Origin of the sequence: Pseudoduganella dura (assembly GCF_009727155.1) — a bacterium.
In the GTDB taxonomy this organism is placed as follows: Bacteria; Pseudomonadota; Gammaproteobacteria; order Burkholderiales; family Burkholderiaceae_D; genus Rugamonas; species Rugamonas dura.
Window position 1 is genome coordinate 747,812 of the sequence record NZ_WNWM01000002.1, and the last position, 56,991, is coordinate 804,802.

Sequence of the window (56,991 nt, forward strand, 5' to 3'; positions counted from 1 at the left end):
AGGATGGTTACAAAATGAAAATAATCGACCAGCGTTATCTCGACGGTGCCAACCGTTACTGCACCGAGCCCTGCCTGCTGAGCATCCTCGATCTCGGCCACCCTACTCCCTTCTCCGCCAGCGACATGCAGAACCTGCGCACGCGCCTGAAGCAGGCGCTGCCGGGCCTGCGCCAGGGGCGCAGCCTGATCGGCGTGGTGGGCGACGATGTCGATGCCCCCGGCCGCGGCCTGCAGCTGGCACGCCTGATCCAGAGCGTGGCGATCGAGCTGCATCGCCTCACGGGTGATGAAGTCATGATGGGCTTTGTCGGCGGCGTGCCGAAAATGCCGGGCCGTTACCGGCTGATCCTGCCGTTCCGCTGCGGCACCGTGGCCAATGCCGCGCTGGCGCTGGCCATCCGGCTGGTGGACGGCCTGCTGGCCAGCGAGACATTCCCGCTGGCCGATGGCCTGGCAGAATTGCGCGGTATCGCCGCGGCCGGTGCGCCGCCTATTCGAATTGCCGCTTGAACTGCTCGAACTGCTCCGCCAGCGCCGCATAGTCGGCGCGCAACTGCTGCACTTCCAGCTCCAGCTGGGCCACGCGATCGCCGCGCGACGCGCCGCCCGGCGCCAGTGACGCGGTACCGTAGCCCGCTTCTTCCCGCGCCAGCTGGATCTCGCCACCGAGCAGCTGGCCATAGCGCGGCTCCTTCGTGCCGGGTGCCAGCGCCAGCTTGGCGACGACCGGCGGATACTTGTCGATCAAGAATTGCAACGCGTTCTCCACATCCGCCACGGACTTGAATTCGTGCAGGCGGCCGGTGCGCGTGCGGATCTCGCCGGCGGTCTGGTGGCCGCGCAGCATCAGGATCGTGAGCACGGCCAGCTTTTCCTGTTCCAGCGACCATTTGATGCGCATCCGGTGCTCGTACTTCGTGACGCGCGCGCCGGCGGCGGTCACGGCGTTGACGAGGCGGCGCTCGGTCAGGCGGGCCAGCACGTCGGCCACCGTGTCTTCCGAGATCTGCATCACCGGGTCGCGGCTCGACAGCTGGTTGCAGCCGTTGGTGAGCGCGTTCAGCGACATCGGATAGTTATCGGGCGTCAGCGCTTCCTTCTCGGCCAGCACGGCCAGCACCCGGATTTCGAACGGGTCCAGCGTATCGGTCTGCGCGTCCGGCGCGGGGGCATTTCCTGCCGGATTGTTTGCTACGTCTGTCATGATTTTCCTTAATCGACCAGCTTGTTCAATTGCGCGGGGTCGGCCTTGCCGACCGCATCGATTTCTCCGCTATGCATGCCATGCGCCTTCAGCAGCGCGACGATGCGTTCGATCTGCTGTTCCTGGGCCGCCGCATGGTTGATCAGGCCGTGCAGCGCCTTCGACATGGGGTCGTCGCCGTTCGGCGTCACGCCATAGGCCGCGAACAGGCGCTCCGCATGGCCGTCGTGCTTGCGCACGATGTGGGCCGGATTGCCGACGGCCGTGGCGCCCGGCGGCACGGGTTTCAGCAGCACGGCATTCGACCCCACCTTGGCGTACTCGCCCACCGTGAAGCCGCCCAGCACCTTGGCGCCCGCGCCGACGATCACGCCGCGCTCGAGCGTGGGATGGCGCTTGGTCCCCGGCGACAGCGACGTGCCGCCCAGCGTGACGCCCTGGTAGATCGTGCAGTCGTCGCCGATCTCGGCGGTTTCACCGATCACCACGCCGAAGCCGTGATCGATGAAGACGCGCCGGCCGATCGTGGCGCCGGGATGGATTTCAATACCGGTAACGATGCGCGCCAGGTAGCCGATGAAGCGCCCCGGCCATTTCAGGCCATGGCGCCAGCACCAGTTCGCCGCGCGATGGGCGATGATCGCCTGCAGGCCCGGATAACACGTCAGCACCTCCCAGGCGCTGCGGGCGGCGGGATCGCGTTCGATGATGCTGCGGATGTCTTGGCGCAGGTGGCGGAACATGGTTGCACGGAGTCGGGGGCGGTAGCTCGATGGTAGCGCATCGGCAGGCAGTGTGCAGGCTGGGCTTGCTGCAGCGATGGATGGCGACGAATGCCTGCCCGGGCCGCCCGCATGCGCGATGGCCCGGGCCGGCAGCCGGGTGACGGCCTGGCAGCCGGAAACCTTGTCAGCCTTCCCTGGCGATCCGCTGGCGGCGCGCTTCGTACAGGCAGACGCCGGAAGCGACCGAGACGTTCAGGCTCTCGACCGAGCCGAACATCGGGATGCTGACCAGCATGTCGCAGGTTTCGCGCGTGAGGCGGCGCATGCCTTCGCCTTCGGAGCCCATCACCAGCGCCGTCGGGCCGGTGAAGTCGGCATCGTACAGGCCCTTCTCGCCGTCGTCGGAGGTGCCGATCAGCCAGATGTCGCGCTCCTTCAGCTCGCGCAGCGTGCGCGCCAGGTTCGTGACGGTGATGTATGGAACGGTCTCGGCGGCGCCGCTGGCCACCTTGGCCGCGGTGGCGTTCAGGCCGACCGCGCGGTCCTTCGGCACGATCACGGCATGCGCGCCGACACCGTCGGCCACGCGCAGGCAGGCGCCCAGGTTGTGCGGATCGGTGATGCCATCGAGCACCAGCAGCAGCGGCGGGCCTTCGATCGCATCGAGCAGCTCGTCGAGGTTGCGGGCCAGCGCCAGCTGCGAAGCGAAGGCGATCACGCCCTGGTGGCGGCGGGTGCCGACGATCTTGTCGAGGCGGGCCGAGTCGACCGGCATCACGCGCACGCCGGCCGCCTTGGCGTTGGCGACCAGGTCTTTCATGCGGCGGTCGTCGCGCGTGGCGTCGACGAAGATCTCTTCGACCGACGATGCTTCATGGCGCAGGCGCGAGGTGACGGCATGGAAGCCGAAAATCATTTTGTTCTTGGACATGGTACGTGGTTCTTATGTGGCGAACGGGGTTCGCCGGAGGATGCGCCGCGGCGGCTGCCGCGGCGCGAAAAATCAGCGTTTCTTGCGGGTCTTGCTGCCGGCACCGGCGGCTGCCGGCTTTGCGGCCGAGCCCGCAGCCGTCTGGGTCTTGCCGCCCTTGGCCGGCGCGGTGGATTTGGCGCGGCCCTTCGGCTTCGCTTCGAAGTCGAACTGCGGCAGCAGCGAAATGGAAGGGGCCGGAGCGGCGGCTACCGGCTCGGCCACATCGTCGTTGCCGCCCCGTTTCGCCTTGCCCTTGTATGGCGAAACGGCTTCGTCGGCAACCTTGCGCGGCGCGCTGTCCTGCGCGAAGGCGCGGCCGGCCCCCTTGCCGCCGCCACCGCCGCCACCGCCGCCACCCTTGCCGCCCGCGCCATTGCGCGATGGACCGCCGCGCGTGTTGCCGCGGCGCGGTTTGCCGCCTTCGTCGCCGAAGCCGTCGTCCTCGAACGCCTGCCCCTTGCGCCCGCCGCGCGGCGCCGCCGGCGCCGCCATGCCTTCGGTTTCGCTCGGCGCGAGGCGCAGGTCGATCTTGCGCATTTCGAGATCCACGCGCACCACCTGCACGGTGACCCGGTCGGTCAGCTGGTAGCGCTTGCCGGTGCGCTCGCCGCGCAGTTCGTGGCGGGCGTCGTCGTACTGGAAGTAGTCGGCGCCCAGGTCCGTGATGTGCACCAGGCCCTCGACGAACAGCTGGTCAAGCTGCACGAAGATGCCGAACGTGGTCACGCCGGTGATCAGGCCGGAAAATTCCTCGCCCAGCTTGTCCTGCATGAAGTAGCACTTCAGCCAGGCTTCCACGTCGCGCGACGCTTCGTCGGCGCGGCGTTCGTTGGCCGAGCAGTGCACGCCCAGCGCATCCCACACGGTCAGGTCGCGGGCGGCCTTCGGCTCCTTGCCGGCAGCCTTGTCCTTTACCTGCTGGCGGCGCGTGGCGTTCGAGATCGTGGTGTTCAGCAGGCTCTTGTCTTCCACCTTCGGCTCGTACTTCTTGCCCTGCAGGATCGCCTTGATCGCGCGGTGCGTCAGCAGGTCCGGGTAGCGGCGGATCGGGCTGGTGAAGTGCGCATAGGCTTCGTACGCCAGGCCGAAGTGCCCGATGTTTTCCGGGCTGTAGACGGCCTGCTGCATCGAACGCAGCAGCATCGTCTGCAGCAGGCTGGCGTCCGGGCGCTCCTTGATCTTGCGCATCAGCTCGGCATAATCGCCGGCCACCGGGGTGTCGCCGCCGGCCAGCGTCAGGCCCACCTGCTTCAGGAACTCGCGCACCTGGGTCAGTTTTTCCTTGGTCGGCGCGGCGTGGATGCGGTAGGTGCCGGGGTGCTTGTGGCGCAGCAGCAGGTCGGCCGCGCACACGTTCGCGGCCAGCATGCATTCCTCGATCAGCTTGTGCGCATCGTTGCGGGTGCGCGGGATGATCTTCTCGATCTTGCCGGCCGGGTTGCAGACGATATAGGTTTCGGTGGTCTCGAAATCGATCGCGCCGCGCTCCAGGCGCGCCTTGAGCAGCGCGTGGTAGACGGCATACAGGTCCTGCAGGTGCGGCACCAGGTGCGCGCGCTTGGCCGCTTCCGGGCCCTTCGTGTTCGACAGGATCGCCGCCACTTCGGTGTACGTGAAGCGCGCGGCCGAGTGGATCACGGCCGGATAGAACTGGTAAGCCTTGATCTCCCCTTGGGCGGTGATGACGGCGTCGCACACCAGCGTGAGGCGGTCGACGGCCGGATTCAGCGAGCACAGCCCGTTCGACAGCTTTTCCGGCAGCATCGGGATCACCCGGCGCGGGAAGTACACGGACGTGCTGCGCTCGAGCGCATCGGTATCGAGCGCATCGTTCGGCTTCACATAGTGCGACACGTCGGCGATCGCCACGATCAGGCGGAACGCATTGGTGCGGCCCACCTTCACCTGCTCGCAATACACGGCGTCATCGAAGTCGCGCGCATCCTCGCCGTCGATCGTCACCAGCGGCACGTCGCGCAGGTCCACGCGCTCGCCCCAGTCCTTTTCATGCACCACGTCCGGCAGCCTGCCGGCCTGCTTCAGCGCCCCGTCGGAAAACACGTGCGGCACGCCGAACTTGCGCACGGCGATCTCGATTTCCATGCCGGGATCGTCCATGTCGCCGAGCACCTCGACGATCCGGCCGACCGGCTGCTTGAAGCGGCCCGGCTGCTCGGTCAGCTCGACGCTGACGATCTGGCCGCTCTTGGCCTTGCCGGGCGAGCCGGACAGGATGATGTCCTGGCCGATGCGCTTGTCTTCGGGGGCCACGATCCACACGCCGTTATCCTTCAGCAACCGGCCGATGATGTGCGTGTTACCGCGCTGCACCACCTCGACGATCGTGCCTTCGGGACGGCCGCGGCGGTCGAAGCCCGTGACCTTTGCCATCACCTTGTCGCCATGCAGCACTTTCTGCATTTCGCGCTCGGACAGGAACAGGTCGTCGCCCGGTTCGTCGGGAATCACGAAACCGAAACCGTCGCGGTGCGCGCTGACGCGCCCCGAAACGAAACCGGAATGGTCGGCCAGTACATAGAAGCCGCTGCCGTCGGAACGGATCTGGCCGTCGCGCTCCATTGCGTTCAGGCGGCGCGTCAGCACCTCCTGGGATTCGGATTTCACGTCGAGCGACATGGAAAGCGTGCGCAGGTCGAGCGGCGCATTGGCGCTGCGGAAGATGCCGAGGATTTCCTCGCGGCTTGGGATGGTATGGATCGTCTGGTTCAAAACTGTTCTTTGATCTTATTAGTGGGATGATCGTGATGGAAAGGTGGCAGCGTAGTGTACCGGAGGTGCGGCGGTTTGCCTAACATAGCCCAATCGAGTGTGCGCACGGAGCACCTCACATTGCCCTTTGACATTCGCCAGCCTTGCTCTATAATCCGGTCTCTCGCAGCGATGCGGGGAGCTGTAAAAGAGTCGATGTGCAGCGTGGAATGAAAGTTCATCTGGCGCAAAACTCTCCAAGGCACTATCATAACAGCAGTTGCAAGCGTTGTTTATGATGCAGTAAGTTGTGATGCAAGAGTTGTGATGCATGCCCACGTGGCGGAATTGGTAGACGCGCATGGTTCAGGTCCATGTGCCGCAAGGTGTGGGGGTTCGAGTCCCTCCGTGGGCACCACTCTACCGGATACCGGGCCTTTCCAGGTCCAGACAGAAAGCCGTGAATCGATCGATTCACGGCTTTTTTTCATTGGCGCTGTTCGCGTACGCTCCATCTACGGGCGCATGCCAGGGCCGGGTGACAATATTTCCCAAAAAGCATAAATACCACTTGCCCGATGGCGTCCCGGCCGTTATGATGCGTGCCTCGTTGCAGTACAGCGCAGCGAAAAACGAGTCAGCAGTGCCCACGTGGCGGAATTGGTAGACGCGCATGGTTCAGGTCCATGTGCCGCAAGGTGTGGGGGTTCGAGTCCCTCCGTGGGCACCACTCTACCGGATACAGTGAAAAAGCCGCGGATCGCGAGATCCGCGGCTTTTTTGCTTTGGCGCTGTTCGCATTAACTGTGCATTGCTTCAAGGCACGGAACTTCTTCAGCAAACTGGTCTTTAGCGTTTGATCCTTGCGACGCTCACGCGAAGCCACTGCAGCGGCAGTGCCAGTTCGGCAGCGTCGAGCACGTGTTGCCATCCGGTGTAATTGGCCAGGTAGCGACTGGCCACGCCGTTGAAGCGGCGCAGCCAGGTCTTGAAGCGGCTGTGCCAGCCGTTGACGTTATTGAGATGAATCGCGTCCCAGGCACGGATGCCGGCCCGGACATTGACGGCTTCGTGAGTAATGCAGGCAGCACGCGCGAAAGTCACGTATGCCTTGGCGCCGTCACTGATCAGCAGCACGTCGCGATGCAATATTGGGAGCAGATGCAGCACCAGCTGCCGCGCATTGACCGGCCCGCGCCCTGTAACAAACTCGTGCGTAACTCGGGCTCGGTCGCGGGCAACCAGAATGCAGTCCAGTTCGCGGCTGATGCCGCGGCGCGCCGCCGTGCCGCCACGCCGCCGTGCCGGGCGGCTCAACTTTCGTGCACCTTTTTGCGATTCCAATAAATATGTTTCGTCCACCTCGACCATGCCTGCCAGTTGCGCGGGCCGTTCGCGGCGCACCCCGGCGATAAACCGGTGGCGCCATCTGAAGCTCGTCGACCGCGCCACGTCGACGCGCCGGGCGGCCTCCCGCACGGTACGCGAATCGAGCAGGCACTGCCGATACGAGCCATTTGCCGCGATGCCGCAATCGCGCCAGCGGCGTGCCGGTCAGTGCGTTGTAACTGCGACTGCACGCCATGCAGCGATAACGTTGCAGGCCATTGGCCTGGCCGCAGCGGTGACGCCGCCTGCTGCCGCAATGCGGACAAGGGCACTCGCCGGCGGCCTGCTCGATGAGGCCAAGGCAACTGTCACGCGACGACAGTGCCTCAAGCCATGCCTGCAGACTGACGACCTGTTGGTCGATCAACCGGTCCTGGGTCAGGGAGTGAAACAGTCCAGCAAAACCGGCAGGGTCCATGACCGCTCCTCGTCTGGATGAGTTACCTCAACAGGGAGTGAGACAGTGCCAGATCTGGTTGGTTCCCCGATTTACCGCTAACAGCGCCTTTGCTTTCCGTCTCCGATGCCCGTCCTTCACAAATGCCCGCACCGCATTCCTGCTCCCGCCGCGTCGGCTTCCTTTACGCCCGGCACCGGCCCGACAGGCATTCGCATGCCTTTGCGCGCCCTCTCCCTCTGGCACGGCCACCGCGCATGGTAATTGCGTGATCGCAGTATCCAATCAAACGGGAGTACGCCATGAGGATCTTGTTGACGGCCATCGCCCTGGCCGCTGCGTTCGTTGCCGCCGGCCCCGCCGCCGCACCGCTATTCAATTTTATGTTTACCGAGGGCACGTCGCCGCAAGCCCGGCAAGGCTTCAGGGCGGCAGCCGCGCTGTGGTCGAACCTGCTGCACGACAACGTGACGGTCGATTTGACGGCCGGCTTCCATCCGCTGGCGCCGGGGCTTCTCGGCACGCCCCGGTCAGCCCGGCAGCCTTACCCCTACGCCACGTTCCGCCGGGCCCTGGCGGACGACCTCACCTCGTTCGACGACGCCCTGGCAATCGGCAGCCTCCCCCGGGGCGACTCCTTCGACATGCTGCTCGGCTTCACGTCCAACAGCCCGCACGGCGCGGGCAGCGGCATCCCGTATCTGGACGACGGCGACGCGAACAATACCGGGGCGCGTGTCACCACCGCCCAGGCCAGGGCGGTCGGCCTGAAGCCGGCCGACCAGGCGCTTGCCGGATGCTCGGGCGCGTGCGACGCCTTCATCGGGTTCGACAGCCAATTCGCGTTCGACTTCGACGCGCATGACGGCATCGGCGAGAACAGTCCCGGTTTCGCCGGCATGGCCGCCCACGAGTACTGGCGGGAGGACTCGCATTTCGGCCTGATCGACCCCACGGCCGACCCGGGCGAAGCGCTGGCGATCTCGCAGCACGACCCGCTTGCGCTGGACGCCATCGGGTGGGACATCTGGCCAATGCCGGAACCATCGACGCGGGTAATGCCCGCGGCCGGCATGCTGCAGCCTGGCAGCCCTGCCTCCCGCTCGGTCGCACGGAACGGGAAAACATTTCGCAAAAACAAAAATGATGGTTGACGGATCCGCTGGCGGCCTTTAAGATGCGTGCCTTCTGTTGCTGAACACCGCAACGAAGTAAAGAAAACAGGGCCCACGTGGCGGAATTGGTAGACGCGCATGGTTCAGGTCCATGTGCCGCAAGGTGTGGGGGTTCGAGTCCCTCCGTGGGCACCAAGTCCTGTTTTCGATACACTGAAGTGACATGCAATGCAGCAGTGCCCACGTGGCGGAATTGGTAGACGCGCATGGTTCAGGTCCATGTGCCGCAAGGTGTGGGGGTTCGAGTCCCTCCGTGGGCACCACTCTACCGGATACCGGGTTTGCAAAAAACCCTGAAACGCCGCCGATTCGCAGGAATCGGCGGCGTTTTACCATTGGTCACGCCGCCTTCACATGGTCTACACTTTGCCCATGTCCACCGCACCCGATACCCCGAATACCATTCTCATCGCCAGCGCCACCGGCTTTCCCGCGCTCGAAGGCCTGCTGGCGCGCGCCGGCTTCCAGGTGGGCGTGGTCAACCGCGGCGACACCGCGCTGGCGGCGATGCGCGCGCCGTCGCCGCAACACGGCGTGGCGCTCGTCCTGCTCGACGCGGCACTGGCCGGCAGCGCCCGGATGGAACTGTGCGCGCGCCTGGCCGGCGCGGCACCCGTACTCGTGATGTCGGCCGCGCCGTCCGACGAGGAACAGCGGCAGGCGCTGCGCGCCGGCGCCGCCGGCTACCTGCGCCTGCCCTGCGCGCCCGAAGACGTGGTGGAGAAGGTGACGGTCGAACTGACGGCGCGCAACGCCTGGTTGCCGGTCGGCGGCCCGCTCGATACCGGCACGCTGGAAGTCAATTACCACGCGCTGCTGGCCGGCTCGCCGGACGCGATCATCCTGTTCGACGCGGCGCGCGGCCTGCCGGTGGACGTGAACCGCAACGCCGAGCGGATGTTCGGCCGCGGCGGCGAGGAACTGATGCGGATGCGGCTGGCCGACCTGTGTCCACCCCGCCAGCCCGACGGCACGCCGTCGGCCGAGGTCGTGGATGCGCTCGTCGCACGCGGCCTGTCCGGCGATATCCGCATCTTTCCGTTGACGTTCCAGCACAACAGCGGGCGCCACATCGACGGCGAACTGCGCCTGGTGGTGCTGGAAAAGAACGGCCTGCGGCTGCTGCACATGCGCGTGGCGGACGTGACGGGCCAGCGCATCGCGGAAGCGCTGCGCAGCGGCCAGAACGAACTGCTGGAAATGATCGCGCGCGGCGCGCCGCTGCCGGCCATCCTGGACAAGCTGCTGCGCCTGATCGAGGGCCAGGCGCCCGGCCTCGTGTGCACGGTGATGTTGCTGGACGATGACGGGACCACCATGCGTGGCGGCGTGGCTCCCAGCCTGCCGCCCGGGTTCATGGATGTGTTCGACGGCGTGGCGATCGGTCCGGAAGTCGGCTCATGCGGCCGCGCGATGTTCTGCCGCGAACCGGTCGTTGCGGCGGACATCGGCCGCGACCCGCGCTGGGACGGCTGGCGCGAGGTTGCGATGCGGCAGGGCCTGCACGCGTGCTGGGCCATGCCGATCATGACCGATACGCATACGGTGCTGGGGTCGTTCGCCATTTATTACCGCGACGTGCGCCTGCCCCGCGGGGACGACGAACGGCTGATCGCCGTGGCCGTGCACCTGGCCGGCATCGCCATCGGGCGCACCCGGCGCGAGGCGGAACTGGCGCGCCACCGCGATCACCTGGAAGACCTGGTGGCGGAGCGCACCGCCGAACTGCGCAATGCCAAGGAACGCGCCGAACTGGCCAGCACCGAACTGGCCGCCGCGCTGGACCACCTGCGCAAGACGCAGGACGAACTGGTGCGCCGCGACAAGCTCGCCGCGCTGGGCGGACTCGTGGCGGGCGTGGCCCACGAACTGAATACGCCGATCGGCAATACGCTCACCGTTGCCAGCGCGATGAGCGAGCGCCTGGGCGCGCTGCGCGCGGGCCTGGCCGCCGGGCTGCGGCGCTCCGACCTGGAACAGTACGTGGCCCAGGCCGGCGAGGCCGATGAAATCGTGGTGCGCAACCTGCGGCGAGCCGCCGCCCTGATCACCAGTTTCCGGCAAGTGGCGGTCGACACCGCCAGCTCGCAGCGGCGCCGCTTCCGGCTCGACGAATTCATCGGCGAACTGGTGCTGCCGCTGACCGCCGGCACGGCGCCGCCACGGCCGCGCGTGGTGCAGGATGTCGCGCCCGGCCTGGCGATGGACAGCTACCCGGGCCCGCTCGGGCAAGCGATCACCGCCCTGTTCGAGAATGCCGTCATGCACGGGCTGGACGGACGCAGCGACGGCGTCGTCACGCTTGCCGCCGGCGCGCTGGACGACGACACGATCGCGTTGTCCGTGTCCGACAACGGCGCCGGCATCGCTCCCGCCGATCTCGACCGGGTGTATGATCCGTTCTTCACCACCCGGCCCGGTGCCGGCGGCTCGGGCCTCGGCCTGCACGTGACCCACAATATCGTCACCGGCGTGCTCGGCGGCCGGATCGCCGTGCGCAGCATGCCGGGCACCGGCACCACCTTCACGATGACGCTGCCTGCCGTCGCTCCGCAATGAAACCTGCCCCGCCCTGTCCTTTGCCATATTCCCTGCTCCTTTCCCTTGTTTTAGCGCTGTGCCTGCTGGCCGGCGCCGCCAGCGCCGCCCCCGCCCACTGGTGGCTGTGGGAAAGCGTGACGGACAGCGCCAAGGTGTGTTCGCAGACCCCGCTCGGCCCCGGCTGGCGCAAGCTGTTGGGTCCCTACAAGGATTCCCGTTGCGAGAAGTTGATTCGTGTTCAATAATGGGCCGACAATGCTTTTTCACACAGAGGAGGAGACATGTTTCAGAATCCCGAGCAGTTCGCCCAAGCGACGAAAGCCCTGTTCGAGTTCCAGCTCGAAACCTTCAATACGCTGACCAGCAAGGCCGTGCAAGGCCTCGAGCAGGTTGTGCAGCTCAATATCGATACGGCCAGGAGCGGCGTCGAGAAAAGCCTGGCCACCGGCAGGGAAATGAGCCAGACCTCCGATCCGAAAGCGGCCATGGCGGCCGCCAGCGCCCGGATGCAGAACCTGACCAATGTCGCCGAATACAACCACCAGCTCGGCCAGATCCTCACTGAAATTCATTCCGAGTTCACCAATGCCGCCGAAGCCCACCTGGCCGAAGCGCGCACCAACCTCTCCGCGCTGATCTACGACGTGACGAAGAACGTGCGGCCCGGCTCGGAAAACGCGGTGGAAATCGTCAAGACAGCCATCGACAATGCGTTCAAGGGCTACGAGGAAGTCACCAAGGCCACGCGCCAGGCGGTGGGCGCGTTCGAGCAGCAACTGGCCAAGGCGGCAACGCTCGCCGAACAACAGGGCAAGCAGACCCAGCATTGATGTAACGGCGACGGCCTGTTGCCGTCGCGTAAAAATAAGTGGGCAAGCGGCGGCAGAAGCGATAGACTGTATATAAATACAGCCTTTCGCTCTTCCGCCGCTTTTTTCCGCGTCCGATTCCTGTTGCGATCCTTGCTCCGATCCTCATTCCGATCCTTGGTCCGATTTTTACTCCCGTATCGCCTTTTGCCCCGCAGTGCCGATGAAACCCGTGCTGGAAAACCTCTTTTACTACCTGGATAATTTCCACCGGGTGCTCGAATGGATCGGCGAACGCTACGCCGACCTGCTCGACGACGAGGAGCGCGACTTCATCGCCCGCTTCCCGGCGCTGCCCAAGGCGTCGCGCGCACTGTTCGTGCGGATGGTGATGCGCAAGGGGCAACTGTTCCGTGCCTCCAAGCTCGTCTACGACGAGATCGGCTGTGCGCGCAGCGCCGCCGCGCCCCTGGCGGAGGCCGGCTGGATCGTCATCGACCCGCCCGTGACGCTCGACGAGCTGTTCGACCTGCTGCAAAAGCCCGAGCTGTGCCTGGCGTTCGCGTTGACCGGCACGCTGCGCTCGGCCCGCAAGGAAGCACAGCGCGAAGCATTGCGCGCGCAGCACGACGGCGAACGGCCGTTCTCGGCCTGGCATGGGGACGGGGGCGATGCGCCGTGCGACGAGGCCTACCGCATCGTCGCCAAACCGCTGTGCGACCGGCTGCGGCTGATCTTCTTCGGCAATTACCACCAGGACTGGACGGAATTCGTGCTGTCCGACCTCGGCGTGTTCCGCTTCGAGACCGTGGAGATTTCCCAGGCCGCGCGCGGTTTCCGCACACGCCGCGACATCGAGGATTACCTGCGGCTGCATGCCTGCCGCGAACGCTTCGGCAACGGCGAACATCCGCTCGACGTCTTGCCCGACGTGCCACCGCCGGGCACCGACAACGAATGGCTCGCCAGCCGGCGCGACAAGCTGCTGTTTCAACTGGGCCAGCAGCTGGAAAAATTGCGCGAATGGGCCGGTGCCTGCGAGCTCTACAGCGGGTGCGCCTATCCCGGCGCGCGGGCCCGGGCCATCCGCGTGCTGGAAAAGGACGAACAGTTCGGCCCCGCCTGGGAGCGCCTGCAGCGGGCGATGGCGGCGCCGGAAAGCGAGGCTGAGCGGCAGCACCTGCTGCGCATGGCGCCGCGGCTGGCGCGCCGCCTGGGCCACCCGCGCGGCGCGGCGGCCAAGGCGGTGCCGCCCGAGCGGCTCGACCTTGCCCTGCCTCGCCCGGACGGCCAGTGGTGGGTCGAAGGCGTGGTGCGCGAGCACCTGCATTGCGACGCCGCGCCCGTGTTCTATGTCGAGAACGCGTTGATCAATTCACTGTTCGGCCTGCTGTGCTGGGACGCCGTGTTCGCCGCCATTCCCGGCGCGTTCTTCCACCCGTTCCACCATGGCCCGACCGACCTGCACAGCGCCGATTTCCACCGCCGCCGCACCACCCAGTTCGATGCCTGCCTGGCGCAACTCGACGACGGCACGTATCCGGCCACGATCCGGCGCAACCTCGAAGCCAAGCGCGGCATCTCGTCGCCGTTCGTGTTCTGGGGCGCGCTCGATGGCAACCTGCTCGACCTGGCACTGCACTGCATCCCGGCCGCGCACCTGAAGCAGTCGTTCCTGCGCATCCTGCAGGACGTGAAGGCCAACCGCACCGGCTTTCCGGACCTGATCCAGTTCTGGCCGGCCGAGCGGCGCTACAACATGATCGAAGTGAAGGGCCCCGGCGACCGCCTGCAGGACAACCAGCTGCGCTGGATCGACTACTGCGCGCAGCACCGGATGCCCGTGACGGTGTGCTACCTGCAATGGGCAACCCAGTGACGGCACCGGAGACGCCCCGGTACACCGTGGCCGTGCGCGCGCTGTGCGAGTTCACCGCCAAGGCGGGCGACCTCGACCTGCGCTTCACGCCCTCGCCCACCGCGCAGGAAGGCGTTGCCGGCCATAGCGTGGTCACGTCGCGGCGCGACGACGACTACGAGCGCGAGATCACGTTGTCCGGCATGTTCGGCCCGCTGCACGTGCGCGGCCGCGCCGACGGCTACGACCCGAAACGCAACCAGCTGGAGGAGATCAAGACGTTCCGCGGCGACCTGGACCGCATGCCCAGCAACCACCGCGCGCTGCACTGGGCGCAGCTGAAGGTGTACGGCCACCTGCTGTGCGCGGCGCGCGGGCTGGCCGGCCTGCGGCTGGCGCTGGTCTATTACGATATCGGCACGCAGAAGGAAACCCATCTCGTCGAGGAGCACGATGCGGCGGCGCTGCGGGCCGGGTTCGAAGCGCAATGCGCATCGTTCGTCACCTGGGCGGAAGGCGAACTGGCGCACCGCGCCGCGCGCGACGAGGCGTTGCAGGCGCTGCGCTTTCCCCACGCCGAGTTCCGCCCCGGCCAGCGCGAACTTGCCGAAGCCATGTTCAAGGCCAGCGCCCGCTCGTGCGCGCTGCTGGCGCAGGCGCCGACCGGCATCGGCAAGAGCGTGGGCAGCCTGTTCCCGCTGCTGAAGGCGGCGCCCGCGCACGGCCTCGACAAGATTTTCTTCCTGGCCGCGAAAACCTCCGGGCGGCGCATGGCGCTCGATGCGGTGGAAAACATCAAGGCCGGCGCGCCGCTGCTGCCGCTGCGCACATTGGAACTGGCGGCCCGCAACACCGCGTGCGAGCACCCGGACAAATCGTGCCATGGCGAGTCCTGCCCGCTGGCGCGCGGCTTCTACGACCGGCTGCCGGCGGCCCGTGCCGCCGCCGTGCGGCAGCCGATGCTCGATCGCGCCGGCGTGCGGGAAGTCGCGCTGGCGCACGGCGTGTGCCCGTACTACCTGCAAAGCGAGCTGGTTCGGTGGGCCGACGTGATCGTGGGCGACTACAACTATTATTTCGACGTGTCGGCGATGCTGTATTCGCTGACCGTGATGAACGAGTGGAAAGTGGGCGTGCTGGCGGACGAGGCGCACAACATGGTGTCGCGCGCCCGCAAGATGTATTCGGCGGAGCTGGAACACACCGGCCTGCGGCTGCTGCGCAAGACGGCGCCGGCGGCGCTGAAGAAGGCGCTGGACCGGGTGCACCGGCAGTGGTCCGCGCTGGAAAAAGACCAGGGCGACGACTACCACGCCTACGACGCGCTGCCCGAAAAACTCGTCAATGCGCTGCAGACGGCCGCCAGCGACATCGGCGACTACATGGCGGAAAACCCGGCATGGTTCGATGCCGACGTGCTCGAGTTCTATTTCGCCGTGCTGCACTTCACGCGGCTGGCCGAGAGCTTCGGCGACCACTCGGTGTTCGACGTGACGAAAGCGAACCACGGCACCGGCAACGGCGGCGGCACGCGCGTCAATTCCGTGCTGTGCCTGCGCAACATCGTGCCGGCGCCGTTCCTGCAGCCCCGCTTCGCCGCGGCGCGTTCGGTGGCGCTGTTCTCGGCCACGCTGAGCCCATGGAACTACTACAGCGACACGCTGGGCATGCCGGCCAACACGGCGTGGGTCGACGTGGCGTCGCCGTTCCAGGCCGCGCAGCTGACGGTGCACATCGCCGGGCACATCTCCACCCGCTACCAGCACCGCGACCGCTCGCTGGCGCCGATCGCCACGCTGATGGGCGGGCAGTACGACCGCATGCCCGGCAATTACCTCGCCTTCTTCAGCAGCTTCGACTACATGGACAAGGCGGCCGACCTGTTCCAGCGGGAGCACCCGCACGTGACCGTGTGGCGCCAGCCGCGCCGCATGGACGAAGCCGCGCGCGACGCCTTCCTGGCCCGTTTCACCGAGACGGGCCAGGGCATCGGTTTCGCGGTGCTGGGTGGCGCGTTCGGCGAAGGCATCGACCTGCCCGGCGCGCGGCTGATCGGCGCCTTCATCGCCACGCTGGGCCTGCCGCAGCTCAATCCCGTCAACGAGCGGATCCGCGAACGCATGCAGGCCATCTTCGGCGCCGGCTACGACTACACCTACCTGTATCCCGGCCTGCAGAAAGTGGTGCAGGCGGCCGGCCGAGTGATCCGCACCACCACCGACACGGGCACCGTCCACCTGATCGACGACCGCTTCGCGCGGCCCGATATCCGCGCCCTCCTTCCTGCCTGGTGGCACGTGCCGCGCTGACCCCGTTGGCGGGCCGCTGCCGCATGACGGCGCGGACCTTCCGGCAGGCGCAGCGCCTGGCCGCCAGCCGAAAGGCGAAAAAAAACCCACGGCGCACCGTGGGTAGTGAGGATGATGAAACCCGTTCAGGCAGGCATGCCGTAGCCCTTGATTTCATTGCGGTACTTGGCGCGGGCAATGGCCTGCTTTTCCGCTTCCATCGCCTTGTTGAAGGCACGGGTGCGTTTCTTTTCTTCCTTGCTGCGCATCTGCGCTACATCCTTGTTGCCGATCCGGTGCGTCATTGTGTTCTCCTGTTTTAAGATCTGCCGTCGTACTTCTGGTCAAACATCACGAGGCCCCATCCGAGCTGACGCCGGATTTCCTCCGGGGTCGGCGGCGGTTCCGCGTCATGATTTCTGCGTTCCAGGTATTCACGCACCGCTTCCTTCGAAGGATGGTTGCTCTGTGTCGTCAACATGATGACCTCCTGTTATGTTCGCGCCCGCGTCCCGCGGGGTGCGTGCTGCCTGGTCGAAAATTCTGGTGCCGGCACTTGAGGCGGGCCGGCGTGCCTGCGGACGAGCGAACCTGCTTTCGCGAACCTTTCGATATCCTGATCGCTGCACGGTGCATCAATCACGCAACTCCATCTTAGTAAGGCACCGGAAAAACGACCGTGCGCCAGCGAACAAACCGGCCAGCGCTTTCGCGCGTGAAAATGTGGGAAGGCGCCTACAGCCACCGCGGGCGAGCGGGGATGCTGCTTGCGGCTACAGCTTCCGCTGCAGGAATTCGAGGAAGCAGCTGATGCGCTGGGCCAGCTGCGTGTTGCGGTAATAGACGGCATGGATCTGCTGGCGGTGGCCGTTGTTGAACGCTGCCAGCACCGGTACCAGGCGGCCGGTGGCGATATCGCCGGCAGTCATGAAATCGGCCAGGCACACGACGCCTTCACCGGCCAGCGCCAGCTGGCGCAGCGTTTCACCGGACGACGCGGCGAGTGCCGGCGCGATCGCCAGGCTGTCGCCGGCGCCGTGCCGCAAAGGCCAGACATTGCCCTGCTCGTATTGCACGAATCCGAGCAGCGCATGGCGTGCCAGGTCTTCGGGTTTTGCCGGCGTGTCGTGGCGCGCCAGGTAGGCGGGGCTGGCGAGCACGTGCAGCGGGCTCGATGTCAATGGTCGTGCGTGCAACGTGGAATCGTTCAGCGTGCCGATACGGATCGCGATGTCGGTGCGGTGCTCGATCAGGTCGGCAATCCGGTCGTTCGAGGTGAGCTCCAGGCGGATTTCAGGATACAGCGCGCGGAATTCGGCCACGTGCGGCACGACACAATGAAGCATGAACGGCGACGCGGCATCGACGGACAACCTGCCCGCCGGCTGCTGGCGGCGGATGCGGATGCATTCCTCGACTTCTTCGATCGACGCCAGAATGCGGCGTGCCCGGTCCAGGAACAGCTGGCCTTCCTCGGTAAGCTCCATGCGGCGCGTGGTGCGCGTGAGCAGCGAGGTCTGCAGCTTGTCCTCCAGCCGCGCGAGTGCACGGCTGACCCCGGACGTGGTCTGGCCCAGGTGTACCGCCGCGGCACTCAGCGAGCCGCTGTCGACCACGGTCACGAAAGTGTGCAGATCGTCGGAATTGATGTCCATGGGCGGGATTATACGGATCAGAAGGTGCGCGGCAGAGCGTCACGATCGCGCCACTCTGCAATAAATAAATTTTTCTTGACCTTTGGCTGATACTCAGCTCCGCCCTTGAGTCAGAAAAAATCGTAACAGCACCTTTCAGTTATGAAGTAACGAGACCGTCGGCCGGCCTATATTGATAATGTTAGCAGGAATGCAAACTTATATTTCTAACAGGCTATTAGAAATGGTTGCAGGGCTGTCTGCAGGCCCGCCGACAATGCCGCAGCCGCCGACGAGGCAGCTGTTGCTGCACCGATAAGCTATTACTTCGCAACAACAATCGATTCGAAGGGGTATATCGAAATGAAGAAAGCTTTGTTCAGCAAAGTGGCAGGGTCACTCCTGCTGTCCGCAGGTCTGTTTGCCTCTGGCGCTGCGTCCGCTCAATCCACCCTCACCTTCAACGCCGACGGCAATGCCAGCTTCACAGCCGAGCATGCATGGTCGGACGACGTCAACATCGACACTTACCTATTCGATGTCGACACGACCTCCTGGGCATCCGGTACCGCCGTGGTCGGCCGCACGACGATCAACGGCGCCCGGCTGGCGAACTACGCGATCACCGACATCCAGTTCTTCTGGGAGGCCGACGACGGCAACCGTACCGACCTGGAAACCGTCTTTACCACCGATGGCGGCATCGAATTCTATCCAGTCGAGGCCCTGTCGGCCGGCTCCTATGGCTTCACCGTAACGGGCAACACGCTGACCGCCAATACCGGTGGCATCTACACGGGCACGCTGAACCTGGCCCCGGTACCGGAACCGACAATCTATGCGATGCTGGCGGTGGGGATCGGCCTGCTGGCCTTCACGGCACGCCGCAAGACCGACAACAAACTGGGCTGATCGAAGCACCCTCGCAAGAAACCCGCCGCGGCGGGTTTTTTTGCGCCGCCCTCCCGCCACGCCTTGCCGGGCGTGCCTTCGGCGCGCTGGGGCATGGTTCACTTCCTTGCTGTTCCGGATGGATGCGCCTCATATTTTTCCATCATGCCTTTTTATAATGCATTTTTTATCATGCATTATTCTCATATGCTTTTCTCATAATGTAAGATGCGGCTAATTTAACAAGTCCTGAAAGGAACCCGCATGTCGAGACCAAAGACCGCACCATACCGGCAATTCTTCGCCGCGCTGGCCACGCTGCTGTTCGTCGTTACCAGCGCGCATGCGCAGACACGGCCGAACGTGAGGATCCTGGCAACCGGCGGCACGATTGCCGGCACCGGTGCCAGCAGCACCACGACTGTCGGCTATACCGCCGCCACGGTCGGCGTGCAGCAACTGATCGCCGCGGTACCGGAACTGGCCAAGGTCGCCAACGTCAAGGGCGAGCAGGTATTCCAGATCGCCAGCGAAAGCATGACCAACGAACATTGGCTCACACTGGGCAAGCGCGTCAATGCGCTGCTCGCCCAACCGGACGTGGACGGCATCGTCATCACGCATGGTACCGACACGCTGGAAGAAACCGCCTATTTTCTCGACCTGGTCGTGAAAAGCCGCAAGCCGGTCGTGCTGGTCGGCGCGATGCGCCCGTCAACCGCGTTATCGGCCGACGGACCGCTGAACCTGTATAACGCCGTCCTGGTCGCGGGCAATGCCGATGCGGCCGGCAAAGGCGTGCTGGTGTCGTTGAACGACCAGATTCATTCGGCGCGCGATGTTACCAAGACCAATACGTCGACACCCGACAGTTTCAAGACGCCGGAACTCGGTCTCATCGGTTATATCCAGGGCGGCAAGGCATTCTTTTATCGTGCCTCCACCCGCAAGCACACATTCGACACCGAGTTCGATATTGCCAATCTCAATACCTTGCCCCAGGTCGATATCGTCTACGGCTATGCCAACATGAATACCGTGGCACTCGATGCATTCGTTGCCGCCGGCGCCAAAGGCATTATCCATGCGGGCGTTGGCGATGGCAGCCTGGCTGCCCGCGTAAAACCGGCATTGATTGCGGCGCGCAAGAAAGGCGCGATCATCGTGCGTGCCAGCCGTGTCGGCCAGGGAATCCTGGCCCGCAATGGCGAAGCAAACGACGATGAACTCGATTTTGTCGCGGCTGATACGCTAAGCCCGCAAAAGGCACGCATCCTGCTCATGCTGGCACTGACGAAAACCACCAATACCGCTGAAATCCAGCGGATGTTTTATACGTATTGAAGCCCGGTCCGGCCGGAACGGCACGGGCGGATAATATCCGGGCGTGCCGGATGCCCGACGTCGGGCAATCGCCCGGTGGAACATCATGGCGCCGAAAACGGGTACTACCGCGTTTTCGGCCGTCACTCGGCCGTGTAGCCCCCCTTTTCATGCCAGAAACTGGCATCATCGAGCCACTTTCAGGTTTGATCCAGGGATTCGCGGGCTGTGGCGACGACTGCGCGGCCCAGGCGTTCCAGCGCAGGCGATTGCACCTGCCAGGTGTGCCAGTACAGCGGTACATCGATATGTTTCCCTGGAGCCAGATCGATCAATTCGCCGTTCTCCACGAAATGACGGCATTGCTGGGTCGGCAGCATTCCATAGCCGAGACCGATCCTGATGGCCTGCATGAACGGATCGCTCGCCGGCACATAATGCACGGGATAACCGCCAGGCATCAAACCCAATTCCATCCGTAGAAAATCGGCCTGCAAGGCATCCTTGCGGGAAAATACGACGACCGGCGCATGCCGGGCAGCTTCGCGATCGAATCCGCCGGCAAACCAGCGCGCCGAAAACTGCGGTGCAGCAACCATCCGGTATCGCATCGAGCCGAGCGGTTGCACACTGCAACCGCGCATGGCTTTCGATTCGCTGGATACACCGGCTACGGCCAGGCCTTTCTCCAATAATGCATAGGTGTAATTCTGTTCGTCGAGCACGATATCGAGCATGATATTTTCTTCGAGCAAAAAATTGGCAATGCCGGGTAATAACCATGTGGCCAGCGTATCGTTATTGACCGCGATAGGAATCACCAGGGACGCCCCGCCCTCGTCTCGCAATTGGCCAAGAAACTCCTCTTCGAGCAAACGGCTGCGGCGCAGATGCACGAGCAGGCGCTGGCCCGCCGCGTTGGTACGGCAAGGCCGGCTGCGGATCAGCAACGGCGATCCGAGTTCCGTTTCCAGTGCCGCGATGCGCTGTGAGATGGCCGACGGCGTCACGTTCAATTGCGCCGCCGCCAGTTCGAAGCTGCCGGTCTCGGCGGCTGCAAGAAATGCCTGGCAATGCCGAGTATCCATGCCTTCCTTTAGCAAATTTAATGAAACATGAATTATATTAACTTGGCTTTATTTCCGGGGTGCTTCCAGTAACAATCACGTCTTCAAAAGGAGACGGCGATGACGGTTCAGGTATTTATCAGTGGGCTGGGGCTTGGTGCCAGCCTGATCATGGCGATCGGTGCCCAGAATGCGCATGTACTGCGCATGGGCGTGCGCCGCAGCCACGTGGCCTTGACGGTGGCGGCCTGTATCGTGATCGACATGGCATTGATCGCCGCGGGCGTCGCCGGCGCCGGGGCGCTGATCGAAGGGTCCACGGTGCTGATGGCACTGGCGCGCTGGGGCGGTGCGGCATTCCTGCTGTGGTATGGCTTGCGCAGCTGGCGGGGTGCGATGACGGCAAGCCGGCTAGACATCGGCGGTGACGCAACGGCGCAGGCGGTGCCAGGCGCCATGGCGGCACTGGCCAGCGTGCTGGCGATGTCGTTGCTGAATCCGCACGTCTACCTGGATACCGTGGTGCTGCTGGGTTCGATCGGCGGGCGCTACCCGGCGGCGGAGCGCACGGCATTTTCGGCCGGTGCGATGACCGCGTCGGTGCTGTGGTTCAGCATGCTGGGCTTCGGCGCGGCCCGCTTTGCCGGCGTGCTGGCGCGCCCGGCCGCATGGAAGTGCATCGAAGCGCTGACGGGCGCCGTGATGCTGGCGCTGGCCGCCGGGCTCATCGTCGATGGCGTGGCGGCACTGTAGATGCTCAGGCTTGCCGGTGGCCGCACTCGACACAGAACTTGGTACCGGGTTGCAGCATCGTCGAGCACGCGGTGCAAGGCACCTGCTGCGCCATCTTGTAGCCGCACTCCGGGCAGAACTTGGCACCATGCGTTTCGGCCCGGCATTGCGGGCAGACCAGCTGCATGTCCTGCCGCACGTCGTGGCGCGTGCCCCGGCTTTCCCCTTCGGTTCCGGCCCGGTCCGCGGCGCTGCGGACCTCGCCCTGCGCCCGGGCCTTGGTGATCGCCACCTGCACATTCGGCGCACAATTGAAGCACAGCCCGTTTGCCATGTCGAAGCATGGCGCGCACACGTAATCGTGGCAGTTACCGCAGCGATTGAAGTGCGCCTTGGCGTCGGCGATCGCTTCGGTGAAGGCTTCGTCACGCGCGCTGTGCCAGCCGGCCTGGGCCATGCCGCTGACCACCGTGCTGGCGTTGCCCAGCAAGCCGCCGAAAATGCTGGCGCCCTTCTGGATCCAGCCCGAGGCCTGGCCGCTGCGATAGGGTTTGTAGTGCGTGCGCCAGCGGTCGCTGCAGCGCTCGCAATAGAATTCGAACTGGAAACCGGCATCCACGCCGGTCGACTGGCTCAAGTCCTGGTAATTGCTGGAAAAGCGAATCTCCGGCATGACACCTCCAAATCAGAAGCGTGCAATTATAACGACGACAACTATTTGCGGGTGAAAATTGTGGCCGGGAGGCGACAGGAAGCCGGCGCGCCAGGTCGGCAAGCCTGCCGGCGAACACGCTGAAAGGCAGGTCATGCCGGTGCGTCGGGGACGGGAGCAATGGAGAACCGGTGCACGGTGACCGGCCGGCGAGACTGGCCTGCCCAGCTGGGTTCGAACCAGCGACCTACGGCTTAGAAGGCCGTTGCTCTATCCAGCTGAGCTATGGGCAGAATGAAAAGGTTCCGTACAAAGAAAAGCGGGCCGGTGCCCGCTGTCGGAGCAAAATGATAACCGCTGGCCCCCCCAGCGTCAACGCACCCTTTCAAAAGGCTTGTCGCCGACCGCAGCGGGCGCATCGGGCTACCCGGGAAAGGATTGCAGGTGCTCGCGCGCGGGCACGCATGGCCCGCTGCGCGGCGGTACCCGTCAGGCCGCGTTGGCCTGCGGCACCTCGACCAGGTCGGCAATGCGGCGGGCGCACTTTTGTGCCTGGTTCGCATCGCGGGCCTCGACCATCACGCGGATCAGGGGCTCGGTGCCCGATGCACGGATCAGCACGCGGCCGCTGTCGCCCAGCTCGCGTTCGACGGCTTCCTTCTCGGCCACCATCGCGGGGTTCTTTTGCCAGTCGAAGCCGGCCGGCACGCGCACATTGATCAGCGTCTGCGGGAACAGCTCCAGCTGGCCGGCGCTCTGCGCCAGCGTCTGGCCACTGCGCTTCAACGCCGACAGCACCTGCAGTGCCGAGACGATGCCGTCGCCGGTGGTGTGCTTGTCCAGTGCCAGCAGGTGGCCGCTGCCCTCGCCGCCCAGGATCCAGCCATTTTCCTTCATCACTTCGAGCACGTAACGGTCGCCGACCTTGGCGCGCGCGAAGCCGATGCCTTTTTCCTTGAACGCGACTTCGAGGGCCATGTTCGTCATCAGCGTGCCGACGGCGCCTTTCACTTCGCCGGTTGCCAGGCGGTCCATGACCATCACGTACAGCAGTTCGTCGCCGTTGTAGAGGCGGCCGTTCGCATCGCACATGATCAGGCGGTCGGCATCGCCATCGAGGGCGATGCCCAGGTCGGCGTCGTGTGCCAGCACGGCGGCGGCCATCGCCTTCGGCGCGGTGGCGCCATGGCCTTCGTTGATGTTGAAACCATCCGGCTTGTTGCCGATCGAAACCACTTCGGCGCCCAGTTCATGGAACACGTGCGGCGCGATGTTGTAGGCGGCGCCATGGGCGCTGTCCACCACGATCTTCAGGCCACGCAGATCGAGCTCGTTCGGGAACGTGCTCTTGCAGAACTCGATGTAGCGGCCCTGCGCATCCTCCAGGCGCTTCGCGCGGCCCAGCTTTTCGGACGATACGCAAGCCATCGGCTGGTCGATCTGCGCCTCGATGGCGAGCTCCACGGAATCGGGCAGCTTCGTGCCCTGCTCCGAAAAGAACTTGATGCCGTTATCCTGGAACGGATTGTGCGAAGCCGAGATCACCACGCCTGCCTGCAGCCGCAGCGCGCGCGTGAGGTACGCGATGGCGGGCGTGGGCATCGGGCCCGCCAGCATCACATCCACGCCAGCCGCCGCGAAGCCGGCTTCCAGCGCCGCCTCGAGCATGTAGCCGGAAATGCGGGTGTCCTTGCCGATCAGGACGGTTGGCCGGGCTGCGCCGGCCGTTGTCGTGCGCACCAGCACTTTGCCGGCGGCATAGCCCAGGCGCATCACGAAATCAGGAGTGATCGGAGATTCGCCCACCAGGCCACGGATGCCATCGGTTCCAAAATATCGTCGTGCCATATTGTTCTCTTCAGTTAGGTTCATTGAGCCGCGTGCCATACCTTCAGGGCGTCGACCGTCTCGGCGACGTCGTGCACGCGTACGATGCGGGCACCATGGGCCACGGCTGCCAGCGCGCCGCCAATGCTGCCTGCCAGCCGTCCCTCGACGGGTTTGCCGGTCACCGCGCCGATCATCGACTTGCGCGACAGTCCCGCCAGCAGCGGAACGCCGAGCTCGGCAACCAATCGCCTGCCGGCTTTCAGCAAAGCATAATTATGCTCGACGGTCTTGCCAAAACCAAACCCGGGATCGATCCATAACCGATCCCGGTCAATGCCGGCCGCCGTCAACGCATCGATCCGTTCGCGCAGGAAGGCAATGACTTCCAGCACGACATCGTCGTAGACTGGTTTATCCTGCATTGTTATAGGTTTGTCAAGCATATGCATGATGCACAACGCACAATCGCTGTCGCGCACGGCCTCGATCGCGCCCGGCGCGCGGAATGCGTTGATGTCGTTGATCATGTCCACGCCGGCCAGCACGGCCTCTTTCATCAGCACCGGTTTATAGGTATCGAGCGAGACCGGGGTACCGCAGTCGCGCAACGCGTACAGCACCGGCAGCACGCGGCGCAATTCTTCCTCCGCCGGCACCACGGGCGCCCCGGGGCGCGTGGATTCACCGCCCACGTCGAGGATGTCGGCGCCGTCACGGATCATCTGCTCGGCATGGGACAGCGCGAAGTCGAGCGCGGCAAACTTGCCGCCGTCGGAAAAGGAATCGGGCGTGACGTTCAAGATGCCCATCGCCAGGGCACGGCTGGCCGGCAGTTGATAACGCCCAAAGGGGATTTGACTCATAGGATGGAAGGAACTTGAAAAATGAAAAGGGCGAGGATCGCTCCTCACCCTTTTGCTGACAGCAACGGCAGCCCTGGCGGGTTACTTCACCTGCGGCATCAGGCCGGCGCGGTCGCGCTTGGCGAGGCCGTCGGGCCGTCGCCGCTCGGCTGCTTGCGGATCGTGACGCCGGCTTTCGGCGGACGCGGTTCCTGGCCAGCCATGATGTCGTTGATCTGGTCGGCGTCGATCGTTTCCCAGTCCAGCAGTGCCTTGGTCATCATTTCGACCTTGTCGCGGTTCTCGTCCAGCAGCTTGCGCGCCAGGGCGTACTGCGTGTCGAGGATGCTGCGGATCTCGGCATCGACCTTCTGCTGCGTGGCTTCCGAGATGGTCTTGTTGGTGCCGCCCATGAAGCCTTCGTTCGCCTCATCCTCGTACACCATCACGCCCAGCGAGTCGGACATGCCGAATTTCGTGACCATCGACCGGGCCAGCTTGGTGGCGCGCTGGAAGTCGTTGGAAGCGCCGGTGGACATCTGGCCCACGAACAGTTCCTCGGCGATACGGCCGCCGAACAGGATCGAGATTTCTTCCAGCATCTTGTCCTTGTAGCCGGAGATGCGGTCGTGCTCGGGCAGCTGCCACGTCAGGCCCAGGGCCCAGCCGCGCGGCATGATCGTGACCTTGTGCACCGGGTCGGCCTTCGGCAGCAGCTTGGCGACGACGGCGTGGCCGGACTCGTGGTACGCCGTATTGCGGCGTTCCTCTTCGCGGATCACCATCGACTTGCGTTCCGGGCCCATGAAGATCTTGTCTTTCGCATCCTCGAAGTCGGCCATGTCCACCAGGCGCTTGCCGCGGCGGGCGGCGAACAGTGCCGCTTCGTTGACCAGGTTGGCCAGGTCGGCGCCGGAGAAGCCCGGGGTGCCGCGCGCCAGAATATCAGCCTTCACGTCGGTGCTGATCGGCACCTTGCGCATGTGCACGTTCAGGATCTGCTCGCGGCCGCGGATATCCGGCAGGCCCACGGAAACCTGGCGGTCGAAACGGCCCGGGCGCAGCAGCGCCTTGTCGAGCACGTCGGCACGGTTGGTTGCCGCGATCACGATGACGCCCGAGGACGCCTCGAAGCCGTCCATTTCCACCAGCAGCTGGTTCAGCGTCTGTTCGCGTTCGTCGTTACCGCCGCCCATGCCGGCGCCACGGTGACGGCCGACGGCGTCGATCTCGTCGATGAAGATGATGCACGGCGAGTGTTTCTTGGCATTTTCGAACATGTCGCGCACGCGGGAGGCACCCACGCCGACGAACATTTCAACGAAGTCCGAACCGGAAATCGAGAAGAACGGCACTTTCGCTTCGCCGGCGATGGCACGGGCCAGCAGTGTTTTACCGGTGCCCGGCGGGCCCACCATCAGCACGCCGCGGGGAATGCGGCCGCCCAGTTTCTGGAACTTGGTCGGATCGCGCAGGAAGTCGACGATTTCGGTGACTTCTTCCTTGGCTTCGTCGCAGCCGGCCACGTCGGAGAACGTGACGGTATTGTTGGTTTCATCCAGCATGCGGGCCTTCGACTTGCCGAACGAGAACGCCCCGCCCTTGCCGCCGCCCTGCATTTGCCGCATGAAGAAAATCCACACACCGATCAGCAGCAGCATCGGGAACCACGACACGAATACCTGCTGCAGGAACGACGGTTCTTCCGGCGGACGCACGTCGAAGCGCACGCCGTTGTCGCGCAGGTCGCCGATCAGGCCGCGGTCCAGGTACGTGGACGTGGTGCGGACACGTGTATCGTCCGTTTTCGTCGCGGTGATGGTGTTGCCCTCGATGACGAGGTCCTTGACGCGCTTCGCCTTGATCTCGTCCAGCAGGTCGGAGTACGCGATGGTCTTGCTGCCGCCGGAGACGCTGTGGTTGTCGAACTGCTTGAACAGCATGAACAACAGCAGGGCTACGACAACCCAGATGGCGGATTTGGAAAACATGTTATTCACGAAAACTCCTTGGATGCTCGCGCACCTGTTACCTGTAGCAGAAATTCGATTTTACCCGCATTAGGCCGAAGCGTGCTACAAAGCGGCCTAAAGGTGCGCGAATGCGGCCGCGCACGTGCCCGGCCAGCCAGAATCGGCGCACATGGCGGCGCAAAATGCGCCACATGCGGTCGATGTGCGGCTTCGGTCGTGAAATACAAGGCCGGTTTGCGATTTTCACCTGTTTTTTAACCGCTTTGCAACGACTGGGCGTTGCAATTTCATCGCGCCGGTACGGATATGCATCAAACAGCGGCGCCGGCCAGGCTGCGCCGCGGCCGGCGCCGCTTCAGCGTTCGGCGGGATTTTTCAGGCCACGCCCCAGCAGGAAGATCTCCGACGATTTATCGCGGCTTGCCTTGGGTTTTTTCTGGGCCACGGTCTTGAATTCATGCCGGAATTTCTCGACGATTTGCGAAAAACCCATGTCCTTGAAACACTTGACCAGCAGCGAACCGCCCGGCTTCAAATGGAGCTGGGAAAATTCGATGGCCAGGTCGATCAGGTCTTCCATCCTTGCCGCATCCGCGCTGGCAATGCCGGACAGGTTCGGCGCCATGTCGGACAGCACCAGGTCGACCTTGCGCCCCTGCAGCAGTTCGGCCAGCTGGTCGACACTCTCCTGTTCGCGAAAATCGCCCTGGATGAAATGCATGTCGGCGATCGGCTCCATCGGCAGGATATCGAGCCCGATGATCGTGCCGTTGATCCCGCCGCCATCCTTGCCGGCCAGCTTGCGCCGCACGTATTGCCCCCAGCTGCCGGGCGTGCAGCCCAGGTCGACGATCACCTGGCCCGAGCGGATCAGCTTCTCGTCCTCGTCGATCTCCTTGAGCTTGTACGCCGCGCGCGCGCGGTAGCCATCCTTCTGAGCAGCCTTCACGTAGGGGTCGTTTATATGGTCGTGCAACCAGTTTTTGTTTAATTTGTTCTTTGCCATTCGCGTAGAATACTGCTTTTAAGAGAACCACCAAAAAATCATTATGTTGAATCTGACCCCCGATGAGCGCCGCGCCCTGCGCGCCGAAGCCCATCCGCTCAAGCCCATCGTCCTCGTTGGCGAGGCCGGCCTGACCGAAGCCGTGATGAAGGAAATCGAACTGGGACTGGATTCCCACGGCCTGATCAAGGTCCGCGTGTTCGGCGACGACCGCGAGGCCCGCATCGAAATGTACGAAACCATCTGCGCGCAACTCGACGCGGCCCCCGTTCAGCACATCGGCAAGCTGCTGGTACTGTACCGGCCGAAGAAGGAAGCCGAAAAAACCCGTACCGGCAAGACCGGCAAAGGCATGCGCATGGTCACCATCGTCAAGCCCAGCGCCAGCGGCACCAAGAAGCCCTCCGTCAGCAAGGTCATGCTGAAAGGCAACGAACGGGTTACCGAAGGCGGCACCATCAAGCGTGCCAAGAAGCGTCAATCCAGCACCAAGAAGGCGATCCTGAGCTGAGCGTCACGCGGTTGTCGGACTTGCGAAAACCCGGGATGCCGGGTTTTTTTATTGCTTTGTTTTGCTTTGTTTTTTTGCTTCGTTTTTGCTTCGTCTATTGCTTCAGCACCAGCCAGCCCGCCAGGAAGCTCTGCACCAGGTAGATCACGCTGGACACGCCGTGCAGCATGCCGAAGCGCGACCTGGCGGCCGATTCCATGACGCCGCCCGGCCCGGCCGCGGCGCGCAGCTCGGCCATCATCGGCTGCAGCCCGTAGTGGCTGACGACGGTGCACAGCGCCATCGCGGCCACCAGCGCCAGCATCGTGCGGCGGCGCTGCGGTGTCCAGTCGGGCGTGGCGAACTTCAGCAGCACCAGCAGCGCCAGTGCGCAACCGAGCGACAGCATGGCCTCGGCATGGAACATCGCCCCGGCGATCGTGCCGGCCAGTGCGCGGTCGGACAGCGTCGCGAACAGCGTGGGGGCGACAAGGTAGCCGACAGTCCACAGGCTGCCGGCCCACAATACCGTCACGAGCAGGCGCGCCCTCTCCAGCAGCCGGGCCTTCGCCGGCATCAGACGTAGTTCACTTCGAGGATTTCGTATTCGCGCGGGCCGCTCGGGGCCTGCACTTCGACCACGTCGCCGGCCGACTTGCCGATCAGCGCCCGGGCGATCGGCGAGGTGACGGAAACCTTGTTGACCTTGATGTCGGCTTCGTCGGTGCCGACGATCTGGTAGCTGACCTTCTGGCCCGATTCCAGGTCTTCCAGGTCGACGGTGGCGCCGAACACCACACGGCCTTCGGCATCCAGCGTGGACGGGTCGATGACCTGGGCGCTCGACAGCTTGCCTTCCAGCTCGGCGATACGGCCTTCGACGAAGGCCTGGCGCTCTTTCGCGGCATCGTATTCGGCGTTCTCGGACAGGTCGCCATGCGAACGCGCCTCGGCGATCGCGTCGATGACGATACGGCGTTCCTTGGTCTTCAACTGGTGCAGTTCTTCCTTCAGGAGCTCGGCGCCGTACTTGGTGAGTGGAACAGAATTCATGTGTCGTCTCTTGGATGATTGAAAAAGCACAGAGCCCGCGCCATGCTTCGGCGCGGGCTCTGTCGTTTGGTCCATACAATACCATGCAGTACCATGCCACGGGTCTTCAGAGACCCGCGGTGAGCACTTAGTTTAAGGTTTTATGCAGGCCTTGTAAATCGTACACCTGCAACTCGTCCAGGTGACGGATGCCGGCCACCGCGGCCTCGGCGCCCGCGATCGTGGTGTACGTGGTCACGCGCGACTGCAGGGCCGACGTGCGGATCGCACGCGAATCGACGATGGCGCTGCGCTTTTCCTCGACCGTGTTGATGACCAGCGCGATCTCGTGGTTCTTGATCATGTCGACCACGTGCGGACGGCCTTCGACGACCTTGTTGCCCTGCGTGACAGGGATGCCCGCCGCCGCGATCACGGCCGCCGTGCCCTTGGTGGCCACCAGCGTGAAGCCCGCCTCGACCAGGTCGCGCGCCACTTTCACGGCGCGCGGCTTGTCGGAAGCCTTCACCGACAGGAACACCTTGCCCGACTTCGGCAGCTTGATGCCGGCACCCAGCTGGGATTTCACGAATGCTTCCGCGAACGTCTGGCCCACGCCCATTACTTCGCCGGTCGACTTCATTTCCGGGCCCAGGATCGTATCGACACCGGGGAACTTCGCGAACGGGAACACGGCTTCCTTCACGCTGTAATACGGCGGCACGACTTCCTTGGTGATGCCCTGCGACGCCAGCGTCTGGCCCACCATGCAGCGCGCGGCGATCTTCGCCAGCTGCAGGCCGGTGGCTTTCGACACGAACGGCACCGTGCGCGAGGCGCGCGGGTTCACTTCCAGCACGAACACCACGTCCTGCTCGACACCGTCGATTTCCTGCTTCTGGATCGCGAACTGCACGTTCATCAGGCCGACGACATTCAGGCCCTTGGCCATCAGCGCGGTCTGGCGCTTCAGCTCGTCGATCGTTTCCTGCGCCAGCGAATACGGCGGCAGGGAACAGGCCGAGTCGCCCGAGTGCACGCCGGCCTGCTCGATGTGTTCCATCACGCCGCCGATGAACGTGGTCTCGCCATCGGAAATGCAGTCCACGTCGCACTCGATCGCATCGTTCAGGAAGCGGTCCAGCAGCACCGGCGAATCATGCGACACCTTCACGGCTTCGCGCATGTAGCGCTCCAGGTCGCGCTGCTCGTGCACGATTTCCATCGCCCGGCCGCCCAGCACGTACGAAGGACGCACCACCAGCGGATAGCCGATCTCCTGCGCTAGGCGCAATGCTTCTTCCTCGGTGCGCGCGGTGCGGTTCGGCGGCTGGCGCAGTTCCAGGTCCTGCAGCAGTTTCTGGAAACGCTCGCGGTCTTCCGCCGCGTCGATCATGTCCGGCGAAGTGCCGACGATCGGCACGCCGTTCTTTTCCAGGTCCAGCGCCAGCTTCAGCGGGGTCTGGCCGCCATATTGCACGATCACGCCGACCGGCTTTTCCAGGGCGACGATTTCCAGCACGTCTTCCAGCGTCAGCGATTCGAAGTACAGGCGGTCCGACGTGTCGTAGTCGGTCGACACGGTTTCGGGATTGCAGTTGACCATGATGGTCTCGTAGCCGTCCTCGCGCATCGCCAGCGCGGCATGCACGCAGCAATAGTCGAACTCGATGCCCTGGCCGATCCGGTTCGGGCCGCCGCCCAGCACCATGATCTTCTTCTTGTCCGTCGGGTTCGATTCGCACTCCTCGTCGTACGTGGAATACATGTACGCGGTGTTGGTGGCGAATTCGGCGGCGCAGGTGTCCACGCGCTTGTACACAGGGCGGATGCCCAGTTCGTGGCGCTTCGCGCGCACGATCGTATCGGTGGTCTGCAGCAGGTAGGCCAGGCGGCGGTCCGAGAAGCCCTTCTGCTTCAGGCGGAACAGCGTGTTCCGGTCCAGGTTCTCCAGCTTTTCCTTGTCCAGCCAGAGTTCGATGTCGACGATCTCCTTGATCTGCACGAGGAACCACGGATCGATCTTGGTCAGGTTGTGCACTTCTTCCAGCGTGAAGCCCTGCGCGAACGCATCGCCCACGTACCAGATGCGCTCCGGACCCGGCTCGCCCAGTTCCTCTTCGATCTTCTCGCGGTCGGTCGTCATCTGGTTCAGGCCATCGACGCCCACTTCCAGGCCGCGCAGCGCCTTCTGGAACGATTCCTGGAACGTGCGGCCCATCGCCATCACTTCACCCACCGATTTCATCTGCGTGGTCAGGTGGTCGTCGGCGGTCGGGAATTTCTCGAACGCGAAACGGGGGATCTTCGTCACGACGTAGTCGATCGACGGCTCGAACGACGCCGGCGTGGCGCCGCCCGTGATCTCGTTGCGCAGCTCATCCAGGGTAAAACCGACAGCCAGCTTGGCCGCCACTTTCGCGATCGGGAAGCCGGTGGCCTTCGAGGCCAGCGCGGAAGAACGGGAAACGCGCGGATTCATCTCGATGACGATCATGCGACCGTCTTTCGGGTTGATTGAGAACTGCACGTTCGAGCCGCCCGTATCCACGCCGATCTCGCGCAGCACCGCCAGGCTGGCGTTGCGCATGATCTGGTATTCCTTGTCCGTCAGGGTCTGCGCCGGTGCCACGGTGATCGAGTCGCCGGTGTGCACGCCCATCGGGTCCAGGTTCTCGATCGAGCAGATGATGATGCAGTTGTCCGCCTTGTCGCGCACCACTTCCATCTCGTACTCTTTCCAGCCCAGCAGCGATTCCTCGATCAGCAGCTCGCTGGTCGGCGAGGCTTCCAGGCCGCGCTTGCAGATCTGCTCGAACTCTTCCTCGTTGTAGGCGATGCCGCCGCCGCTGCCGCCCATCGTGAACGATGGCCGGATGATGGTCGGGAAGCCCACTTCACGCTGCACGGTCCAGGCCTCGTCCATCGAATGCGCCACGCCGGAGCGTGCCGAACCGAGGCCGATCTTCGTCATCGCATCCTTGAACTTGGAACGGTCCTCGGCCTTGTCGATCGCTTCCGGCGTGGCGCCGATCAGCTCGACGTTGTACTTGGCCAGGATGCCGTTGTTGTGCAGGTCCAGCGCGCAGTTCAGCGCCGTCTGGCCGCCCATCGTCGGCAGGATGGCGTCCGGGCGCTCCTTCGCCAGGATGCGCTCGACGACCTGCCAGGTGATCGGCTCGATGTACGTGACGTCCGCCATTTCGGGGTCGGTCATGATCGTGGCCGGGTTGCTGTTGACGAGGATGACCTTGTAGCCCTCTTCGCGCAGCGCCTTGCACGCTTGCGCGCCGGAATAGTCGAATTCGCAGGCCTGGCCGATCACGATCGGGCCGGAGCCGATAATCAGGATGCTTTTGATGTCTGAACGTTTTGGCATTTTTATTTCTTCTCCGCTGCTTCCATCATCGAGATGAAGCGGTCAAACAGATACGATACGTCGGTGGGGCCTGGCGATGCTTCGGGGTGGCCCTGGAAGCAGAACGCGGGGGTGTCGGTGCGGGCGAAGCCCTGCAGCGAACCGTCGAACAGCGACACGTGGGTGACGCGGCAATTATCGGGCAAGGTCGCGGCGTCCACGGCGAAACCGTGGTTCTGCGACGTGATCAGCACCTGCTTCGAATCCAGGTCCTGCACCGGGTGGTTGGCGCCGTGGTGGCCGAACTTCATCTTCAGGGTCTTCGCGCCGGAGGCCAGCGCCATGATCTGGTGACCCAGGCAGATGCCGAACGTGGGGATCTTCTTCTCCATCAGTTCGCGCGTGGCCTTGATGGCGTAGTCGCACGGTTCCGGGTCGCCCGGGCCGTTGGCCAGGAAGATGCCGTCCGGGTTCAGGGCCAGCGCGTCGGCGGCTGTCGACTGGGCCGGCAGCACCGTGACCTTGCAGCCGCGCGACGCCAGCATGCGCAGGATGTTGCGCTTCACGCCGTAGTCGAACGCCACCACGTGGAAGCGCGGGTTCTCGACCTTGCCGTAGCCTTCGCCCAGCTGCCACTCGGTCTCGCTGAATTCATAGGCGGCCTGGGTGGTCACCACCTTGGCCAGGTCCATGCCGGCCAGGCCCGGGAACGAGCGGGCCAGCTCGACGGCTTGCGCCACCGATGGTTCGTTGCCCTGCGTGCCGGTCAGGATCGCACCGCCCTGCGCGCCTTTTTCGCGCAAGAGGCGCGTCAGCTTGCGGGTGTCGATGCCGGCGATGGCCACCACGTTCTCGGCCTTCAGGTAGTCGGCCAGCGACTGCGTGGAACGGAAATTCGAGGCCAGCAGCGGCAGGTCGCGGATGATCAGGCCGGCAGCGTGGACCTTGGCTGCCTCGACGTCTTCGACATTGATGCCGTAGTTGCCGATATGCGGGTACGTCAGCGTGACGATCTGGCGCGAATAGCTGGGGTCGGTCAGGATTTCCTGATAGCCGGTGATGGACGTGTTGAAGACGACTTCACCAGTGGTGTGACCGGCGGCGCCGATCGAATAACCTTTGAAGACGGTACCGTCGGCAAGAGCCAGGATGGCTGGAACGGCGGGGCCTGAGAAAAACGGCGGCAAGGGCAACTCCTGTAAAGTTACCGTAGCCGCGCCACGTCAGCGATCCGCATAAAAAATAAGCCGGGCGGAGCCTGGCTGCGGATCAATTGATGAGGGATGATGTGGTAGGCGCTACGGTAGATAAGTATTGGCTAAACCTTCGAATTATAGCTTAAAGGCGCCCGTTCGGCAATGCCGCCCGGGCCTGTGGCCACCTATTCTGCCTTCACGCGTTGCGGAACAGCGCACCGGTTGGTGCCTACTCTGCGCCCACTCAGTGCCCGCTTGCGCACCCGCCCGCTCAGCCGCGGCGCCGGCGCACTCCCGCGCCGACCAGGGCGAGACCGGCCAGCAGCATCGCATACGTGGCCGGCTCGGGCACTTGCGACACGGTCATGATCAGGCGGACATCGCGCATTTGCAGCTCTGCCGTGCTGGTGCCGTAATGAGGGGTGCCCCAGTCATTGACATCGAGGAGCGTCCTCCTGGCGTTCACAGCCGCATCCATCATGAGAGCGATGTCGAAATCCGTTACATAAGACTGGGGAGCAACGTAACGGGTTGTCACCGTACCGTCGACATAGAAGACGCTGCCTCCTGGCAACGCTGTTGTTGTCGATCCTCGTGTCATCGCCCATCCGACGTTTGCCTGACTGTATGCGTAATCGGTCGCCTCGCACGAGGAGGTGCAGGGCGTGGGCAGCTCGGCTGCGATTTTTCCCGTGTAGGAAACCTCGAGGGACAGGTTATGAATGAAATAGCCGGGGGTAACCTCTAAGTTGAAGCGACTCCGGTTATAGCTCCAGCGGGCGTCGGTTCCTCCGGCGCCGTCGGATTCAACCGCGAGGGCAGCCGTTTCGGCACCATGCAGGCCGATAGTGTACTGATTACCCCCATTTGTACTGATCAGCTCCATGTCGAAATCGGGATTTTCCGAACTCGACAGGCTGAGCGAAAACCCCGCATCGTTGATGGAGGTCGCGCCATGGGCGAACGGCGCCATCGCCATGGAAAATGTACTGCCGAGTAACAGCGTGGCCAGCGTTGCCTTCATTGTGTTCCCCTGTTGGTTATTAAGGATGATGGAGCAGGTCCGAAACTTCGGCCCTGCCCCCAATACTATCGTGCAACCATCGCACACAATCTCACAGACTGTCACCCTGCCAGTGATTCTTCAAAACGGCCCGCGCACTATACGCCCCTGTCCCGGCGGGCCGAGAGCCCCGTGCGCATGGCGGCTACGACCACGGCAAGGCCTCCCAGCAGCATGCCATAGGTTTCCGGCTCCGGCACCGCCGCGATCTGCACGGTCATCACCAGGTTGCTGACCTGGAGCGAGGCACTGGCGTCATACAGTTGATCCCAGCAGTGATCCGTGCAGACCAGTGCCTGGTAGCCCAGCGCCGTGGCGCTCACCGTGTTCGTGAATTCAAGCACCGACCGGCCTTCGATCGACTGGCCGGTCGTGACGGAAAATGCCTGGGTGCCGGCAAAGTCGTCTCCGGCGGCCCGATGGTATCCGGAGCCGCCCTGGATCCCCCAGCTGATATCGAAGTAATTGCCCGCAAACGGATACGGATCCGGATTCGTGCCTGGCGGCGGTGCCGTCACATCGAGCGTGCCCGCTGCGATGCCGCTGAACGTCAGCGAAGTGATGCGATAACCCGCGCGCACGTCGAACTGCAGCGCCGAGAAGTTGTACAGGTGATTCTCGGCGATCCCCTCGTAGCCGGCCTTGACGCTGACTTTTTCCGGCGTCAGGAATCCATCCATCGACACGCTGAGCGTATTGCCCGTATCCGATATCACTTTCATGTCGAGCGGAAGCATGGTGTCGAGCGTGGCGATGCCGAGATTCGTGGCGGTCACGCTGCCGGCGCCATGCGCTGTGCCGGCCGACAACGCCAGGCCGAGCACCAGGCTGACAATCGTTCTTTTCATGGTTTCTCCCTGTTGTTTGCAAAACGCGGTGTGGCAACACCCTGCTGCCGCGCGAAAAGATAACAGCAGGAAGCGCTGTCGAAACTCACGAAAAGTAACAAACAGCCTGTATATTTTTACAACGTTCGGCAGGCCCCAACCGGCGCGGCGACCTGCGATCCGGTGGACAGGAAACGGCGGCGTGCCGCGATGCCGAGCAGCCCGACACCGGCCAGCAGCATGCCCCATGTCGACGGTTCAGGCACCGGGGAAACCTGCACGGTCAGCACGGCATCGTGCCAGTTCAACGAGGCATAGGATTTATAGTAAACGAAGCCTTCGGCATCATCCCCGTCATACCAATACGAAACACCCGACAAGGCGGAGAGAGAAGCTTCGCTGTTGATATTCATCGTGAAGGCACCTTCGAGAGGCAGATTCGCATTCAACTGAAGCTGCCGATCGCCGTTGAGGTCCTTCACGGCATGTTGTTCCATCGAGACCGATTGACCGCCCTGGACGAAACCCCAGTTCATGGAATATGCATTGTTCGCCTCGCCAGGCGTGCCCCTTGCCGGCGGCACACCCACCTTGAGTACGCCGGTGATGGTGCCGGTCAAAGTCATCGAAGTAATGCGGTAGCCGTCGCGCACGTCAAAATCGAACGACGGAGATTCCCAATTCATGAATTCTGCCGGAAATCCTGCGTCGTAAGACGTTATATCCCATAGCCTGCTGCCGGAGGCGACATTGAATCCATTCACGGCGATACGGGCCGTGCCACCGACATCGGAGAGCAGGCTGAGGTTGTTGTAGGGCGGGGTATATCCCGGAATGCTCATCACGAATCCGGCAGCGTCAATCCGCTGCTCCGCATGGACAGCGACACTCGTGAATGTTGTCACGCCAAGCACAAGCGCGATGAGAGTTTGACGCATGAAAGCCTCTTGAAATGTGGCACCCGATCGGGTGAAGCGTGCATTCTACACAAGGGGCAGCTCGACGATTCTCACCAAAACCCACTTGATCGAATTATTTTTTTTGCAACTAGATTGTCGCTGGCGCATCGTGCTCCATGTGCCAGCCAGCCCGGCCAGCGCGGCCAGCGCGGCCAGCGCGGGCAAGGATTCTCGCACCCAGGGACAGTTCATGAATGGAAATAATCGGCGGGGATTACAGTCTGGGGCGTTCCAGTGGAGTTCGGGCGCCTCTCGGGCACGACGCAAAAAAGCTGATGAAAGTGACAATCCGCGAGAATGCGCGAATATCGAAAATGATATCTTGCGTTGGACCGATGGCGGACATCGCTCCGCTCCCGGCCCAACCTGTCAACCCTATCCCATGATCGCCATGAAAATATCGAGAACGACGTTGCTCGCCGGCGCCGCACTGATGCTCGGCACCACCGCGACCGCCGCAACCATCGACACCCATTCCTTTACTTTCCAGACCAGCTCAAGCGATCTGGTGCTGTTGTCCGAAACCGCAACGACGGCGCAGATCCAGATCAACAGCCTTGCCTGGAGTGCGGATTCCGCAAATATCGATTCCGGCGGCAGCTCGCTGAATGCGATATTCGATGCCACCGTGAAGGAGGGCTACCGGATCACGTCCTTCACGATCAGTGCGAATCTGACGGGAGTGCTGGACGTTGTCCCCCTGGGTCCGGGCTGCGGGCAGACAGTGGCTTCCTGCCGGCTGGGCACCGCTACCAACCGGGCCGAGCTGCGTTGGGTAATGCGGGACGGTTCGGCCGAGGCGCTTGTCGAACGTCGCGACTTCGCCGGGCAGGAAGTGCTGTCCGCGACGACCGCCCTGCCGCTGTCACTCCAGGGAGAATTCAGCTTTGTTACCGAGAGTACCCTGTACGTGGCAGCTACGGACGGCGAGGTCTACCAGCAGGGCAGCGATCTAACGACGTATTTCCCAAGCAGGGCGTTCGCCGGGTTCAGCAGTCCCGTCGTTCTGACCGTGCAGGTTGCCGCGGTACCCGAACCTGGCACGTATGCCATGCTGCTGGCGGGCCTTGGCCTGCTCGGCTGGATAGCACGGAGCAAGGGTCGCGCGGGGGCGGCCTAAAACCGTTTGTCCCCAAAAAAACGGCGCGACATCCGCGCCGTTTTTTTTGACAATTTATTTTGACAACTTACTGACCCAGCGCGGCGATGCCGGCCCTGGCGATCTGCGCATCCTGGTCGGATTTCACGCCCGACACGCCCACGGCGCCGATCGAGTGACCATCCACCACGATATTGACGCCGCCTTCGAGCAGGCCTTCCACTTCCGGTGCCGTCAGGAACGCATAGCGGCCGTTGTTGATCACGTCTTCGTAGACCTTGGTTTCGCGGCGGCCCAGGGCCGACGTTTTTGCCTTGGCCGGCGCGATGTGCGCGGTCAGCGGTGCTGCGCCGTCGAGGCGCTGCTGCCACAGCAGGTGGCCGCCGTCGTCGACGATCGCGATCGACACCGCCCAATCGTTGGCCAGCGCTTCCGCTTCGGCTGCGGCGGCGATTTTCTTCACATCGGCGAGTGTCAGGTAAGGCTTGCTTTGCATGTTTCTTCCTTCGGTTGATGAATCTGAATCTGTAATACCCGTCACTTCACGGCGACGGCCGGCGCTTCCCGGCGCGCCTTCAGTTTCTGCTTGATCTGGGGCATCAGTGCCAGCGTGGCTTTCTCGCCGGCCTGCATGGCCCGCGCCCGGCTGGCGAAATCGTTGCTGGCCATGTTGCCCAGCGGCGGCTGGATCACCACGTCGGCATCGCGCAATTCGTACTGGTTGATGCGCTGGCCCATGATCGAGAAGGTCTGCATGATCACTTCCAGCGACGACACGGCGGCCTGCGCCTCGGTCTGCGTGCTGATGTTGACGGCGATGATGAACTCGGCGCCCATTTCCTTCGTGAAGCGCACCGGCACCGGCGCCACGAGGCCGCCGTCCACGTAGGTGCGGTTGCCGATCGTGACCGGCTGGAACACGCCCGGCACGGCCGAGCTGGCGCGCACCGCCTGCCCCGTGTTACCGCGCGCAAACATGATCGGCTGGCCGGTCTTCAGGTCGGCGGCCACGGCGCCGAACGGCAGCTTCAGTTTTTCGATCGGGCGGTTGTTGACCGCCTTGTTGACGTAACTCTGCAGCGCCACGCCTTTCAGCACGCCGGACTTGCTGCCGAACAGCGGTAGCGCCCAGTCGGAGATCGCCGCCTCGTCCATGTCGTAGGCCATCTTCTGCAAGGCGCCGGCATTGTTGCCGGCGGCGTACAGCGCACCCACCACGCTGCCGGCACTGGTGCCGACGACCACGTCGGCCATGATGCCGTTCGCTTCGAGCGCCTTGATCACGCCGATGTGGGCAAAGCCGCGCGCGGCGCCGCCGCCCAGCGCCAGCCCGATCTTCACCTTGCGCAGCGGCGCGGCGGGCGGCTGCAGGATCGGCGTGGAGTCGCCCAGCGCCGGGGGAATCACGGGCGGCAATGCGGCAGGCATGCCCGGCGCGGGCAGCCCGGCCACGGGGGGCGCGACCGGCGCGGTGGGAGAATCATTCCGGGGAGCGCCGCCGCAGCCGGCCAGCAGGACCGCAGCCAGCGCGCACGGCAAGGCGTAGTGGGCGGAACGGGCGGCCAGTCGTTTCAGGAACATCGGAGTCAATCTGCTCGGGTTGGGCGCCGCGCCGGGGTGGACCGGCGCGGTCAAACGGCAGATTGTATCAGTTCGCGGCCAGCGCGGCCGTGCGTCGCGGCGCGGCCGAGAGCGCCTTCGGCATGTTCACCGTGAACGTGCTGCCCTTGCCCGGCTCCGAGCTGATCGACAGCGTGGCGTTGTGGCGCAGCAGCACGTGCTTGACGATCGCCAGGCCCAGGCCGGTGCCCTGCGTTTCGCGCGAACGGCTCTTGTCGACCCGGTAGAAGCGCTCGGTGAGCCGCGAGATGTGCTCGGGGCTGATGCCGATGCCGGTATCGCGCACCGTGAAGCGCACGCCGGCGGCGGTGTCTTCCCATTTCAGCGACACGGTGCCGCCGGCCGGCGTGTAGCGCACCGCGTTCGCGGCCAGGTTGCCGAACGCGCTGTACAGTTCTTCCTGGTTGCCCATCACATCGCTGCCGGCCACCTCCAGCGTGATCTCGTGCTTGCCGCCCGACAGCGCCAGCGCATCGCGTCGCACCTTGGTGAGCAGCTTGTCGATGTCCACGTGCTCGGAGCGCATCGGGTGGTCGATCGATTCCAGGCGCGACAGCGTGAGCATGTCCTCGATCAGGTGCTGCATCCGGTAGGCCTGGTCCATCATCAGCTTCAGGTGCGCCTGGCGCGTGCCCTCGTCGAGCTGCTCGGCGGCGGCGATCTCCAGGAAGCCCAGCACCACGGTCAGCGGCGTGCGCAGCTCGTGCGAGGCGTTGGCCACGAAATCGCGCCGCATCATGTCGGTGCGCTCCGATTCGGTGACGTCGTGCGTGACCAGGATCTGCCGGCGGTTCTCGAACGGAATGATGTGGGTGATCAGCTTGCGGCCGCGAAACGACAGCGTCAGCGGCTGGTCGTAGCGGCCCAGGATCAGGTAATCCATGAAATCGGGGCTGCGCACCAGGTTGGTCACGCGCATGCCCTTGTCGCGGTCGTGCCGCAGGCCCAGGTGTTCTTCGGCGGCCGGATTGCACCATTCCAGGAACAGCACGTCGTCCATGATCACCACGCCGTCGGGCAGCAGGTGCATCGCCTGGCGGAAGCGGGCCAGCCATTCGGTCAGCTCGGCCTGGTTTTTCTCGTCGTCGCGGCGCAGCCGGTAGAGCCGGGAAAACACCGGCGTCCACTCGCCCCAGCCGTCGGGCAGGTGCGAACTGCTCGGCGCATCCAGCCAGCCGGACAGCTGGTACAGGTAGTGCAGCTGCACCAGCACCATCGCGGCCAGGCCGGCCAGCGCTGTCCACAGTGCCGGCAGCACGCCGAACCACCACCACAGCAGGCCGATGCCGAACGCGCCGGCACTCATCTGGATGGCCACCGGCACCCAGAACACCAGTTTTGGATTCATGTCTTTTCAGATAACATGTAGCCCACGCTGCGCACCGTCTTGATCAGGTGTTCGGCCTCCTTCAGCGCCTTGCGCAGCCGCAGCACGTGCACATCCACCGTGCGCTCCTCGATCACCACGTGGTCGCCCCACACCTTGTCGAGCAGCTGGCTGCGCGAGAACACGCGCTCGGGGTGCGCCAGGAAGAACTTCAGCAGCTTGTACTCGGCATGGCCGATATCGATCTTGCCCTGCCCCAGCGACACGGTGCAGCTGATCGGATCGAGCGTGATCGGGCCGGCGCGCATCGCCGCGTCGGCATGTTCGGGGCTCTTGCGGCGCAGCAACGCACGCGAGCGGGCCAGCAGTTCGCGCGGCGAGAACGGCTTGGTGATGTAGTCGTCCGCCCCACTGTTCAGGCCGGCCAGCTTGTCTTCCTCCATGCTCTTCGCCGTGAGCATGATGACGGGAATGTCGGCGAAGTGCCGGTCGCCGCGAATGCGCGCCAGCAGGCGCAGGCCGGTCTGGTCCGGCAGCATCCAGTCGAGCAGGATCAACTGCGGCTTGCGCTCATGGATGAAATCCCACGCTTCCTGCGTGCTCTGCACCGCGCTCACGTTCCAGCCCGACTCGCGCAGCGAGAACGTGACCAGTTCGACAATCGCCGGTTCGTCTTCAACAATCAGTACTGTCGTTTTATCCGCTGCCATCTCTGTTTCATTCTTCCTTCGTTGCTTCGTTCGCCACGAGCGTGGCGGCCCGGCTGTGCCGGATGTCCACGCCTTCGACCACGTAGATCACGTATTCGGCGATGTTCTTGGCATGGTCGCCGATGCGCTCGATCGCCTTGGCGACCCACATCGTGTCCAGCGCAGCTGAAATTGTACGCGGATCTTCCATCATGAACGTGATCAGGTTGCGCATGATGGTGCGGAATTCGTGGTCGATCACGGCATCCTGGGCGATCAGCGCCAGGGCCTGGGTCTGGTCGTTGCGGGCGAACGCGTCCAGCGCGTCGTGCAGCATGTCGCTGGTGGCGGTGGCGATGTTGCGCACCATCTCGTAGTGATTGACCGTGACGGCGCCGCGGCTGTGCAGGCTTTTCGCCGTGCGCGCGATCTTCGTGGCTTCGTCGCCGATGCGCTCCAGGTCCGTGATCACCTTGATCGTGGCCATGATCGTGCGCAGGTCGTTGGCGGCCGGCTGGCGGCGCACGATCAGGTGGCTGCACTGGTCATCCAGCTGCACTTCGAGCTGGTTCACGGCGTCGTCTTCGCGGATCACGCGTTCGGCGCGCTCCACGTTGCCGATGCGGAAGCACGTCATCGCATCGAGGAATTGCGTTTCAACCATGCCGCCCATCAGCAGCACCTTCGAGCGGATCGCTTCCAGGTCGTGGTCGTATGCCTTCGAGGAATGTTCACCCATCATGGCCCTGCTCCTTGTCTGTACTTGTCGATCAGCCGAAGCGGCCGGTGATGTAATCCTGCGTTTCCTTGCGGGCCGGATTCATGAAGATCTGGTCCGTTTCGCCGAACTCGACCAGCTCGCCCAGGTACATGTAGGCGGTATAGTCGGAGCAGCGGGCGGCCTGCTGCATGTTGTGGGTGACGATGGCGATCGTGTAGTCCTGCTTCAGTTCGCTGATCAGTTCTTCCACCTTCGACGTGGAAATCGGATCGAGCGCCGAGGTCGGCTCGTCGAGCAGCAGCACGTCCGGTTTCACGGCCACGCCGCGGGCGATGCACAGGCGCTGCTGCTGGCCGCCGGACAGCGACAGGCCGCTCTTGCCCAGCTTGTCCTTCACCTCGGTCCACAGCGCGGCCTTCTTCAGCGCCCATTCCACGCGCTCGTCCATCTCGCCCTTCGACAGGTTTTCGTACAGGCGCACGCCGAAGGCGATGTTGTCGTAGATCGACATCGGGAACGGCGTCGGCTTCTGGAACACCATGCCGACCTTGGCGCGCAGCATGTTCACGTCTTGCGCGCCTTCCAGGATGTTGGTGCCGCGGTAGGCGATCGTGCCTTCGGCGCGCTGGCCCGGGTACAGGTCGTACATGCGGTTCAGCGTGCGCAGCAGCGTGGACTTGCCGCAGCCGGACGGGCCGATAAAGGCCGTTACCTGGCGCTCGCGGATGTCCAGGTTCACGTTGTGCAGGCTGCGCGTCTTGCCGTAGTAGAAATTGAGATTCTTGATCTCGATGATCGTCGATGCCTGCTTCGCCGTTGCATTCATTTGTACATTCGCTTGCGCGTTCATGTGCGGTTCTCTTGGTATGTAATTCGAATGAATTCGAATGATTAATTCGGGATTTTCTGCGTGAAGACGGTACGCGACAGGATGTTCAGTGCCAGCACGCTGAACGTGACCAGCAGCGCCCCGCCCCAGGCCAGCTCGCGCCAGTTGTCGTACGGGCTCATCGCGAACTGGTAGATCACGTATGGCAGGTTGGCCATCGGCTTGTTCATGTCGGCATTGAAGAACTGGTTCGAGAGCGCGGTGAACAGCAGCGGCGCCGTTTCGCCGGCCACGCGGGCCACGGCCAGCAGCACGCCCGTCACCACGCCGGCCTTCACGGCGCGCAGGCGCACCGTCATGGCCACCTTCCAGCGCGGCGCGCCCAGCGCGAACGCGGCTTCCAGCAGGCTGTTGGGCACCAGGCGCAGCATGTTGTCGGTGGTGCGCACCACCACCGGCACGGCGATCAGCGTCAGCGCGATCGACCCGGCATAGCCGGAGAAGTGGTTGACGTTGGCCACGTACAGCGCGTAGACGAACAGGCCGATCACGATCGACGGCGCGGACAGCATGACATCGGTCACGAAGCGGGTGATCGAGGCGACCTTGTTTTCTTCGCCGTATTCGGCCAGGTAGATGCCGGCCAGGATGCCGATCGGCGTCGACACCAGCGTCGACAGGCCGACCATCAGCAGGCTGCCGACGATCGCATTGAGCAGGCCGCCGCCGTCGCTGCCGGGCGCCGGCGTGGTTTCGGTGAACAGCGCCGGCGTCAGCGCCGCGAAGCCGTTGATCAGCAGCGTGGCGAGGATCCACAGCAGCACGATGACGCCGATCGACATGGCGGCGACCGACATGGCGATGCCGATCCGGTGCGTCCACAGGCGCCGGCGATAGACGGGATTCATGCGGGACTTGAGGGCGGACGCTTGCATTATTTGACACCTTCTTTACGGGACATGCCGGCCAGCATCAGCTTGGCGGCGGTCAGGACGATGAACGTGATCACGAACAGGATCAGTGCCAGCGCGAACAGCGACGATACGTGCAGCGTGGTGGCCGCTTCGCCGAATTCGTTGGCCAGCGTGGATGCGATGCTGTTGCCCGGGGCGAACAGCGAGGCCGACAGCTTGTTGGCGTTGCCGATCACGAACGTGACGGCCATCGTTTCGCCCAGTGCGCGGCCCAGGCCCAGCATCACGCCGCCGACCACACCGGTCTTGGTGTACGGCAGCACGATCTTGCGCACCACTTCCCAGCGCGTGCAGCCCAGGCCGTACGCCGATTCCTTCAGCACGGCCGGCACGATCTCGAACACGTCGCGCATCACCGAGGAGATGAACGGGATGATCATCACGGCCAGGATCAGGGCGGCGGTCAGGATGCCGATGCCCATCGTGGGGCCGGAGAACAGCACGCCGATCAGCGGCAGCTGGCCCAGCGTGGCCTTCAGGAACGGCTGCACGTAGTCGCCGAACAGCGGCACGAACACGAACAGGCCCCACATGCCGTAGATGATCGACGGCACGCCGGCCAGCAGCTCGATCGCCGTGCCCAGCGGGCGCTTCAGCCATGGCGGGCAGATCTCGGTCAGGAACAGGGCGATGCCGAAGCTGACCGGGAACGCGATCAGCAGCGCGATGCCGGCGGTGGACAGCGTGCCCACGATGGCGATCAGCGCGCCATACTGGTCGTTAATGGGATCCCATTCGACGCGCGTGATGAAGCCGGGGCCGAATTCCTTCAGTGCCGGCCACGCGCCGATCGCCAGCGAGGCGATGATGCCGATCAGCACGAACAGCACGGACAGGGCGAACACCATCGTCGTCTTGTGGAAGATCCAGTCCTGGATCCGCTGCCGGCGCATCACGGATAGCATCGCCGCGTGCGACACGGTGGACACCGCCTGCGTCTCCGCCTCGGGGACGGAAGTCATTTCTGCACTCATGGACATAGTTTTGGAAGTTTTTTTTAAAATAGGCTAACCGGGAGTTCCCCGCTGAGGCATTCAGCCGAGCATCCCCCGGTTAGCCCCCTCGGGCAACCGAGGGAGCAGGATCGTTCGATCAGTACAGCGCTTTGCCCGATGCGTCTTTCAGGCTTGCCTTCCAGGCGGCCTGGACTTGCTTGACGACGGTGTCCGGCAGCGGCACGTAGTCCAGTTCGACGGCAGCCTTGTCGCCGTTGGTGAAGGCCCAGTCGAAGAACTTGACGACTTCCTTGCCCTTGGCGGCATCAGCCTGCTGCTTGTACATCAGGATGAACGACACGCCGGTGATCGGCCACGACTGCTTGCCGGCCTGGTCGGTCAGCACCACGCCGAAGCCCGGGGTCTTGGTCCATTCGGCATTGGCGGCGGCGGCCTTGAAGTTCTCGTCGTCCGGCTGCAGGAACACACCATCCTTGTTGCGCAGCTGGGTGTGCTGCATCTTGCTCTTCTTGGCGTAGGCCCACTCCACGTAGCCGATCGCGCCCTTGATACGCTGCACGTTGGCGGCCACGCCTTCGTTGCCCTTGCCGCCCACGCCGGTCGGCCATTTCACGGCGCTGTTGGCGCCGACTTTCGACTTGAATTCCGGGTTGGTCTTCGACAGGAAGTCCGTGAACAGGAACGACGTGCCCGAGCTGTCCGCGCGGTGCACCACGGTGATATCTTCGGCCGGCAACTTGACGCCGGCGTTCAGCGCGACGATCGCCGGGTCGTTCCACTTGGTGATCTTGCCGAGGAAGATGTCGCCGACCACCTGGCCGGTCAGTTTCAGCTGGCCCGGCGCGATGCCGTCCAGGTTCACCACGGTGACCACGCCGCCCATGATGGCCGGGAATTGCATCAGGCCTGCTTCATCCAGGTCTTCCGCTTTCAGCGGCATGTCCGACGCGCCGAAATCGACGGTTTTTGCCTTGATCTGCTTGATACCCGCACCAGAGCCGACCGAAGCGTAGTTCAGGCCATTGCCGGTGGAAGCCTTGTACTGCTCGGCCCACTTGGCATAGATCGGATAAGGGAAGGTTGCACCAGCGCCGGTCATGTCCGCTGCGGCGGCGGTTGTGAAGGCCACTGCTGCGGAAGCGCCTACGATGAGGGAGGCCATCAACTGTTTCATACGCATATCAAAGTTCCTCTTTCAGGGGGTGGGGTTTGAATGGAGCGGAGTCTAATCACGCAATGTGACGGCTTTATGACATGTTTGGCAGAAGTTGAAATATTTGACGATCTTTGCTGTCATATTTCTCCGTGTATCATGTAACAAAGTTTCCAAGCCGTTGAATCCATGGAGGTTTCTATGCATCACATAGCCCTCATAGCGTTATTGGATTGTCATGTTGTTGTCACATTTCCTGTCTAGACTGTCATGAGCGTCAGCGCTGCCATCGGTAGCGCTACAATCTTGTTAGAATGAATAGAAAAAGAACCAAGACCATGAAGCCCGAGATCCGTGCGGAAGCCACGCGTCACAGTCTGTTTCTCGACCGTGAACTCTCCCAACTGGCGTTCAACCGCCGCGTGATGGCACAGGCCGAGGATCCCTCGATCCCCGTGCTCGAGCGCCTGCGCTATCTATGTATTACGTCCAGCAACCTGGATGAATTCTTCGAAGTGCGCGTGGCCAGCCTGCTGGCCGCGGCCACCGTGGACGGCAAGCTGTCGGAACACCCTTCCCTCACCGCCAATCTGAACCGCGTATCGTCCGAATGCCATGCGCTGGTCGCACGGCAATATGACATCCTGAATACCCAGATCCTGCCGCTGCTGAAGGAGCACGGCGTGCACCTGCTGCGCAACACCGAGCGCAACGAGGCGCAGCGCGCCTGGATCAAGGATTACTTCGAGCGGGAAGTACGCCCGCTGCTGACACCGATCGGCCTCGATCCCGCCCACCCGTTCCCGCAAGTGGTCAACAAGAGCCTGAACTTCATCGTGGCGCTGTCGGGCAAGGATGCGTTCGGCCGCGGCACGGCGATCGCGATCATCAAGGCGCCGCGCGTGCTGCCGCGTGTCATCAAGCTGCCCGATGAACTGTCGGACAAGCCGGGCACCTGCTTCTGCCTGCTGTCGTCGATCATCCATGCCCACATTTCGGACCTGTTTTCCGGCCGCGAAGTGATGGCGTATTCGCAGTTCCGCGTGACGCGCGACTCCGACCTGTGGGTGGACGAGGATGAAGTGAAAAACCTGCGCCAGGCGCTGAAAGGCGAATTGCAGGGCCGTCAGTTCGGCCGCTCGGTGCGCATCGAGGTGGCGAAGAACTGCCCGCCCGAACTGTCGCAGTTCCTGCTCGACCAGTTCGACCTGGACCGCAGCCGGCTTTACCAGGTGGATGGCCCGGTCAACATGGTGCGGCTCAACGAGATCATCGAGCACACGAAAAATCCCGAGCTGCGCTTCGCGCCGTTCATGCCGGGCGTGCAGCCGACCGGCGGCGACATCTTCGCCGCGCTGCGCAAGCAGGATATGCTGCTGCACCACCCGTTCCAGTCGTTCCAGACGGTGATCGACTTCATCCGCCAGGCCGCTACCGACCCCTGCGTGGTGGCGATCAAGCAGACTGTCTACCGCACGGGGATGAACTCCGACCTGATGGAAGCGCTGATCACCGCAGCCCGCTTCGGCAAGGAAGTGACCGTGATCGTGGAACTGATGGCCCGCTTCGACGAGGAAGCCAATATCAACTGGGCCGACAAGCTGGAACAGGCCGGCGCCCAGGTGGTGTACGGCGTGGTCGGCCTGAAGACGCACGCGAAGATCGCGCTGGTGATCCGCCGCGAAGGCACGGCGGACAACACCGCGCTGCGTTACTATGCCCACCTCGGTACCGGCAACTACCACCCGACCACCACCAAGTTCTATACCGACTTCGGCATGCTGACGTGCGACCCGCACCTGGGCCGCGACGTCAACGAAGTGTTCATGCACCTGACCAGCCTGGCCAAGCCGCACAAGCTGCACCATATCTGGCTGGCGCCGTTCGCGCTGCAGAGCGAGATCATCAAGGCGATCCGCAACGAGGCAAAGATCGCCAAGTCCGGCAAGCCGGGCCGCATCATCGTCAAGGTCAATGCGATGGTGGACGAATCGGTGATCCGCGCGCTGTACGCGGCCTCCCAGGACGGCGTGAAGATCGACCTGATCGTGCGCGGCGCCTGCACGCTGCGGCCGGGCGTGCCGGGGCTGTCGGAAAACATCAAGGTGCGCTCGATCATCGGCCAGTTCCTCGAGCACAGCCGCATCTATTACTTCCGCAACGACCTGGCGCACGACATGTACCTGGCCAGCGCCGACTGGATGAGCCGCAACCTGTTCCGCCGCATCGAGGTGGCCTTCCCCGTGCTCGACCGCGCGCTGAAGCGGCGCGTGATGGCCGAGGGCCTCAATCCCTACCTGAAGGATAATACGAACGCGTGGGAGCTCGAATCGGACGGCCACTACCAGCGCCGCAAGCCGCGCGGCAAGCAGGCACCGTTCAGCGCCCAGCAATACCTGATGCAGTCCCTCGGCACCGCGGCCGAATAGTTACCTGGTTAATGAAAGGAAATCGATGGACCTGATCCTGTGGCGTCACGCCGAAGCCGAAGATGGCCACGAAGGCCTGCCGGACCTGGAACGCGCGCTGACGTCGAAAGGCCAGAAACAGGCCAAACGCATGGGCAAGTGGCTTGATTCGCAACTGCCCGACAATTCGCGCATCCTCGTCAGCCCGGCCGTGCGCACGGTGCAGACGGCCGAAGGCCTGGGCCGCAAATACAAGGTCAATGCCGAGCTGGCGCCGGACGCGGCACCGGAAGCGATCCTGCAGGCAGCCAACTGGCCGGCGAGCAAGGAAACCGTGGTGATCGTGGGCCACCAGCCAACGCTGGGCCAAGTCGCCGCGCTGCTGCTCACGGGCGAGGCGCTGGACTTCGAGATGAAGAAAGCAGCCGCCTGGTGGTTCGTGCAGCGCGAGGCCGACGACCCGGCCAGCCTGTACCTGAAGGCAGTGATGGCGGCCGACCTGGTCGTCAAATGATGTAACCGAAAGGCGCCTTGCAATGCCGGAATCGTCTGCTACAGTTCAAGCGTAACACCCCCGGTACTTGTATCAACGTAGCGTCACACTCAGGAGCAGCCTGCCGAAAGGTCGGCTGGTTTATCATGCCAACTTACCTGACGATCGGCATCTTCATTGCAACCGTCGCGCTGATCGCCTTTGAAATCATTTCCGAAGGCCGTGGTGGCCATAACAAACTGACCGACCGCTATCACGAAGAATAGCGAACGCTGCACTAGCAGACAGGCAAGGCTCCGCAGCAGCCCGTAGGGATACGGTCTGGGGTTGGAGCCTTCAGTTTTTTGGAGCATAGCCCTGTCGAAAATGGAATACGGCTCGGGCCAGCGGTCCTGGTCGACCTCACCCCCACCAATCGAGCATCATCCCCGTCCCACCCATCTGCTCCTGCGCCGTGTACATCGTCGCCAGCGCCTGCGCCTGGATGGTCAGCGTCTGCGCCATCCGCGCGCGGCGGTCGGATAACTGCTCCAGGTCGCGCGACGCATAGTCCTGGGCGCGGCGGACGAGGCCGTTCTCGGCCGTCAGCGTTTCCAGTTTCGCGTCGATCCGGTCCGCCAGCCCCCTGCCCTCGTTGGTGAACAGTTTCGCCACGCCGTCGGCATCGGTGGCGATCGCGGCTTTCAGTTTGATGTCGTCCAGCGCCAGCATGCCATCCGCACCCCGTGAAATGCCGACGTCGGCCAGCGCCCGTGCGCTGCTCGAACCGTCGAGCCGGACGAGAGCGGCAAGCTGGGCCGACACCCGCGCCAGCGCGGGGTCGCCATCCAGCGCGCCGTCCTGCAGCGATGCCAGCTTGGCCGACAGATCGTTGTAGCCTTTCACGAACGCCGCCACGTTTTTGGCGATCTGGCTGCTGTCCTGGGTGATCGTCACCTTGCTTTCCCCTTCGCCGGTCAGGGTCAGCGTGGTGCCCTCGATGGCGCCGGTGATGGTGTTGGTGCTGCTGGTGTAATCCTTGCCGGCGACCGACACGAGCGCATCCTGCGCGGCCTGGGCCTGCGCCATGCCGCCGGCGCGCGGGTTGTCCGGATCGAAACCGAGCGCGGCCTTCAGGGCGGGGTCGCCGCTGACGCTGATCGACAACGTCCGCGCCGCGCCCTCCTCGCCGTTGATCTGCAGCGCGTAGCCGCCGCTGGCTTTCACAACGGTGGCGTTGACGCCCGCATCCTTCAGCGCGGCGGCAATGCCTTCCAGCGTGTTGTTGCTGCTGTCGATCGTGACGGTTTTCGCGGTGCCGGCATTGGCCTGGAAGCCGTCGGTGCCGAGCGTGCCCCATTCGAGCTCGACGGTGGCCGTCATGCCGCTGCCGAGCGTGGAGCTGGCGGAAAGCGATGTACCGCTGTTCAGCACCTGGCCCTGGGCCAGCTGGCGGACGTCGACCTTGTACTGGCCGGGCCTGGCGGCCGCACCGGTTACTGCTGTCAGCACGCCCGTTTCCGAGGACGATGCGGACGTGGACACGCCGGCGCCGGCAAGGCTCTCGGCAAGCGCTTCGAAAACATCCAGTGCGCTCTGCAGCTGGCCGAGGCCGGAGAGCCGGGTCTGGCTGCTGGCCAGGCTGGCATTAAGGAGGGCGATGTTGTTCTGCTGGGGCGCCAGCGCCTGCTGCACGCGTGCCGCCACCGTGGCCGACAGCGCCGTGCTGTTGGTGACCGTGCCGGCGGTGCCGGTCCCGGTCGCGCCGGTGGTGCCGGCACCAAACAGCGTGGTAAACGCATTGGTCCCGTACTGGGTCGCAAGCATATTGCTGACGTTCGTAACCATGGGCAGCCCTCCGATGTCGAATCATTATGATCCCATCGCGCCCGCGAATCAAAAGAAGCGAACAGAACGGGACTTGCCCTGTTGTCTTCCGGTTAATTCAACAAAGTGAATCAACAACTGAACATCAGCGCACGAACCTGGCGATGGCGTCCGTCGCTTCCGGGGTCAACGGCAGGAACACGAAGCCGATCTTGAACTCGTTGCCGCTGAAGATGCAATGGCTGACCTTGGCGCGGCAGGTGATGATCTGCGGCTTGCCATCGACCAGCATTTCGAACACGACCTGGCCAGCCTGACCGGCTTCCACCTTGGTCCCGGCCGTGACGGACATCCCGGCCAGGCCGAGATCGAACGTACGGGCGGCAAACGGCGCATCGCGATCGATGACCACCATGGCTCTCACGCGCAGGATCTTGCGCGCGCCCTGCCTCTGATCGACTAACACTTCTGAACCCTCTTGAAAATAAAAACGGCCGGCAAGGCCGACCGCTATTTTACTGCGCAAAAGACAATCTTGCACTGATGCACAACTCCCTTACTGCAATTCGCGCAGGCGGTTGAAGGCATCATCGATGCGATCCACGGCGATGATCGTCATGCCCTCGATCGGCTGCTTCGGCGCATTGGCTTTCGGGATCATTGCGATCGAGAAGCCCAGCTTGGTCGCCTCGCGCAAGCGTTCCTGTCCGCGCGGCGCGGGGCGGATCTCGCCAGCCAGGCCCACCTCGCCGAACACCACGAAGCCGCGCGGCAGCGGCTTGTTGCGCATCGAGGAATTGATCGCCAGCAGCACCGCCAGGTCGGCCGCCGGCTCGGTGATCTTCACGCCGCCCACCGCGTTGATGAACACGTCCTGGTCGAACGCGGCGATGCCGGCGTGCCGGTGCAGCACCGCCAGCAGCATCGCCAGCCGGTTCTGCTCCAGGCCCACGGACAGGCGGCGCGCGTTCGGCAGGTGGCTCGCATCGACCAGCGCCTGGATTTCCACCAGCAGCGGCCGGGTACCCTCCTGCGTCACCATCACGCACGAACCGGGCACCTGGTTGTCATGCTGCGACAGGAACAGCGCCGAGGGATTCGATACGCCCTTCAGGCCCTTCTCGGTCATCGCGAACACGCCCAGTTCGTTGACGGCGCCGAAGCGGTTCTTGATGGCCCGCACCAGCCGGTAGCTGGAATGGCTGTCGCCCTCGAAATACAGCACCGAATCGACGATATGCTCGAGCACGCGCGGGCCGGCCAGCGCGCCCTCTTTCGTCACGTGGCCGACGAGGATGATCGTGATGCCGGTCTGCTTGGCCACGCGCGTGAGCTGCGCGGCACACTCGCGCACCTGCGCCACCGAGCCGGGGGCGGACGTGAGCGCATCGGAATACACGGTCTGGATCGAGTCGATGACGGCCACCTGCGGCTTCAGGTCGCCCAGCGTCTGCAGGATCTTCTCCAGCTGGATCTCGGCCTGCAGCTTGAATTCCTTCGCATCGATGGCCAGGCGCTTGGCGCGCAGCGCGATCTGCGCGCCGGACTCCTCGCCCGACACGTACAGCACGCTCTTGATGTGCGACAGGTTGGCCAGCGCCTGCAGCAGCAGCGTCGACTTGCCGATGCCCGGATCGCCGCCGATCAGCACCACGCCGCCGGCCACCAGGCCGCCGCCCAGCACGCGGTCGAATTCCTCGATGCCGGTGCCGAAGCGCGGCACGTCGAGCGCCTCGATCTCGTTGAGCGACAGCACCGGCGCGGTCTGCGCCAGCGCCTGGTGCGATTGCGACATGCGGTTCACGCCGGCGGACTCGATCACGGTCTCCACCATCGTGTTCCACTGCCGGCATGCCGGGCACTGGCCGGTCCATTTGCTGGTCGTGCCGCCGCATTCGCTGCACGTGTACTGGGTTTTCGCCTTGGCCATCAGTCTTCCCTCACCTGCACGCGCGGCGCCACCGCGCACATCAGTTCATAGCCGATCGTGCCCGCCGCGGCGGCCACATCGTCGATCGGCAGGTCTTCGCCCCACAGCACCACGCGGCTGCCCACGCGCGCCGTATCGATGCCCGTCAGGTCGACCGCCATCATGTCCATCGACACGCGGCCCACGGTGCGGGTGCGCATGCCGTCCACGACCACCGGCGTGCCGGTCGGCGCGTGGCGCGGATAGCCGTCCGCGTAGCCGCAGGCCACGGTGCCGATGCACATCGCGCGGTCCGCCTCGAAGCGGCTGCCATAGCCGACGAAATCGCCCGCCTCGATATGCTGGATGCCGATCAGTTCACTTTCCAGCGTCATGGCCGGCCGCAGGCCGTAACCGGCCGCGCTGCCGCCGCCCGGCGTGCCGCCATACAGCATGATGCCGGGGCGGATCCAGTCGCTGACAAGCTCGTTTTTCAGCTCCGGCATGCGCAGCACGCCGGCCGAGTTGGCCTGGCTGCGCGGCGCGTGCAGGCCGGCCGCGCCTTCGTCGAAGCGCCGGATCTGCTCGTGGATCGGCAGGCATTCGTGGGTCGCTTCGTCGGCATTGGCGAAGTGCGTCATCAGCGTGATCGTGCCCACGTGCGGGATCGCCCGCAGGCGCGCATAGGCGGCGCCGAATTGCGCGGGCTTGAAGCCCAGCCGGTTCATGCCGGTGTTCATTTTCAGGTGCACGTCGACCGGCCGCGCCAGCGGCGTGGCTTCGAGCAGCGCGATCTGTTCCAGGCAGTGGGCCGTGCCGTTCAGCTGATGGTCGGCCATGGCGTGCAGGTCGGCCGCGTCGAACCACCCTTCCAGCAGCAGGATCGGCCGGGTCCAGCCCATCTCGCGCAGGCGCACCGCATTGTCGAATTCGATCAGCGCCAGGCCGTCGGCATCGGCGAAGCCGCGCAGCGCGCGCTGCAGGCCGTGGCCATAGGCATTGGCCTTGACAACGGCCCACGCTTTCGAGCCGGGGGCGCAGGCGCGCGCGCGCGCCAGGTTATGCTGCATCGCAGCGACATGGATGGTTGCAACAATCGGCCTGGGCATGGCATCGACGGTGAAAGAAGAAGCGGGCATTTTACCGCACACGCCGCCGTAGCCACCGCGCGTGGGCGTTCCCTTATGCGGGGCTTAAGAGCATGGTGCCGGGGCATGCAGGACGCCCACAGCGGTCCGCAGCAGCCCCGCTACGGGCCGCCGTGGATGCGGCTGCGCAGCAAGCGAACGACCATTCGCTTTGCTCCGCCGTTTTCTTTGGAAAGCATATCTTTCATGGTATAAAGCAAGCCGATATCAGTTTTCAGGCCTATCCACAATGAATCGTGGTTTTTATACCATCATGGCGGCGCAGTTCTTTTCGTCGCTGGCGGACAACGCCTTGCTGTTCGTCGCGATCGACCTGCTGATCACGATGAATTCGCCGGCATGGATCACGCCGCTGCTGAAATTCCTGTTCGTGCTGTTCTATGTGCTGCTGGCCGCATTCGTGGGCGCCTTCGCCGACGCGCTGCCGAAAGGCCGCGTCATGTTCATCGCCAACCTGGTCAAGATCTTCGGCTGCGCGGTGCTCTTTTATGAAGTGCATCCACTGGCCGCCTACGCCATCGTGGGCATCGGCGCGGCGATCTATTCGCCGGCCAAGTACGGCATCCTGACCGAACTGCTGCCGCCCGAAAAACTGGTGGCGGCCAACGGCTGGATCGAGGGCCTGACGATTTCCTCGATCATCCTCGGCACCGTGATGGGCGGCGCGCTGGTCAGCGACCGCGCCGAAGCGATCATGGGCAGCTGGAATATCGGCATCGACAATCCCGCCTACGGCGCCCTGATGATCGTGGGCGTGCTGTATGTCGCCGCCGCGCTGTTCAACCTGCGCATTCCACTGACCGGCTGCGTGTATCCGCACCAGGAGCGCAACCCGGTGCGGCTGATCGAGGACTTCGCCAACTGCTGCGTGATCCTGTGGCGCGACAAGCTGGGCCAGATCTCGCTGGCCGTTACCACGCTGTTCTGGGGCACCGGCGCCACGCTGCAGTTCATCGTGCTCGAATGGGCCAAGCAGTCTCTGGGCATGAGCTATGAAAAGGCCACCACGATGGTGGGCCTGGTGGGCCTGGGCGTGACGGTGGGCGCCGTGATGTCGGCCAAGCTGATCACGCTGCGCAAGTCGCTGTCGGTGATCCCGCTCGGCATCGCGATGGGCTTCATGGTGATGACGATGGCCTTCATCCACACGCCGGTGCTGGCCTACCCGATGCTGATCGTGATCGGCGCGCTGGCCGGCTTCTTCGTGGTGCCGATGAATGCGCTGCTGCAGCACCGCGGCCACGTGCTGATGAGCGCCGGCCACTCGATCGCCGTGCAGAACTTCAACGAGAACCTGTCGATCCTGACGATGCTGGCCATGTATTCGCTGATGCTGCGCATGGACCTGGCGCTGAACACGATCATCGTGATGTTCGGCCTGTTCCTGTCCGGGACGATGATCGCCATCAAGCGGCTGCACGCGGCCAACCAGCGCGAGCACGATTCGCTGGCGCTGATCGGCGAACACAAACACTAAGAGCCGCAACACAAGCCGCATCTGGCGTCAGACACTTTTTCCGCATGACTCTCCCGGAAAAGGTGTCCGACACCGGTTTTCCTGCGACGCCACCCCGTTCTTCAAACAGACAATCCGCGTCCCGCCACCCGCCGCAGCGCCGCCTGCGCGGGCCACTCGTCGCGCACGATGAACGCCCGCGCCTCTTCCAGCAGCCAGCCGTCTTCCTCCCGTATCGTCGCCACCATCACGGGTGACGGGTCGACGTCGAACTTTTTCGCCAGCAGGGCAGCCAGCTCGCCACGCGGGAGCGGCGCAGGCACGGCCGCCAGCGCGTCGCCGGCACGCACCTTCAACGGCGCCAGCCAGTGCAGGCGCGGCATCACCACGAAACGCGCTCCGGCACCCGCCCTCTCGCCCGCATGGGCAAACCCCGACAGCGTATGCCAGCGCCCGCGGCAGTGGCCGGGCGTGATGCCGGGCACCACGGGCTCGCTTTCGGGCGGATGGAACAGCCAGCCCTTGACCAGCGCCTGGGCCGTGGTGACCGGCCGCGGCAACACTTCCTGCGCGGCGGGATGCCATGCCAGTTCGAGTTGCTGTTCGAAGATCTTGCGCATCTTGCGCCCGAGGGTATCGGCCAGGTTCGGGCCGACCAGCAGGTCGAAGTCGTTCGTGTCGACACCGCTGTCGAGCAGGTAGAACTTGGTGGCGAATTCGATGTGGCGCAGGCCGCCGTCCGGCTCGTCGAGCAGGAAGTCGAATTCGCCCACCGTTTCCTTGCCGACCTTGTGCGTGGTGCGCACCTGCAGGCCGTGCGCCGCCAGCACGCCGCGCTGCGCGAAATGGAAGGCCATCAGCTTTTCGGCATACAGGCCCAGGCGCGAATAGACGCGGCCGCCCAGCGCGGCATCGAGCGGCGCCGGGTCGGCCTCGAGCGCCGCCAGCCACGCCTCGACCTCCGGCGCGACCGCGCCGAGCGAGGCGATGCGGCCATGCCAGCACGGCGCATGCGCGTCGAGCAGGTCGGGCGCGTCGAGCAGCCAGGCCAGCGCCCGCACGTGCGGGCGCGTCAGGTGCCGCCAGCGGCGCTCGAAGCGCGCCTGGTAGTGCAATGTATCGGTGCAGTCAGCGGCCATGGGCGGAACGCGCCAGGCAGAGGTCGGCCCAGGCCCTGGCCTTGTCTTCCGGCTTCTTCAGCAGGTCGGCCGGGTGGAACGTGGCGACGACCGGCAATTCTCCATACTTGAGCACCTTGCCGCGCGCCGCCACGCCGAGCAGGCCCTTGGCGGTCACGCCGCCCAGCGTCAGCGCCAGGCCGGCGCCGGTCAGCGCCAGCTCGCGCTGCAGGTATGGACGGCATGCCGCCAGTTCGTCCGCGCCCGGCAGGCGTTCGCCGCCATCGTCCGCCACGGGGCGGCACTTGACGAGCGTGGTGACATAGGCGCCCTTCTGTGC

50 protein-coding genes, 5 tRNA genes and 1 pseudogene (1 of these 56 running past the window's edge) are annotated in these 56,991 nt (G+C 64.1%); 19 read left to right on the plus strand and 37 right to left on the minus strand.

Features of this window, described 5'->3' with window-relative positions:
• The first annotated feature begins 14 nt into the window (after window positions 1-14).
• Entirely contained in the window at window positions 15-512 is a 498-nt protein-coding gene (locus tag GJV26_RS03450; RefSeq protein WP_155707607.1) for a cyanophycin synthetase family protein, read from the plus strand.
• Here the strand turns inward: GJV26_RS03450 and GJV26_RS03455 are convergent.
• The 4 genes from GJV26_RS03455 to rnr all read right to left on the minus strand — a co-directional run bounded on the left by GJV26_RS03455 (window position 493) and on the right by rnr (window position 5,634).
• Window positions 493-1,206 carry a YceH family protein gene (locus GJV26_RS03455; protein WP_155707608.1) on the minus strand — a complete coding sequence of 238 codons (714 nt, stop codon included), beginning with the start codon at window positions 1,204-1,206 and terminating at the stop codon, window positions 493-495. The genes GJV26_RS03450 and GJV26_RS03455 overlap by 20 nt on opposite strands.
• A gap of 8 nt (window positions 1,207-1,214) precedes the next feature.
• Entirely contained in the window at window positions 1,215-1,949 is a 735-nt protein-coding gene (gene cysE / locus GJV26_RS03460) for a serine O-acetyltransferase (RefSeq protein ID WP_155707609.1), read from the minus strand.
• Window positions 1,950-2,115: 166 nt separating this feature from the next.
• On the minus strand, window positions 2,116-2,862 hold the full coding sequence (gene rlmB, locus GJV26_RS03465; protein ID WP_155707610.1) for a 23S rRNA (guanosine(2251)-2'-O)-methyltransferase RlmB: 747 nt from the start codon (window positions 2,860-2,862) through the stop codon (window positions 2,116-2,118).
• Between the two features lie 72 nt (window positions 2,863-2,934).
• Window positions 2,935-5,634, minus strand: coding sequence for a ribonuclease R (gene rnr, locus GJV26_RS03470; RefSeq protein ID WP_229419156.1), 2,700 nt, complete (start codon window positions 5,632-5,634; stop codon window positions 2,935-2,937).
• Window positions 5,635-5,946: 312 nt separating this feature from the next.
• Between rnr and GJV26_RS03475 the strand changes: the two genes are divergently transcribed.
• Both GJV26_RS03475 and GJV26_RS03480 read left to right on the plus strand, forming a co-directional pair.
• Window positions 5,947-6,031, plus strand: a tRNA-Leu gene (locus tag GJV26_RS03475).
• 227 nt (window positions 6,032-6,258) lie between these two features.
• Window positions 6,259-6,343 (plus strand) — tRNA-Leu (locus GJV26_RS03480).
• 119 nt (window positions 6,344-6,462) lie between these two features.
• Here GJV26_RS03480 and GJV26_RS03485 read toward each other — a convergent pair.
• Window positions 6,463-7,420: pseudogene (locus GJV26_RS03485) on the minus strand (IS1595 family transposase).
• A 281-nt stretch (window positions 7,421-7,701) separates the two neighbouring features.
• On the opposite strand from GJV26_RS03485, the gene GJV26_RS03490 reads away from it, so the two are divergent.
• The 8 genes from GJV26_RS03490 (at window position 7,702) to GJV26_RS03525 (ending at window position 16,091) form a co-directional block, all read left to right on the plus strand.
• Window positions 7,702-8,553 carry an NF038122 family metalloprotease gene (locus GJV26_RS03490; RefSeq protein WP_155707611.1) on the plus strand — a complete coding sequence of 284 codons (852 nt, stop codon included), beginning with the start codon at window positions 7,702-7,704 and terminating at the stop codon, window positions 8,551-8,553.
• Window positions 8,554-8,624: 71 nt separating this feature from the next.
• Window positions 8,625-8,709, plus strand: a tRNA-Leu gene (locus GJV26_RS03495).
• Between the two features lie 43 nt (window positions 8,710-8,752).
• Window positions 8,753-8,837 (plus strand) — tRNA-Leu (locus tag GJV26_RS03500).
• A 109-nt stretch (window positions 8,838-8,946) separates the two neighbouring features.
• A complete protein-coding gene (locus GJV26_RS03505) occupies window positions 8,947-11,133 on the plus strand; it encodes an ATP-binding protein (RefSeq protein ID WP_155707612.1) in 2,187 nt (728 codons plus the stop codon).
• Window positions 11,130-11,360: a hypothetical protein gene (locus GJV26_RS03510; protein WP_155707613.1), complete on the plus strand. Its 231-nt coding sequence runs from the start codon at window positions 11,130-11,132 to the stop codon at window positions 11,358-11,360. The genes GJV26_RS03505 and GJV26_RS03510 overlap by 4 nt, the downstream gene beginning before the upstream one ends.
• A 36-nt stretch (window positions 11,361-11,396) precedes the next feature.
• Complete coding sequence (locus tag GJV26_RS03515; RefSeq protein ID WP_155707614.1) at window positions 11,397-11,945, plus strand: phasin family protein; 549 nt, start codon at window positions 11,397-11,399, stop codon at window positions 11,943-11,945.
• A 202-nt stretch (window positions 11,946-12,147) separates the two neighbouring features.
• Window positions 12,148-13,803, plus strand: coding sequence for a VRR-NUC domain-containing protein (locus GJV26_RS03520; protein ID WP_155707615.1), 1,656 nt, complete (start codon window positions 12,148-12,150; stop codon window positions 13,801-13,803).
• Complete coding sequence (locus GJV26_RS03525) at window positions 13,788-16,091, plus strand: ATP-dependent DNA helicase (protein ID WP_155707616.1); 2,304 nt, start codon at window positions 13,788-13,790, stop codon at window positions 16,089-16,091. Before GJV26_RS03520 ends, GJV26_RS03525 begins: the two co-directional genes overlap by 16 nt.
• A gap of 125 nt (window positions 16,092-16,216) precedes the next feature.
• Here the strand turns inward: GJV26_RS03525 and GJV26_RS29755 are convergent, their stop codons facing one another.
• From GJV26_RS29755 to GJV26_RS03530, 3 genes are all read right to left on the minus strand, one after another.
• Window positions 16,217-16,375: a hypothetical protein gene (locus GJV26_RS29755; protein WP_173346129.1), complete on the minus strand. Its 159-nt coding sequence runs from the start codon at window positions 16,373-16,375 to the stop codon at window positions 16,217-16,219.
• A gap of 14 nt (window positions 16,376-16,389) precedes the next feature.
• A complete protein-coding gene (locus GJV26_RS29760; RefSeq protein ID WP_173346130.1) occupies window positions 16,390-16,551 on the minus strand; it encodes a hypothetical protein in 162 nt (53 codons plus the stop codon).
• Between the two features lie 292 nt (window positions 16,552-16,843).
• On the minus strand, window positions 16,844-17,725 hold the full coding sequence (locus GJV26_RS03530; protein ID WP_155707617.1) for a LysR family transcriptional regulator: 882 nt from the start codon (window positions 17,723-17,725) through the stop codon (window positions 16,844-16,846).
• Between the two features lie 342 nt (window positions 17,726-18,067).
• Here GJV26_RS03530 and GJV26_RS03535 point away from each other — a divergent pair, with 342 nt between their 5' ends.
• Both GJV26_RS03535 and GJV26_RS03540 read left to right on the plus strand, forming a co-directional pair.
• A complete protein-coding gene (locus GJV26_RS03535) occupies window positions 18,068-18,616 on the plus strand; it encodes an FxDxF family PEP-CTERM protein (RefSeq protein ID WP_155707618.1) in 549 nt (182 codons plus the stop codon).
• A 243-nt stretch (window positions 18,617-18,859) separates the two neighbouring features.
• On the plus strand, window positions 18,860-19,939 hold the full coding sequence (locus GJV26_RS03540) for a type II asparaginase (RefSeq protein ID WP_155707619.1): 1,080 nt from the start codon (window positions 18,860-18,862) through the stop codon (window positions 19,937-19,939).
• A 179-nt stretch (window positions 19,940-20,118) separates the two neighbouring features.
• Here GJV26_RS03540 and GJV26_RS03545 read toward each other — a convergent pair whose 3' ends face one another.
• Window positions 20,119-21,006, minus strand: a complete 888-nt coding sequence (locus GJV26_RS03545) for a LysR family transcriptional regulator ArgP (RefSeq protein ID WP_155707620.1) — start codon at window positions 21,004-21,006, stop codon at window positions 20,119-20,121.
• A gap of 99 nt (window positions 21,007-21,105) precedes the next feature.
• Between GJV26_RS03545 and GJV26_RS03550 the strand changes: the two genes are divergently transcribed.
• Window positions 21,106-21,738, plus strand: a complete 633-nt coding sequence (locus tag GJV26_RS03550; protein ID WP_173346131.1) for a LysE/ArgO family amino acid transporter — start codon at window positions 21,106-21,108, stop codon at window positions 21,736-21,738.
• 4 nt (window positions 21,739-21,742) lie between these two features.
• On the opposite strand, the gene GJV26_RS03555 is transcribed toward GJV26_RS03550, so the two are convergent.
• From GJV26_RS03555 to GJV26_RS03580, 6 genes are all read right to left on the minus strand, one after another.
• Window positions 21,743-22,390 carry a zinc ribbon domain-containing protein gene (locus tag GJV26_RS03555; protein WP_155707621.1) on the minus strand — a complete coding sequence of 216 codons (648 nt, stop codon included), beginning with the start codon at window positions 22,388-22,390 and terminating at the stop codon, window positions 21,743-21,745.
• Window positions 22,391-22,585: 195 nt separating this feature from the next.
• A tRNA-Arg gene (locus GJV26_RS03560) sits at window positions 22,586-22,662 on the minus strand.
• A gap of 196 nt (window positions 22,663-22,858) precedes the next feature.
• Window positions 22,859-24,217: a phosphoglucosamine mutase gene (gene glmM, locus GJV26_RS03565; protein WP_155707622.1), complete on the minus strand. Its 1,359-nt coding sequence runs from the start codon at window positions 24,215-24,217 to the stop codon at window positions 22,859-22,861.
• A 20-nt stretch (window positions 24,218-24,237) separates the two neighbouring features.
• Window positions 24,238-25,062, minus strand: a complete 825-nt coding sequence (gene folP, locus GJV26_RS03570) for a dihydropteroate synthase (RefSeq protein ID WP_173346132.1) — start codon at window positions 25,060-25,062, stop codon at window positions 24,238-24,240.
• Window positions 25,063-25,160: 98 nt separating this feature from the next.
• Complete coding sequence (gene ftsH, locus GJV26_RS03575; RefSeq protein WP_189442353.1) at window positions 25,161-27,041, minus strand: ATP-dependent zinc metalloprotease FtsH; 1,881 nt, start codon at window positions 27,039-27,041, stop codon at window positions 25,161-25,163.
• A gap of 328 nt (window positions 27,042-27,369) precedes the next feature.
• The gene (locus tag GJV26_RS03580) at window positions 27,370-28,020 is read right to left on the minus strand and encodes an RlmE family RNA methyltransferase (protein WP_155707624.1); all 651 of its coding nucleotides are present in this window, start codon (window positions 28,018-28,020) and stop codon (window positions 27,370-27,372) included.
• Between the two features lie 43 nt (window positions 28,021-28,063).
• Between GJV26_RS03580 and yhbY the strand changes: the two genes are divergently transcribed.
• Window positions 28,064-28,531, plus strand: a complete 468-nt coding sequence (gene yhbY / locus GJV26_RS03585; protein ID WP_155707625.1) for a ribosome assembly RNA-binding protein YhbY — start codon at window positions 28,064-28,066, stop codon at window positions 28,529-28,531.
• Window positions 28,532-28,625: 94 nt separating this feature from the next.
• On the opposite strand, the gene GJV26_RS03590 is transcribed toward yhbY, so the two are convergent.
• The 7 genes from GJV26_RS03590 to GJV26_RS03620 all read right to left on the minus strand — a co-directional run bounded on the left by GJV26_RS03590 (window position 28,626) and on the right by GJV26_RS03620 (window position 36,924).
• Window positions 28,626-29,087: a DUF4149 domain-containing protein gene (locus tag GJV26_RS03590; RefSeq protein WP_155707626.1), complete on the minus strand. Its 462-nt coding sequence runs from the start codon at window positions 29,085-29,087 to the stop codon at window positions 28,626-28,628.
• Complete coding sequence (gene greA, locus GJV26_RS03595; protein WP_155707627.1) at window positions 29,087-29,563, minus strand: transcription elongation factor GreA; 477 nt, start codon at window positions 29,561-29,563, stop codon at window positions 29,087-29,089. The genes GJV26_RS03590 and greA overlap by 1 nt, the downstream gene beginning before the upstream one ends.
• Window positions 29,564-29,690: 127 nt before the next feature.
• A complete protein-coding gene (gene carB / locus GJV26_RS03600) occupies window positions 29,691-32,921 on the minus strand; it encodes a carbamoyl-phosphate synthase large subunit (protein WP_155707628.1) in 3,231 nt (1,076 codons plus the stop codon).
• Window positions 32,922-32,923: 2 nt separating this feature from the next.
• The gene (carA, locus tag GJV26_RS03605; protein WP_155707629.1) at window positions 32,924-34,087 is read right to left on the minus strand and encodes a glutamine-hydrolyzing carbamoyl-phosphate synthase small subunit; all 1,164 of its coding nucleotides are present in this window, start codon (window positions 34,085-34,087) and stop codon (window positions 32,924-32,926) included.
• Window positions 34,088-34,367: 280 nt separating this feature from the next.
• Window positions 34,368-35,120 (minus strand): PEPxxWA-CTERM sorting domain-containing protein, encoded by a 753-nt coding sequence (locus GJV26_RS03610; protein ID WP_229419157.1) that lies wholly within the window; start codon window positions 35,118-35,120, stop codon window positions 34,368-34,370.
• A gap of 137 nt (window positions 35,121-35,257) precedes the next feature.
• Window positions 35,258-36,007: a PEP-CTERM sorting domain-containing protein gene (locus GJV26_RS30060; protein ID WP_189442257.1), complete on the minus strand. Its 750-nt coding sequence runs from the start codon at window positions 36,005-36,007 to the stop codon at window positions 35,258-35,260.
• Between the two features lie 116 nt (window positions 36,008-36,123).
• A complete protein-coding gene (locus GJV26_RS03620) occupies window positions 36,124-36,924 on the minus strand; it encodes a PEPxxWA-CTERM sorting domain-containing protein (RefSeq protein WP_229419158.1) in 801 nt (266 codons plus the stop codon).
• Between the two features lie 85 nt (window positions 36,925-37,009).
• Between GJV26_RS03620 and GJV26_RS30065 the strand changes: the two genes are divergently transcribed.
• Window positions 37,010-38,065: a PEP-CTERM sorting domain-containing protein gene (locus GJV26_RS30065; RefSeq protein ID WP_229419159.1), complete on the plus strand. Its 1,056-nt coding sequence runs from the start codon at window positions 37,010-37,012 to the stop codon at window positions 38,063-38,065.
• Window positions 38,066-38,132: 67 nt separating this feature from the next.
• Here the strand turns inward: GJV26_RS30065 and GJV26_RS03630 are convergent, their stop codons facing one another.
• The 9 genes from GJV26_RS03630 to pstS form a co-directional block, all read right to left on the minus strand.
• The gene (locus GJV26_RS03630) at window positions 38,133-38,540 is read right to left on the minus strand and encodes a GlcG/HbpS family heme-binding protein (protein ID WP_155707630.1); all 408 of its coding nucleotides are present in this window, start codon (window positions 38,538-38,540) and stop codon (window positions 38,133-38,135) included.
• A gap of 41 nt (window positions 38,541-38,581) precedes the next feature.
• Window positions 38,582-39,625, minus strand: coding sequence for a patatin-like phospholipase family protein (locus tag GJV26_RS03635; protein ID WP_155707631.1), 1,044 nt, complete (start codon window positions 39,623-39,625; stop codon window positions 38,582-38,584).
• A gap of 67 nt (window positions 39,626-39,692) precedes the next feature.
• On the minus strand, window positions 39,693-41,012 hold the full coding sequence (gene phoR, locus GJV26_RS03640; RefSeq protein WP_155707632.1) for a phosphate regulon sensor histidine kinase PhoR: 1,320 nt from the start codon (window positions 41,010-41,012) through the stop codon (window positions 39,693-39,695).
• Window positions 41,009-41,701, minus strand: a complete 693-nt coding sequence (locus tag GJV26_RS03645; RefSeq protein WP_155707633.1) for a response regulator — start codon at window positions 41,699-41,701, stop codon at window positions 41,009-41,011. The genes phoR and GJV26_RS03645 overlap by 4 nt, the downstream gene beginning before the upstream one ends.
• A gap of 7 nt (window positions 41,702-41,708) precedes the next feature.
• Window positions 41,709-42,422, minus strand: a complete 714-nt coding sequence (phoU, locus tag GJV26_RS03650; protein ID WP_155707634.1) for a phosphate signaling complex protein PhoU — start codon at window positions 42,420-42,422, stop codon at window positions 41,709-41,711.
• Window positions 42,423-42,450: 28 nt separating this feature from the next.
• A complete protein-coding gene (gene pstB / locus GJV26_RS03655; protein ID WP_155707635.1) occupies window positions 42,451-43,251 on the minus strand; it encodes a phosphate ABC transporter ATP-binding protein PstB in 801 nt (266 codons plus the stop codon).
• A 41-nt stretch (window positions 43,252-43,292) separates the two neighbouring features.
• On the minus strand, window positions 43,293-44,165 hold the full coding sequence (gene pstA, locus GJV26_RS03660; RefSeq protein WP_155707636.1) for a phosphate ABC transporter permease PstA: 873 nt from the start codon (window positions 44,163-44,165) through the stop codon (window positions 43,293-43,295).
• Complete coding sequence (gene pstC / locus GJV26_RS03665) at window positions 44,165-45,166, minus strand: phosphate ABC transporter permease subunit PstC (protein WP_189442259.1); 1,002 nt, start codon at window positions 45,164-45,166, stop codon at window positions 44,165-44,167. The genes pstA and pstC overlap by 1 nt, the downstream gene beginning before the upstream one ends.
• 130 nt (window positions 45,167-45,296) lie before the next feature.
• Window positions 45,297-46,340, minus strand: a complete 1,044-nt coding sequence (gene pstS / locus GJV26_RS03670; RefSeq protein WP_155707638.1) for a phosphate ABC transporter substrate-binding protein PstS — start codon at window positions 46,338-46,340, stop codon at window positions 45,297-45,299.
• A gap of 311 nt (window positions 46,341-46,651) precedes the next feature.
• On the opposite strand from pstS, the gene ppk1 reads away from it, so the two are divergent.
• Complete coding sequence (gene ppk1 / locus GJV26_RS03675; RefSeq protein WP_155707639.1) at window positions 46,652-48,742, plus strand: polyphosphate kinase 1; 2,091 nt, start codon at window positions 46,652-46,654, stop codon at window positions 48,740-48,742.
• A 25-nt stretch (window positions 48,743-48,767) separates the two neighbouring features.
• A complete protein-coding gene (gene sixA, locus GJV26_RS03680; protein WP_155707640.1) occupies window positions 48,768-49,235 on the plus strand; it encodes a phosphohistidine phosphatase SixA in 468 nt (155 codons plus the stop codon).
• A 381-nt stretch (window positions 49,236-49,616) separates the two neighbouring features.
• Here sixA and fliD read toward each other — a convergent pair whose 3' ends face one another.
• The 4 genes from fliD to alr form a co-directional block, all read right to left on the minus strand.
• Window positions 49,617-51,041: a flagellar filament capping protein FliD gene (fliD, locus tag GJV26_RS03685; RefSeq protein WP_155707641.1), complete on the minus strand. Its 1,425-nt coding sequence runs from the start codon at window positions 51,039-51,041 to the stop codon at window positions 49,617-49,619.
• Window positions 51,042-51,165: 124 nt separating this feature from the next.
• On the minus strand, window positions 51,166-51,486 hold the full coding sequence (locus GJV26_RS03690; RefSeq protein WP_189442261.1) for a PilZ domain-containing protein: 321 nt from the start codon (window positions 51,484-51,486) through the stop codon (window positions 51,166-51,168).
• A gap of 90 nt (window positions 51,487-51,576) precedes the next feature.
• A complete protein-coding gene (gene radA, locus GJV26_RS03695; protein WP_155707642.1) occupies window positions 51,577-52,950 on the minus strand; it encodes a DNA repair protein RadA in 1,374 nt (457 codons plus the stop codon).
• A complete protein-coding gene (gene alr / locus GJV26_RS03700) occupies window positions 52,950-54,038 on the minus strand; it encodes an alanine racemase (protein ID WP_155707643.1) in 1,089 nt (362 codons plus the stop codon). Before alr ends, radA begins: the two co-directional genes overlap by 1 nt.
• A 268-nt stretch (window positions 54,039-54,306) precedes the next feature.
• Here alr and lplT point away from each other — a divergent pair, with 268 nt between their 5' ends.
• Window positions 54,307-55,554, plus strand: a complete 1,248-nt coding sequence (gene lplT, locus GJV26_RS03705) for a lysophospholipid transporter LplT (RefSeq protein WP_155707644.1) — start codon at window positions 54,307-54,309, stop codon at window positions 55,552-55,554.
• A gap of 101 nt (window positions 55,555-55,655) precedes the next feature.
• Here lplT and GJV26_RS03710 read toward each other — a convergent pair whose 3' ends face one another.
• Window positions 55,656-56,672 (minus strand): DUF1853 family protein, encoded by a 1,017-nt coding sequence (locus GJV26_RS03710; RefSeq protein WP_155707645.1) that lies wholly within the window; start codon window positions 56,670-56,672, stop codon window positions 55,656-55,658.
• A protein-coding gene (locus GJV26_RS03715) for a uracil-DNA glycosylase (protein ID WP_155707646.1) crosses the window boundary here: on the minus strand, window positions 56,662-56,991 show its 3' portion. It continues 699 nt past the right edge of the window; only the last 330 of its 1,029 coding nucleotides appear in the window; its start codon lies off the right edge, out of view — the gene reads right to left on this strand; the stop codon is at window positions 56,662-56,664. Before GJV26_RS03715 ends, GJV26_RS03710 begins: the two co-directional genes overlap by 11 nt.

Bases quoted from the DNA above. Each gene is read 5' to 3' on its own strand.
- pstA (WP_155707636.1), bottom strand. From the start codon at position 44,165: ATGCAAGCGTCCGCCCTCAAGTCCCGCATGAATCCCGTCTATCGCCGG.
- glmM (WP_155707622.1), bottom strand. From the start codon at position 24,217: ATGGCACGACGATATTTTGGAACCGATGGCATCCGTGGCCTGGTGGGC.
- GJV26_RS03510 (WP_155707613.1), top strand. From the start codon at position 11,130: ATGAAACCTGCCCCGCCCTGTCCTTTGCCATATTCCCTGCTCCTTTCC.
- pstC (WP_189442259.1), bottom strand. From the start codon at position 45,166: ATGACTTCCGTCCCCGAGGCGGAGACGCAGGCGGTGTCCACCGTGTCG.
- GJV26_RS29755 (WP_173346129.1), bottom strand. From the start codon at position 16,375: ATGACGCACCGGATCGGCAACAAGGATGTAGCGCAGATGCGCAGCAAG.
- GJV26_RS03515 (WP_155707614.1), top strand. From the start codon at position 11,397: ATGTTTCAGAATCCCGAGCAGTTCGCCCAAGCGACGAAAGCCCTGTTC.
- fliD (WP_155707641.1), bottom strand. From the start codon at position 51,041: ATGGTTACGAACGTCAGCAATATGCTTGCGACCCAGTACGGGACCAAT.
- GJV26_RS03535 (WP_155707618.1), top strand. From the start codon at position 18,068: ATGAAGAAAGCTTTGTTCAGCAAAGTGGCAGGGTCACTCCTGCTGTCC.
- GJV26_RS03450 (WP_155707607.1), top strand. From the start codon at position 15: ATGAAAATAATCGACCAGCGTTATCTCGACGGTGCCAACCGTTACTGC.
- folP (WP_173346132.1), bottom strand. From the start codon at position 25,062: ATGAGTCAAATCCCCTTTGGGCGTTATCAACTGCCGGCCAGCCGTGCC.
- GJV26_RS03635 (WP_155707631.1), bottom strand. From the start codon at position 39,625: ATGTTCCTGAAACGACTGGCCGCCCGTTCCGCCCACTACGCCTTGCCG.
- alr (WP_155707643.1), bottom strand. From the start codon at position 54,038: ATGCCCAGGCCGATTGTTGCAACCATCCATGTCGCTGCGATGCAGCAT.
- cysE (WP_155707609.1), bottom strand. From the start codon at position 1,949: ATGTTCCGCCACCTGCGCCAAGACATCCGCAGCATCATCGAACGCGAT.
- lplT (WP_155707644.1), top strand. From the start codon at position 54,307: ATGAATCGTGGTTTTTATACCATCATGGCGGCGCAGTTCTTTTCGTCG.
- GJV26_RS03610 (WP_229419157.1), bottom strand. From the start codon at position 35,120: ATGAAGGCAACGCTGGCCACGCTGTTACTCGGCAGTACATTTTCCATG.
- GJV26_RS03545 (WP_155707620.1), bottom strand. From the start codon at position 21,006: ATGGATACTCGGCATTGCCAGGCATTTCTTGCAGCCGCCGAGACCGGC.
- GJV26_RS03710 (WP_155707645.1), bottom strand. From the start codon at position 56,672: ATGGCCGCTGACTGCACCGATACATTGCACTACCAGGCGCGCTTCGAG.
- GJV26_RS03630 (WP_155707630.1), bottom strand. From the start codon at position 38,540: ATGCAAAGCAAGCCTTACCTGACACTCGCCGATGTGAAGAAAATCGCC.
- GJV26_RS03490 (WP_155707611.1), top strand. From the start codon at position 7,702: ATGAGGATCTTGTTGACGGCCATCGCCCTGGCCGCTGCGTTCGTTGCC.
- GJV26_RS29760 (WP_173346130.1), bottom strand. From the start codon at position 16,551: ATGTTGACGACACAGAGCAACCATCCTTCGAAGGAAGCGGTGCGTGAA.
- GJV26_RS03525 (WP_155707616.1), top strand. From the start codon at position 13,788: ATGGGCAACCCAGTGACGGCACCGGAGACGCCCCGGTACACCGTGGCC.
- phoR (WP_155707632.1), bottom strand. From the start codon at position 41,012: ATGAATCCAAAACTGGTGTTCTGGGTGCCGGTGGCCATCCAGATGAGT.
- yhbY (WP_155707625.1), top strand. From the start codon at position 28,064: ATGTTGAATCTGACCCCCGATGAGCGCCGCGCCCTGCGCGCCGAAGCC.
- greA (WP_155707627.1), bottom strand. From the start codon at position 29,563: ATGAATTCTGTTCCACTCACCAAGTACGGCGCCGAGCTCCTGAAGGAA.
- carB (WP_155707628.1), bottom strand. From the start codon at position 32,921: ATGCCAAAACGTTCAGACATCAAAAGCATCCTGATTATCGGCTCCGGC.
- pstS (WP_155707638.1), bottom strand. From the start codon at position 46,340: ATGCGTATGAAACAGTTGATGGCCTCCCTCATCGTAGGCGCTTCCGCA.
- pstB (WP_155707635.1), bottom strand. From the start codon at position 43,251: ATGAACGCGCAAGCGAATGTACAAATGAATGCAACGGCGAAGCAGGCA.
- GJV26_RS03645 (WP_155707633.1), bottom strand. From the start codon at position 41,701: ATGGCAGCGGATAAAACGACAGTACTGATTGTTGAAGACGAACCGGCG.
- GJV26_RS03520 (WP_155707615.1), top strand. From the start codon at position 12,148: ATGAAACCCGTGCTGGAAAACCTCTTTTACTACCTGGATAATTTCCAC.
- GJV26_RS03590 (WP_155707626.1), bottom strand. From the start codon at position 29,087: ATGCCGGCGAAGGCCCGGCTGCTGGAGAGGGCGCGCCTGCTCGTGACG.
- GJV26_RS30060 (WP_189442257.1), bottom strand. From the start codon at position 36,007: ATGAAAAGAACGATTGTCAGCCTGGTGCTCGGCCTGGCGTTGTCGGCC.
- GJV26_RS03540 (WP_155707619.1), top strand. From the start codon at position 18,860: ATGTCGAGACCAAAGACCGCACCATACCGGCAATTCTTCGCCGCGCTG.
- ppk1 (WP_155707639.1), top strand. From the start codon at position 46,652: ATGAAGCCCGAGATCCGTGCGGAAGCCACGCGTCACAGTCTGTTTCTC.
- GJV26_RS03555 (WP_155707621.1), bottom strand. From the start codon at position 22,390: ATGCCGGAGATTCGCTTTTCCAGCAATTACCAGGACTTGAGCCAGTCG.
- GJV26_RS03530 (WP_155707617.1), bottom strand. From the start codon at position 17,725: ATGGACATCAATTCCGACGATCTGCACACTTTCGTGACCGTGGTCGAC.
- sixA (WP_155707640.1), top strand. From the start codon at position 48,768: ATGGACCTGATCCTGTGGCGTCACGCCGAAGCCGAAGATGGCCACGAA.
- radA (WP_155707642.1), bottom strand. From the start codon at position 52,950: ATGGCCAAGGCGAAAACCCAGTACACGTGCAGCGAATGCGGCGGCACG.
- rlmB (WP_155707610.1), bottom strand. From the start codon at position 2,862: ATGTCCAAGAACAAAATGATTTTCGGCTTCCATGCCGTCACCTCGCGC.
- GJV26_RS03620 (WP_229419158.1), bottom strand. From the start codon at position 36,924: ATGCGTCAAACTCTCATCGCGCTTGTGCTTGGCGTGACAACATTCACG.
- GJV26_RS03505 (WP_155707612.1), top strand. From the start codon at position 8,947: ATGTCCACCGCACCCGATACCCCGAATACCATTCTCATCGCCAGCGCC.
- GJV26_RS03580 (WP_155707624.1), bottom strand. From the start codon at position 28,020: ATGGCAAAGAACAAATTAAACAAAAACTGGTTGCACGACCATATAAAC.
- phoU (WP_155707634.1), bottom strand. From the start codon at position 42,422: ATGATGGGTGAACATTCCTCGAAGGCATACGACCACGACCTGGAAGCG.
- GJV26_RS03455 (WP_155707608.1), bottom strand. From the start codon at position 1,206: ATGACAGACGTAGCAAACAATCCGGCAGGAAATGCCCCCGCGCCGGAC.
- GJV26_RS03550 (WP_173346131.1), top strand. From the start codon at position 21,106: ATGACGGTTCAGGTATTTATCAGTGGGCTGGGGCTTGGTGCCAGCCTG.